The sequence below is a fragment of the Burkholderia sp. Ap-955 genome (genome assembly GCF_011753045.1).
In the GTDB taxonomy this organism is placed as follows: domain Bacteria; phylum Pseudomonadota; class Gammaproteobacteria; order Burkholderiales; family Burkholderiaceae; genus Burkholderia; species Burkholderia lata_D.
Genome location: NZ_VWWH01000053.1, coordinates 1 through 51,110, shown reverse-complemented (window position 1 = coordinate 51,110; position 51,110 = coordinate 1). Strand labels below are relative to the sequence as shown.

Genomic DNA, 51,110 nt, shown 5'->3' with positions numbered 1-51,110 from the left:
TTGCCTGATGACCATAGCGAGTCGGTCCCACCCCTTCCCATCCCGAACAGGACCGTGAAACGACTCTACGCCGATGATAGTGCGGATTCCCGTGTGAAAGTAGGTAATCGTCAGGCTCCCTAAGCCAGAAACCCCCGCTCGAAAGGCGGGGGTTTTTGCATTTCAGCGGCGGAAATGCATAAGGGACTGGGGGTGGCGGCCTGGCCGGAGTTTCCACATCGCCTCTCCCAAATACAACCACTCGCCGCTCCCCGGCACGCCAATTGGCCAGTATCATCCGCGATACCCTGGCCTATTGCTCCTATCTTCGAGCAAAGCTGCAATATCTCTCTCCCGTGCCTCGGTCAGCACGCTCGTACGTGATCGGCTTGCCATCGTCGACAACGAGTGTCGGGTCGCCATGCAAATCCCCCCGCGGACGACACGCCGAACCACCGAAGCGAAGCCGATTCCTCCAATCGCGTTTCGGCCAAATACCTCAGAACCCGTACGAAATGAACGCTTTATTCGGCGTGTCCACGTAAAATTTGCGAATCCCCATCTCTGCACACAAAACGATGAACGCCGCCATTCAGGTAGCCCGGGCCGTTTGCCCGCATGATTGTCCGGACACGTGCGCAATGCGTGTGACTGTCGAAAACGGCAAGGCGATCAAGGTCACGGGCGATCCCGACCATCCGCCGACACAAGGCGTGTTGTGTACGAAAGTCAGCCGATACGCCGATCGCGTTCATCACCCTGACCGCCTCACCGTCCCGCTCAAGCGCATCGGTGCCAAAGGGGACGGGCATTTCGTACCCATCAGCTGGGACGAGGCGTTCGATGAGATCGGCCGTCGTCTCGGTGAAATCGCGGCGCGCACACCGGAAGCAATCGTGCCGTACAGCTATGCGGGGACGATGGGGCTCGTGCAGGGGGAGGGCATCGCCCAGCGATTCTTCCACAAGCTCGGTGCCTCGCGACTCGAACGCACGATCTGCGCGGCGGCCGGTGCAGCGGGGTTGCGTTACACCTATGGCGGCAGTCTCGGCATGCACCTCGAGCATTTCGAGGAAAGCGAGCTGATTCTGATTTGGGGAGCCAACCCGATCGCGTCAAGCCTGCACTTCTGGACGCGAGCGCAGGAAGCGAAGCGCCGAGGCGCACGTCTTGTCGCCATCGATCCGTATCGTTCGTTGACAGCGGAGAAGTGCCATCAGCACATCGCGTTGAAACCCGGTACCGACGGCGCGTTCGCACTCGGCATGATGCACGTCCTGATTACCGAGGACCTGCTCGATCACGATTACATCGTCAGCCATACGCTCGGCTTCGACGCGCTCAAGGAGCGGGCGATGTCCTATCCGCCGGAACGCGTTGCGCAGATCTGCGGGATCGACGCGTCGGAGCTGATCGACCTTGCACGTCGTTACGGTGCGACCCGCAAGGCATCGATCCGCCTCAACTACGGCATGCAGCGCGTTCGCGGCGGTGGCAATGCCGTCCGCGCGATCGCAAGCCTGCCGGCGCTGACGGGCGCCTGGCGGGATCGGGCCGGCGGGCTGTTGCTCTCGTCGTCGGAATCCGCGCCGGTCAACCAGGCTGCGCTGCTTCGCCCGGATTTGATGCCGGGCTGGCCGCACAAACTGCCGCGCCTCATCAACATGAACGCGATCGGCGACGCGCTGCTGCACCCGGGCGATGCAACCTTCGGGCCGAAGGTCGAGGCGGTGATCGTATACAACTCGAACCCGGTGGCTGTCGCGCCGGATTCATCGAAGGTCGCGGCAGGGTTCGCGCGTGACGATCTGTTCACGGTCGTTCTCGAACATTTCAAGACAGATACCGTCGATTTTGCCGACATTGTGTTGCCGGCAACCACGCAGCTCGAGCACCTGGACATCCACAAATCGTACGGTCACACCTATGTGATGGCGAACCTGCCGTCGATTCCGCCAGTGGGAGAGACGCGCCCGAATACGGAAATCTTCCGTGGTATCGCGCGCAGCATGGGGCTGGACGAACCGGCGCTCTATCACAGCGACGAAGAGGTCGCGCGCGCGGCGCTCCGCTGGGACGATCCGGTGCTCGACAGCGATTGGGACACGCTGAAGCGCGCCGGCTGGCTGAAGCTCAAGCTGCCGGAGGCGCCGTTCGCGAACGGTGGTTTCCGCACGCCGTCCGGCAAGTGTGAGTTCTACAGCCCCCGACTCGAGCAGATGGGCGCGGATCCCGTGCCCGACTACCTGCCGCCGTTCGAGTCGGCCGAGGCCGCGCCCGAGCTCGCCGCACGCTATCCGCTCGCGATGATCTCGCCGCCGGCTCGCCACTTCCTGAACAGTACGTTCGTGAACGTCGACAGCCTGCGTCATACCGAAGGCGAGCCGCATCTCGACATCCACCCGTCCGACGCCGATGCGCGCGGGATCGCCGAAGGTGACGTCGTCCGCATCTTCAACGACCGCGGATCGATGCAGGCGCTCGCGAGAATTACCGATCGCGCACGCGCAGGGCTCGTCGTCGGGCTGTCGATCTGGTGGAAGAAGCTGTCGCCGGACGGCAGAAACGCGAACGAAGTGACCAGCCAGGCGCTGACCGATCTTGGCAATTCGGCGACGTTCTACGACTGCCTCGTGGAAGTTGAGCGCATTTGATCGGATATCACCGTATGATCAGACGAATTTCCACGGAAGTTCGAAGTGGACATCTAACCCTGTTGTCTCGGAACGAGCGAGCCGTTACGATGCGTTTTAGCACGACCATTCGAAAATCTGTGAGGAGACGCGCGGCATGGACAAAATTTGGCTGAAATCGTACCCACCCGGCGTTCCAGCCGAAATTGACGCGTCTCCTTATCCCTCCGTTCCCGACCTGCTCGACGAGAGCTTCCGGCAGTATCGCGACCGAACGGCATTCGTCTGCATGGGCAAGGGCATCACGTACGGCGAACTCGACAAGCTGTCGCGCCAGTTCGGCGCATGGCTGCAATCGCGCGGGCTTGCGCGCGGGGCGCGCGTCGCGATCATGATGCCGAACGTGCTGCAGTACCCCGTGGCGATCGCCGCGGTACTGCGCGCGGGCTACACCGTCGTCAACGTCAACCCGCTCTATACGCCGCGCGAGCTCGAGCATCAGCTGAAGGACAGCGGTGCGGAGGCGATCGTCATTCTCGAGAATTTTGCATCGACGCTGCAGGCCGTCATCGCGAATACGAGCGTCAAGCACGTCGTCGTCGCATCGATGGGCGATCTGCTGGGCATCAAGGGATGGCTCGTCAACTACGTCGTGCGCAACGTGAAAAAGATGGTGCCTGCCTGGCAGCTGCCGTCGTTCACGCGCTTCAAGGCCGCGCTGTCGGACGGTGCGCGCCAGGCATTCAAGGCGCAGAAGATCGGCCCCGATGACGTCGCGTTCCTGCAATACACGGGCGGTACGACCGGCGTGGCGAAGGGGGCGACGCTGCTGCACCGGAACATCGTGTCGAACGTGCTGCAGGCGGGCGCTTGGCATCATCCGGCTCACGAGAAGTTTCCGGACGTGAAACAGTTCGTGACCGTTGTCGCGCTGCCGCTGTATCACGTGTTCGCGCTGACCGTCTGCGGATTCCTGACGATGCGTACCGGTGGCATGGGCATCCTGATCCCGAATCCGCGCGACATCGCCGGCATGATCAAGGAGCTGAAGGGCTACCAGATCTCGACGATCCCGGCGGTCAACACGCTGTACAACGCACTGCTGAACCACCCGGAATTCAATCAACTCGACCTGTCGAAGCTTGTGATCGCCAACGGCGGCGGCATGGCGATCCAGGAAGGCGTCGCGAAACGCTGGTATGAAAAGACCCATACCGCGATTATCGAAGGTTACGGGCTGTCTGAAACGTCGCCGGTGGCGACCTGCAACCCCGTGACGGCGACCGAGTACAGCGGGACGATCGGCTTGCCGCTGCCGTCGACCGAAGTGGCGATTCGCGACGACGCGGGCAACGACGTCGCGCTCGGCGAACCCGGCGAGATCTGCATCCGCGGGCCGCAGGTGATGGCCGGCTACTGGAACCGGCCGGACGAGACCGCGAAGGTCATGTTCGCGGACGGCTTCTTCAAGACGGGCGACGTCGGCGTGATGGATGCGCGAGGTTACGTGAAGATCGTCGACCGGAAGAAGGACATGATCCTCGTGTCGGGCTTCAACGTGTATCCGAACGAAGTCGAGGACGTGGTGGCGTCGCATCCGGGCGTGTTCGAGGTGGCGGCGGTCGGGGTGCCCGACGAGCATTCCGGCGAAGCCGTGAAGCTGTTCGTCGTGAAGAAGGACCCGGCGCTCACCGACAAGGACATCCTTGCCTACTGCAAGGAGCGGCTCACCGGCTACAAGCGGCCGAAGCTGGTCGAGTTCCGTACGGAGCTGCCGAAAACGAACGTCGGCAAGATCCTGCGGCGCGAACTGCGCGACGGACGCGCATAACGGCGGTCGATCGGAACGAAAAAGCCCGGCATGTGCCGGCTTTTTCGTTTGCGGCTTGACCCGGAAGAGGCTGTTTCCGCGCGAGGCGGCTTCTGGGGGGCTCGATGCGGCAGCAATGCGTTACGACGCAGCAAGGACGGGACGGTGCCTACTCGACGAGCGCATCGTAGTCGATACGGTTCGCCAGGCTCCGGCTTCGCGGCTGCACGACCGGAAAAGAAAAAGGCGCCCGAAGGCGCCTTCAATATGCTGCGGCTTGCCAGGCAAGCTGATTAGAACTTGTGACGGATGCCGACGCGTGCTGCGACCTGGTTGGCCGAGCTCGAACCTGCGAGACCGTTGATCGCTGCCGTCGCCTTCAGGACGTTGCCGTTCGAGTCGAGCACGTTGCCCGATGCGTGCTGGTACACGCCGATTGCGTACACGTCCGTACGCTTCGACAGGAAGTAGTCGACGCCCAGCGAGCCTTGGTGGTACTTGGCTGCCGAGTTGCCGTCGATCTTGCTGCCTTGCGTGTAGTCGTACGCAGCGCCGAGAATCAGCGCCGGGGTCAGCTGATACTTGAAGTTGATTTCGCCGTTGTTGAACGTCGCGGTCTGGTTCACGAACGGGCCTGCCGAGAAGCCCTTGAACTTCGTGTTCGAGTACGTCGCGCCGATCGTCGCTGCGCCGAACGTGTAGGCGCCGCCTGCACCGATGACCTGGTACGTATTCGCGTTGTTCGCGTACGCGCCGTAGATCGGCGACGAGACCGACGAAGACGCCGAGCCGTTGTTGAACATGCCGCCGAACTGGTTCGGCGTACGTGCGTTCAAGTAACCGACGCCCAAGACCAGCGGGCCGTTGTTGTAGCCTGCGCCGAGCGACCAGACCTGGTTCTTCGAGAACTGGCCTGCCTGACCGCCGAAGCTGTACAAGCCGCCGAACGAGAAGCCGCCGTAGGTCTGGCTCGTGAACTTGACTGCGTTGTTCACGCGATACGCGTTGTTGAAGTTGTCGAGGTCGCCCGGGTGAGCGGCGATGTAGCCGCCCCACTGGTCGCCTGCCTCGAGCGGGCCGACGAAGTCGACGACGGAGTCGTATTGACGACCCAGCGTGACCGTACCGTACTGGCTCGACAGGCCGACGTAAGCCTGACGACCGAACATCAGGCCGCCCTGACCGAGCTTGCCGCTGTTCACGTCAAAACCGTTTTCGAGAGTGAAGATCGCCTTCAGGCCGCCACCGAGGTCTTCGGTGCCGCGCAGGCCGAAGCGGCTGCCTTGCATCACGCCGCTGGCCATGCTGTACAGGTGCTTGCCGCCCGCGTTGTTGTTGAAGAGCAGGCCTTCATCGATGATGCCGTAAAGCGTCACGCTGCTTTGCGCATGGGCAGCGCCAGCGAACGCGCCCAGCGCGACGAGCGCGAGAAGCGACTTTTTCATTAACGGATCTCCAAAATTCACTGAATTTTTCTGGCGGGGCGGATAGTTATGTTCTGTTGACGGGCCCCATCAACTTCGCAAGAAGTCGGACGTAATGTAGCAAAACCGTTTTTTGCCACAAAGCGAAATGCCGCAGCTCAAGGTCGCCATGTTTCCTTTATGCAACAATGGTTAAAATCACGGGTTAACCGCAATTTCCGCTGAATAATCAAGTCGGTTACGCAGCGGACTCGTGCCCCTTGCCGCTCGCGGCGGCACCTGCAGCCAGGAGAACAGGATGGTGTTTGATGAACTGATCAGCGAATTCGATCGCGGCCTGCGATCGCTGACCGGCATTAGCCGGATGAGCCGGCCGGTGCCCGCGCCGGCGGAGGCGCCGGCCGTCGAGTTGACGCCTGCGGAGCGTACGCATGCCGCCGGGCTGATGCGCGTGAACCACGTCGGCGAGGTCTGCGCGCAGGCGCTGTACCAGGCGCAGAAACTCACCGCGCGCACGGCGTCGGCGAAGGCGATGTTCGAGGAAGCCGCACGTGAGGAAGAGGATCACCTCGCGTGGACCGCGCATCGCCTGAAGGAGCTCGACTCGCGCCCGAGCCTGCTGAACCCGCTCTGGTATGCGGGTTCGCTCGCAATCGGCGTGGCGGCCGGCGCGCTCGGCGACAAGGTCAGCCTCGGCTTCATGGCCGAGACCGAACGGCAGGTCGAGAGCCATCTCGAAGGCCACATGTCCGAGTTGCCGGCGGCCGATACCGCGTCGCGCGCGATCGTCGACCAGATGCGGATCGACGAGGTGAAGCACGGCAAGGCCGCGGCCGACGCGGGCGGGATCGAGCTGCCGCTGCCCGCGCGAATGCTGATGCGCGCAGCGTCGAAAGTCATGACGAGCACTGCGTACTATCTGTGAGATTCCCACCGGGGCGATGCGTGAGGTCGCCCCGGTTCCCCACCGCTGATACCGCCCGTTTATTCCTCGTTTTCCCGCCCCCGAAAGCCCCGTCCGCACACCCGTCTGGCTCGTCTTTCTCACGTATCACCTTCACAAGTTGCACTAGCTCATTCATTTATAACGGTTTTTAGAATGAGGGGCCGCATGAGCATGTGCGCGTAAGTCCTTGTTCTAACTAACAAAATTCGTCAAAAAAGCGGGCCGCTCCCTTGACCGTGCCACACCCTTCCTCTAAAGTGGGAGACAGTGTGAGAAAGTGTATTTTTGTGTGATTTGGCGGGCTATTCCGGCTAAATTCTCAGCATTGAGCGGGTGCTTCGGTGCCCTGAACGGGAGAGCGGAAAGTGTTCCAAGGGGCGTCGGCGCTGACGCTCGATGCGAAAGGGCGGATGTCGGTGCCGGCTCGCTATCGCGAAGCGCTGCAAGGACAGGCAGAAGGACGGGTGACTGTGACCAAGCACCCGGACGGCTGCCTGTTGCTGTTTCCGCGCCCTGAATGGGAGGTATTCCGCGCCAAGATCGCCGCGCTGCCGATGGACGCGCACTGGTGGCGGCGCATTTTTCTCGGCAATGCGATGGATGTCGATCTCGACAGCGCGGGCCGGATTCTCGTATCGCCGGAGCTGCGCATGGCAGCCGGACTGGAAAAGGAAGTCATGTTGTTGGGAATGGGTAGTCACTTCGAGCTGTGGGATTCGCAGACCTACAACGCGAAGGAGCAGGCAGCGATGGCGCAGGGCATGCCCGACGCGCTGAAGAATTTCACGTTCTGATTGCGGTGACGGAGACGCCCGCGATGGGAAACGAATTGCAGCATCGGACCGTGTTGTTGGACGAAGCGGTCGAATCGCTCGTGACGCGACCGGACGGCATTTATGTCGACGGTACGTTCGGGCGCGGCGGCCATAGCCGCGCGGTGCTCGCGCGGCTGGGGCCGGGCGGGCGGCTGATCGCGTTCGACAAGGATCCGAGGGCGATCGAGACGGCGCAGGGCATCGAGGATGCGCGTTTCTCGATCGTGCATGACAGCTTTGCATCGATGCGCGACGCGCTTGCGGCGCGCGGCGTCGAGAAGGTGTCGGGTGTGTTGCTCGACCTGGGCGTGTCCTCGCCGCAGGTGGACGATCCGGCGCGCGGCTTCAGCTTCCGCGCCGATGGTCCGCTGGACATGCGGATGGATCCGACGCGCGGCGAGTCGGCGGCGGAATGGCTCGCACGGGCTTCGGTGCAGGAATTGACGGAGGTGATACGGGATTATGGGGAAGAACGGTTTGCTTTTCAGATTGCAAAGGCGCTTGTTGCTCGCCGGGCAGAGTCCGACCGTCTTGGGCCTCTCGACACCACGGGCGAGCTTGCCCAAATCGTGGGTCACGTCGTCAAAACCCGTGAGAAGGGCAAGGATCCGGCAACCCGCACCTTTCAGGCTATACGGATTCACGTCAATCAAGAGCTTGCGGACCTGCAAGTCGTACTAGACGCGGCACTGTCGTTGCTGGAGCAAGGGGGGCGGCTGGTGGTCATCAGCTTTCATTCACTCGAGGACCGGATCGTCAAGCGATTCATGCAGGCGCATGCGAGTGCGCCTGCGGTCGATCGTCGCCTGCCGATCCGCGCCGTCGACCTCCCGAGCCCGCCGCTCAAGATCATCAGCCGCCAGTTTCCGAGTGAAGCGGAAGTCGCTGCGAATCCGCGCGCCCGCTCGGCCGTGATGCGCATTGCGGAGCGCGTCACGCCATGAGCCGCTTCAACATCTTCCTGCTGATCATCGTGATGGGTTGCGCGCTGTCGGTCGTCAATTCGACGAACCAGCAGCGCCAGATCTTCATCCAGCTGCAGCGTGCGCAGTCGCAGGAGCGTCAGCTCCAGCAGGACTACGCGCAGCTTCAATATCAGCAGAGCGCGCTGTCGAAGACGTCTCGCATCGAGCAGCTCGCGAACGATTCGCTGAAGATGCAGCCGATCACGACCGGCCGCACGCAATACCTGACGCTGCCGCCGGGCGCCGCGAAGGCGATCGATGCACCGATCCCGGCTTCGGCGGACACGGCCGGCAAGGGCAAGGGAGGCGCACGATGAAGCCGTCCCAGCAGCGCCAGAACGTGAAGTTCTCGTCGAGCCCCGTGCTGGGCGTGCATCTGCCGATGTGGCGCTCGAAGCTCGTCGTGTTCCTGCTGTTCATGGCGTTCGTCGCGCTGGCCGCGCGCGCGTTCTGGATCCAGGGGCCCGGCAACGCGTTCTATCGGAAGCAGGGCGAAAGCCGCTACCAGCGCACGATCGATCTGCCGGCGACGCGCGGCAAGATTCTCGACCGTAACGGGCTCGTGCTCGCGACGAGCCTGCCCGTACGCGCGATCTGGGCGATTCCCGACGCGGTGCCGGACGATCTCGATGCCGACAAGGTCAACCAGCTCGGCAAGCTCCTCGGCATGACGTCGAAGGAACTGCGCGTGAAGCTGTCGGAAGACAAGGGTTTCGTCTACGTCAAGCGCCAGGTGCCGATCGACGTCGCGGACAAGGTCGCCGCACTCGACATTCCCGGCATCTATCAGCGCAACGAATACAAGCGCTTCTATCCGGAAGGCGAAATCACCGCTCACCTGATCGGCTTCACGAACGTCGAGGACGAAGGGCAGGAGGGCGTCGAGCTGGGCGACCAGAAGATGCTGTCCGGCACGTCGGGCATGCGTCGCGTGATCAAGGACCGGATGGGGCACATCGTCGAGGACGTCGCCGAGCAGATCCCGCCGCACAACGGGACCGACGTCGACCTGTCGATCGACAGCAAGATCCAGTACATCGCGTACGCGAACCTGAAGGCCGCCGTCGAGAAGTTCAAGGCGAAGGCGGGCGCGGCGATGGTCGTCGACGTGCGCACCGGCGAGGTGCTCGCACTCGTCAACTACCCGACCTACAACCCGAACGACCGCTCGCGCATGACGGGCGAGCAGTTGCGCAATCGGATCATGACCGACGTGTTCGAGCCGGGCTCGATCATGAAGCCGTTTACGGTGTCGCTCGCGCTCGACCTGCACCGGGTGACGCCGAACACGCTCGTCGAGACGGGCAACGGGCATTTCGTGCTCGATGGCGCACCGATCACCGACGACGCGGGTTTCGGCACGCTGACGGTCGGCGGCGTGATTCAGAAGTCGAGCAACATCGGCGCGACGAAGATCGCAATGACGATGCGGCCCGAGGAAATGTGGAATATGTATACGAGCATCGGCCTCGGCCAGGCGCCGAAGGTCGGCTTCCCGGGCGCGGTGGCCGGCCGCCTGCGTCCGTGGAAGAGCTGGCGCCGCATCGAGCAGGCGACGATGTCGTACGGCTACGGGCTGTCGGTGTCGTTGTTCCAGCTCGCACGCGCCTACACGGCGATCGCGCACGACGGCGAGCTGATGCCCGTGACCATTTTCAAGACCGACCCCAATCAGCCGGTCGCTGGCACGCAGGTATTCAACCCGACCACCGCGCGCGAAGTGCGCGCGATGCTCGAGACGGTGGTGGCGCCGGGCGGCACGTCGCCCGATGCGGCTGTGCCGGGCTATCGCGTCGGCGGCAAGAGCGGTACCGCGTACAAGCATGAAGGTCACGGCTACACGCGCAAGTACCGCGCGTCGTTCGTCGGGATGGCGCCGATGCCGAATCCGCGTATCGTCGTCGCGGTGTCGGTCGATGAGCCGACCGCCGGCAGCCACTTCGGCGGCCAGGTGTCCGGCCCCGTATTCTCGGCAATCGCCGGCGACACGATGCGTGCGCTGAACGTGCCGCCGAACATGCCGATCAAGCAGCTCGTCGTGTCTGACGATTCGCCGGCAGCACCTTCCGCGACAGGGCCGCAAAAGCTGCCCGCGGGTGGCGGTGCGAAGCATATGATCGTGTCCAGCACGACGCGTAATTCACCAGGAGTTGTTCGATGAGCGCCGCTCGCAGTTCCCATCCGGCGCATCAGCAGATCGCAGCCGCGCTTGCGTGGCTGCGTCAGCATGTGGCCCCCGCGGCGCAACTGCATGCCGACACGCGCAGCCTCAAGGCGGGCGACGTGTTTTTTGCGTATGCGGTCGACGGGGCCGACAACCGCGCATTCATTGCCGAAGCCGTCGCACGCGGTGCGGCCGCCGTGCTGTATCAGCCGGAAGGGCTGGACGCTGCGCCGGCGGTGCCCGTCGCACTGGCCGTGCCGGCGCTCGACCAACTCGCCGGCGAGATCGCCAGCGGCTGGTACGGCGATCCGAGCGACAGCCTGCTCGCGGTGGGCGTGACCGGCACGAACGGCAAGACCTCGTGCACGCAGTGGATCGCCACCGCGCTGACGGCGCTGCACCAGCCGTGCGCGGTGATCGGCACGCTTGGCACCGGGATGCCCGGCCAGCTCGTGCCGACCGGCTTCACGACCCCCGACGCACCGCAGCTGCAGCGCAGCCTCGCGCAATTGCGTGACGCGGGCGCGAAGGCCGTCGCGATGGAAGTGTCGTCGCACGCGCTGCACCAGGGGCGCGTGAACGGTACGGCCTTCGACATCGCGGTGTTTACGAACCTCACGCAGGATCACCTCGACTATCACGGCACGTTCGACGCGTACGAAGCCGCGAAGGCGAAGCTGTTCGCATGGCGCGGCCTGCGCGCGGCGGTCGTCAACCGCGACGACGCAGCGGGGCGGCGCCTGCTCGAGAAACTGGCCGGCCGCGTGCGAACGATCGCGTACGGGATCGGTGACGCACCGGCGCCGGACGCCGATCGCGAACTGGTCGCGATCGACGTGCGCGCCACCGCGACCGGCACGGCGTTCCGCCTGCGTTCATCGTGGGGCGACGCGGACGTCGAGGTCGGCACGCTCGGCACGTTCAACGTCAGCAACCTGCTCGCGGTGCTCGGTTCGCTGCTCGCGTCCGACGTGCCGTTCGACGCGGCGCTCGCCGAGATCGCAAGGCTCGAGTCCGTCAACGGCCGGATGCAGCGGCTCGGCGGCCGGCTGCAGAACGACGAACCGCTGGTCGTGATCGACTACGCACACACGCCCGACGCGCTCGAAAAGACGCTCGACGCGCTGCGCCCGATCGCCACGGCGCGCGGCGGGCGGCTCGTCTGCATGTTCGGCTGCGGCGGCGATCGCGATGCGACGAAGCGCCCGCTGATGGGCGCGATCGCGGAGCGGCTCGCCGACGAAACCGTCGTCACGAGCGACAACCCGCGCAGCGAGGATCCGCAGCGCATCATCGACCAGATCGTCGCGGGCATGACCGCGCCCGATCACGCACGCCGTATCGAGGATCGCGCGAGCGCGATCCTGCAGGCCGTGCGCGGCGCCGCACGCGAGGATGTCGTCGTGCTGGCCGGCAAGGGCCACGAGGCCACGCAGGAAATCATGGGCAAGAAGCGTACGTTCTCCGACCAGGATCACGCACGGCTCGCGCTGGCAGCGCGTGCGACGCATGGCAAGGGAGGCGCCGAATGACGATGCTCAGTCTCGGCGAAGCCGCTCGCCTGATCCCCGGCGCAACCGTCCACGGCGACGCGGGCGTCACGTTCGACCGCGTGTCGACGGACAGCCGTACCGCCGGCCCCGGCGACCTGTTCGTCGCATTGAAAGGCGAGCGCTTCGATGCGCACGACTTCCTCGGCGATGTTGCCGCGCGCGGTGCTGCCGCGGCGCTGGTCGCGCACGTGCCGGCGGGCGTCACGATGCCGGTGATCGAAGGCGGTGAAACGCGTGCCGCGCTCGGCGCGCTCGCGCATGGCTGGCGCAAGCGATTCGCGCTGCCGCTCGTCGCGGTGACGGGCAGCAACGGCAAGACGACCGTCAAGGAAATGATCGCGTCGATCTTCGCGGCGGCGGTCGGCGCCGACGCGCGGCTCGCGACGGCCGGCAACCTGAACAACGATGTCGGCTTGCCGCTGACGCTGCTGCGCCTGTCGGCCGCGCATCGTCTCGCGGTGATCGAGATCGGGATGAACCACCCGGGCGAGACGGAAGTCCTCGCGCGCCTCACGGCGCCGACGGTCGCGCTCGTCAACAACGCACAGCGCGAGCACCAGGAATTCATGGCGACGGTCGAAGCCGTCGCGCTCGAACACGCGGCGGTGATTCACGCGCTGCCGCCGGACGGCGTCGCGGTGTTCCCGGCGGATGACGCCTACGCGGGCATCTGGCGCGTCGCGGCGACCGGCAACCGAATCCTCGATTTCGCGCTGCACGATGCCGAACGGCAGAACGACGCGCAGGTCACGGGCCGCCTGCACGGCGGCGAACTCGCAATCGACACGCCCGCGGGCGCCGTCACGGTGCGGTTGCGCGCGCTCGGCGAGCACAACGCGCGCAACGCGCTGGCCGCCACGGCGGCGGCACTGGGTGCCGGCGTCGCGCTGTCGGCGATCAAGCAGGGTCTCGAATCGTTCGAGGCGGTCAAGGGCCGGCTGCAGGTGAAGCAGGCGATCGCAGGCAGCCTCGCGGGTGCAACGGTCGTCGACGATACGTACAACGCGAATCCCGATTCGATGCGCGCCGCGATCGACGTGCTTGCCGCGCAACCGGCGCCGCGCGTGCTGGTGATCGGCGACATGGGCGAGGTCGGCGACGAAGGCCCGGCCTTCCATCGCGAGGTCGGTGCCTACGCGCGCGAGCGCGGGATCGACGCGCTGTTCGCGCTCGGCGACGCGTCGCGCGATGCCTGCTCCGCGTACGGCGACACGGCGCGCCATTTCGGCGACGTCGGCGCGCTGGTCGGCGCATTGCTCGCGGCGGGCTACGGCGCGCAGGCGACGCTGCTCGTGAAGGGCTCGCGGTACATGAAGATGGAGCGCGTGGTCGACGCGCTGACGAACCAACCCGCGGCGGGCACGGCGCCCGCCGCACACTGAGTAGAAGGAAGGAAGCATGCTGCTGGCGCTGGCGCAATGGCTGCAAGGAGACGCAAGCTTTTTGCGCTTGTTCACGTACCTCACGTTCCGTGCGGTGATGGCCACCATCACCGCGCTCGGGATCGGGCTCGTGTGCGGACCGTGGGTGATCCGCAAGCTGACGCAAATGAAGGTCGGCCAGGCCGTGCGCAAGGACGGCCCGCAGACGCACCTGGTCAAGTCCGGCACGCCGACGATGGGCGGCGTGCTGATCCTGATCGGCATCGCGGTCGCGACGCTGCTGTGGGGCGACCTGACGAACCGTTTCATCTGGATCGTGATGCTCGTCACGTTCGGTTTCGGCGTGATCGGCTGGGTCGACGATTACCGCAAGGTCGTCCACAAGGACCCGCGCGGGATGTCGTCGCGCGAGAAGTATTTCTGGCAATCGGTGATCGGGCTGTTCGCGGCCGTCTACCTCGCCTTCAGCGTGTCCGAGGCGAACAACGTGCGCGTGTTCGACCTGTTCATGGCGTGGGTGAGAAGCGGTCTGTCGATGGGGCTGCCGGCACGCGCCGACCTGATGCTGCCGTTCCTGAAGTCGATCAGCTACCCGCTCGGCGTGTGGGGCTTCATCGTGCTGACGTACTTCGTGATCGTCGGCGCGAGCAACGCGGTGAACCTGACCGACGGCCTCGACGGCCTCGTGATCATGCCGGTCGTGCTGGTCGGTGCGTCGCTGGGTGTGTTCGCGTACGTGATGGGCAGCGCGGTCTATTCAAAATACCTGCTGTTCCCGCACATTCCGGGCGCAGGCGAACTGCTGATCTTCTGTTCCGCGATGGGTGGGGCAGGGCTTGCGTTCCTCTGGTACAACACGCACCCCGCGCAGGTGTTCATGGGCGACGTCGGTGCGCTGGCGCTCGGCGGCGCGCTCGGCACGGTCGCGGTGATCGTGCGCCAGGAAATCGTGCTGTTCATCATGGGCGGCATCTTCGTCGCGGAAACGCTGTCGGTGATGCTGCAGGTTTCGTGGTTCAAGTACACGAAAAAGCGCTACGGCGAAGGGCGGCGCCTGCTGAAGATGGCGCCGCTGCATCACCATTTCGAATTGTCCGGCTGGAAGGAAACGCAGGTGGTCGTGCGTTTCTGGATCATCACGCTGATGCTGTGCCTGTTCGGTCTGACCACCCTCAAGCTGCGGTAAAGGAAAGGTAACAAGGATGTCTGGCGAGATGTTTGGAGATCGGCAACGGCCGATGGTGCTCGTACTGGGGCTCGGGGAATCGGGTCTCGCGATCGCGCGATGGTGCGCGAGGCACGGGTGCCGGCTGCGTATTGCCGATACCCGCGAGGCGCCGCCGAACCTTGCCGCGCTGCAGGCCGAAGGCATCGATGCGGAATTCGTCGGGGGGGCGTTCACGCCTGCGCTGCTCGACGGCGGTATCGAGCTCGTCGGGCTGAGCCCCGGGCTGTCGCCGCTCGAACCGGCACTCGCGGCGCTGATCGCGGCCGCGAACGAGCGGGGCGTCGCGGTGTGGGGCGAGCTGGAATTCTTCGCGCAGGCGCTGCGTGCGCTCGGCACGAGCGGCTACCAGCCGAAGGTGCTCGCGATCACGGGCACCAACGGCAAGACCACGACGACGAGCCTCACTGGCCTGCTGTGCCAGCGCTCGGGGAAGAAGGTCGCCGTTGCGGGCAACATCAGCCCCGCGATGCTCGACCGGCTCGCCGGTGCGATCGACGAAACCGCGTTGCCCGACGTCTGGGTGCTCGAACTGTCGAGCTTCCAGCTCGAGACCGCGCGCACGTTCGCGCCCGATGCGGCCGCGATCCTCAACATCACGCAGGACCACCTCGACTGGCACGGCAGCTTCGACGTGTACGCGCAGGCAAAGGGCCGGATCTTCGGCGCGACGACCACGCGCGTGCTGAACCGCGACGACGCGGCCGTGATGAAGTTCGCGCCGGCAGCCGGCGCGGCCGATGCGCCGCGCACGGTCACGTTCGGTCTGAACGAACCGGTGCAGGACGGCGACTACGGGCTGTCGCGCGACAACGGCATCGCGTGGCTGGTCGAAGCTGTTGATCGCGATGCACCGGATGAAACCGCGACGACGACCCGTCGGCGCAAGCGCGATGCCGCGCATACGCCCGACATCGCGCAGAAGCGCCTGATGCCGGCCGACGCGCTGCGCATCCGCGGGCTGCACAACGCGGCGAACGCACTGGCCGCGTTCGCGCTCGCACGCGCGATCGACCTGCCGGCCGCGCCGCTGCTGCATGCGCTGCGCGAGTACCGCGGCGAAGCGCATCGCGTCGAAGTGATCGCGACGATCGACGACGTGGACTACGTCGACGACAGCAAGGGCACGAACGTCGGCGCGACGGTTGCCGCGCTCGACGGTCTTGCGCAGAAGATCGTGCTGATCGCGGGCGGCGACGGCAAGGGGCAGGATTTCGCACCGCTGGTTGCGCCGGTCGCGCGCTGGTGCCGCGCGGTGATGCTGATCGGCCGCGACGCACCGGCGATCCGCGACACGCTCGCCGAAACGGGCGTGCCGCTCGTCGACCACACGACGCTCGAAGGGGCGGTGCACGCGGCGGCCGACCTCGCGGAACCGGGCGATGCGGTGCTGCTGTCGCCTGCCTGCGCGAGCCTCGACATGTTCAGGAACTACGCCCATCGCGCGGATGTGTTCCGCGCGGCGGTCGACGAAATCGCCATCGATAAAGGAGCGACGCCATGAGCTGGTCCGATCGCCTCGTCTCCCGATTCAACGATCGCCGCGACACCGGCGGCAATGCCGCGGGCGGCCGCGTCGCGTCCGCCACGCGCGCCGCGACGGGCGGCCTCGCGAGCGTCGTCAACGGCGTGCGCCCGAGCCGTTCGCGGATGCTCGACTTCGACTACTCGCTGCTGTGGGTCGCGATCGCGCTGCTCGGGCTCGGCGTCGTGATGGTGTATTCGGCGTCGATCGCGATGCCCGATTCGCCGAAATACGCGTCGTATCACGATTACGCGTTCCTGATGCGCCACTGCATCTCGCTCGCCGTCGCGTTCATCGCGGCGGTGATCGCGTTCCGCGTGCCGGTGTCGACGTGGGACAAATATGCGCCGCAACTCTTCCTGATCGCGCTCGTCGGCCTCGTGATCGTGCTGATCCCGCACGTCGGCAAGGGCGTGAACGGTGCGCGCCGCTGGATTCCGCTCGGCATCACGAACATGCAGCCGTCGGAAATCATGAAGCTCGCGGTGACGATCTACGCGGCGAACTACACGGTGCGCAAGCAGGAATACATGCAGAGCTTCGCCAAGGGCTTCCTGCCGATGGCATTCGCGGTCGGCCTGGTCGGTGCGCTGCTGCTGCTCGAGCCGGACATGGGCGCGTTCATGGTGGTCGCGGCGATCGCGATGGGCGTGCTGTTCCTCGGCGGCGTGAACGGCAAGCTGTTCGGCGGCCTCGTCGCGACCGCGATCGGCACCTTTACGATGCTGGTGTGGCTGTCGCCGTGGCGTCGCGAGCGGATCTTCGCGTACCTCGATCCGTGGGACGAGCGCTACGCGCAGGGCAAGGCGTACCAGCTCACGCACTCGCTGATCGCGTTCGGCCGCGGCGAGTGGTTCGGCGTCGGCCTCGGCGGCAGCGTCGAGAAGCTGAACTACCTGCCGGAAGCGCATACCGACTTCATCCTCGCAGTGATCGGCGAGGAGCTCGGTTTCGTCGGCGTGCTGGTCGTGATCCTGCTGTTCTACTGGATCGTGCGCCGCGCGTTCGAGATCGGCCGTCAGGCGCTCGCACTCGATCGCACGTTCGCGGGCCTGATGGCGAAGGGTATCGGCATCTGGTTCGGCGCGCAGACCTTCATCAACATGGGCGTGAACCTCGGGCTGCTGCCGACCAAGGGCCTGACGCTGCCGCTCGTGAGCTACGGCGGCTCGGGCATTCTGCTGAACTGCGTCGCGCTCGCGGTGTTGCTGCGGGTGGACTATGAGAACCGGGTGCTGATGCGCGGAGGGAAGGTATGACCGCGTCGCAACGCACGCTGATGGTGATGGCAGGCGGCACCGGGGGCCACGTGTTCCCGGGGCTCGCGGTCGCGCACCGGATGGAAGCGGCGGGCTGGCGCGTCGTGTGGCTCGGCAATCCGGCCGGGATGGAAGCGACGCTCGTGCCGAAGCACGGCATTCCGATGGAATACGTGCGGTTCGGCGGGCTGCGCGGCAAGGGCCTGAAGACCAAGCTGACGCTGCCGTTCAACCTGCTGCGCGCATGCGGGCAGAGCCTTGCCGCGCTGCGCCGTGTGCGACCCGACGTCGTGCTCGGGATGGGCGGCTACATCACGTTCCCGGCGGGCGTGATGACCGCGCTGTCGGGCCGTCCGCTCGTGCTGCATGAACAGAATTCGATCGCGGGCCTGACGAACAAGGTGCTCGCGAAATTCGCGAAACGCGTGCTCGTCGCGTTCCCCGGCGCGCTGCCGCACGCGGAATGGACGGGTAACCCGATTCGCGCGGAACTTGCCGGCACGGAAGCGCCCAAAGCACGCTATGCATCGCGCAGCGGCCCGCTGAACGTGCTGGTCGTCGGCGGCAGCCTCGGGGCGGCCGCGCTGAATGAAGTCGTGCCGCGCGCGCTGGCGATGCTGGCGCCGGGCGAACGCCCGCGCATCGTGCATCAGGCCGGCGCGAAGCACATCGAAGCATTGAAGGCGAATTACGAAGCGGCCGGTTTCGCGGCCGGCGAAGACGTGCGGCTCGTGCCGTTCATCGACGACATGGCGGCCGCGTATGCGGCGGCGGATCTCGTGATCTGCCGGTCGGGGGCGATGACGGTGTCGGAGATCGCGGCGGTGGGCGTGGCGGCGCTGTTCGTGCCGTTCCCGTACGCGGTCGACGATCACCAGACGAGCAACGCCGCGTTCCTAGCCGATGCGGGCGCGGCCGTGCTGGTGCAACAACGCGACCTGTCGGCGGAACTGCTTGCCGACTGGCTGCGCGGCCAGTCTCGGGCATCGCTCGCGGACATGGCGGAACGTTCGCGCTCGCTGGCGAAGCCCGAGGCCACCGACGAAGTCGCGCGCGTGTGCGCGAAGGCGGCCGGCGCGAACCTGGAACAACTGCAATGAAACACATCGTCAAACACATTCATTTCGTCGGGATCGGCGGCGCGGGCATGAGCGGCATCGCCGAAGTGCTCGTCAACCTCGGCTACGCGGTCAGCGGCTCGGACCTGTCGCGCAACGCGGTGACCGATCGTCTCCAGGCGCTCGGCGCCCGGATCGCGATCGGTCACGACGCGGCGAACATCGAGGGCGCGAACGCGGTCGTCGTGTCGACGGCCGTGCGCTCGGACAACCCGGAAGTGCTGGCCGCGCGCGCGAAGCGCGTGCCGATCGTGCAGCGCGCGGTGATGCTGGCCGAGCTGATGCGCCTGAAACAGGGCATCGCGATCGCCGGCACGCACGGCAAGACCACGACGACGAGCCTCGTCGCGAGCGTGCTCGCGGCGGGCGGGCTCGATCCGACCTTCGTGATCGGCGGGCGCCTGATCAGTGCCGGCGCGAACGCGCGGCTCGGCACGGGTGACTTCATCGTCGCCGAGGCCGACGAGTCGGACGCATCGTTCCTGAACCTGTATCCGGTGATCGAAGTCATCACGAACATCGATGCCGACCACATGGACACCTACGGCCACGATTTCGCGCGGCTCAAGCAGGCGTTCATCGAATTCACGCAGCGCCTGCCGTTCTACGGCAGCGCGGTCGTGTGCGTCGACGATCCGAACGTGCGGCAGATCATCCCGTTCATTTCGAAGCCGGTCGTGCGCTACGGGCTGTCGCCGGACGCGCAGGTTCGCGCCGAAGACATCGATGCGCGCGACGGCCGCATGCATTTCACGGTGATCCGCGAAGGGCGCGCGCCGCTCGCGGTCGTGCTGAACATGCCGGGCCTGCACAACGTGCAGAACGCGCTCGCGGCGATCGCGATCGCGACCGATCTCGGCGTGTCGGACGACGCGATCCAACTGGCGCTGGCGGAATTCAACGGCGTCGGCCGGCGCTTCCAGCGCTATGGCGAAGTGCCGACCGCGGACGGCGGCCAGTACACGCTGATCGACGACTACGGGCATCACCCGGTCGAGATGGCTGCGACGATCGCGGCCGCGCGCGGCGCGTTCCCGGGCCGCCGCCTCGTGCTGGCGTTCCAGCCGCACCGCTACACGCGCACCCGCGACTGCTTCGACGATTTCGTCAACGTGCTGTCGACGGTCGACGCGCTGGTGCTGACGGAAGTCTACGCGGCGGGCGAGGCGGCGATCTCGACCGCCAACGGCGACGCGCTGTCGCGTGCGCTGCGCGCGGTGGGGAAGGTTGACCCGGTGTTCGTCGCGACGGTCGACGACGTGCCGGACGCATTGGCGAAGGTCGCGCAGAACGGCGACGTGGTGATCACGATGGGCGCGGGTTCGATCGGCGGCGTGCCGGCGAAGGTTGCGCAGCACACTCAACAGAAGGCATGACATGAGCGGGATTGATCCGAAACGTTTCGGCAAGGTGGCGGTGTTGTTCGGCGGCGAGTCCTCGGAGCGCGAGGTGTCGCTCACGTCGGGCAAGCTCGTGCTGCAGGGCCTGCGCGACGCGGGCATCGACGCGCACCCGTTCGACCCGGCCGAGCGGCCGTTGTCGGCGCTGAAAGACGAAGGGTTCGTGCGCGCGTTCAACGCACTGCACGGCGGCTACGGCGAAAACGGCCAGATTCAGGGCGCGCTCGATTTCTACGGCATTCGCTACACGGGCAGCGGCGTGCTCGGGTCGGCGCTCGGCCTCGACAAGTTCCGCACGAAGCTCGTGTGGCAGCAGACGGGCGTGCCGACGCCGCCGTTCGAGACGGTGATGCGCGGCGACGACCTCGCGGCGCGCGCGACCGACATCGTCGCGAAGCTCGGCCTGCCGCTGTTCGTCAAGCCGGCGAGCGAGGGCTCGAGCGTCGCGGTGCTGAAGGTGAAGACGGCCGACGCGCTGCCGGCTGCGCTCGCGGAAGCCGCGACGCACGACCCGATCGTGATCGTCGAGAAGAGCATCGAGGGCGGCGGCGAGTACACCGCCTGCATCGCCGGCGATCTCGACCTGCCGGTGATCAAGATCGTGCCGGCCGGCGAGTTCTACGACTATCACGCGAAGTACGTCGCCGACGACACGCAATACCTGATTCCGTGCGGGCTGCCCGCCGACAAGGAAGCGGAGCTCAAGCGCGTCGCGCGCCGGGCGTTCGACGTGCTCGGCTGCACCGACTGGGGCCGCGCGGATTTCATGCTCGACGCCGACGGCAACGCGTACTTCCTGGAAGTGAACACAGCGCCAGGCATGACCGACCACTCGCTGCCGCCGAAGGCCGCGCGCGCGGTCGGCATCAGCTATTCGGAGCTGGTCGTGAAGGTGCTGTCGCTCACGCTCAACGACTGACGCAGGAACGGAACGACGTATGTGGAACAACGTTCGCCAACTCAACCTTGCCGCCAGCGCGCTGTACGCGCTGTTGCTGCTCGTGTTGGCGGCGGCCGGTTGCTACTGGCTGATCCAGCGCCCGACGTTCGCGCTGCGGGAAATCCGGATCGACGGCGACACCGAGCACATCAATTCGCCGACGGTGCGCGCGGGCGTGGTCGGCCGGCTGAAGGGCAATTTCTTCACGGTCGATCTCGATGCCGCGCGCGCCGCGTTCGAGCAGATGCCCTGGGTGCGCCACGCGAGCGTGCGCCGGGTGTGGCCGAATGCGCTGGCTGTCACGCTCGAGGAGTACAAACCGCTCGGGACCTGGGGCAGCGACCAGCTCGTGAGCGTCGACGGCGAGCTGTTCACCGCGAACCAGGGCGAGCTGGAGCAGGCACTGCCGGCGTTCGACGGCCCGGAGGGCAGTGCGAAGGAAGTCGTCACGCGGTATCGCGACTTCGGGAAATGGTTTGCGCCGCTGAAGGCGGCGCCGGAAGAAGTGACGCTGTCGGCGCGGTACGCGTGGACGGTGAAGCTGTCGAACGGCATGCAGGTCGAGCTGGGCAAGGAACGCAACAGCGAGTCGCTGCATGACCGGAGCCAGCGCCTGGTCGCCGCATGGCCGGCCGTCACGGAGCGTTGGGGCAACGACATCGAGTACGCGGACCTGCGCTATCCGAACGGATTCGCGATTCGCGCGGCAGGCATGCGGTTCCTGACCGATACCGACAAGCGCAAGAAGTAACGAGAGATCACACGCAAGAGCACTTTATGAGCAAAGACTACAAGGATCTGCTGGTTTCCCTCGACATCGGCACGTCGAAGGTGGTGGCCATCGTCGCCGAGCTGAAGGGCGAAGGCCACTACGAGGTGATCGGTCTCGGCCAGAGCGAGTCGAAGGGTCTGAAGAAAGGTGTGGTGGTCAACATCGAGGCCACCGTGCAGTCGATCCAGCGCGCGCTCGAGGAAGCCGAGCTGATGGCCGACTGCAAGATCACCAACGTGTTCACGGGGATCGCGGGCAGCCACATCCGCAGCTTCAACTCGAGCGGGATGGTCGCGATCAAGGACAAGGAAGTCACGCAGACCGACGTCGCGCGCGTGATCGAGACCGCGAAGGCGATCAACATCCCGACCGACCAGCAGGTGCTGCACATCCTCACGCAGGAATTCATCATCGACGGCCAGGAAGACGTGCGCGAGCCGATCGGCATGAGCGGCATCCGGCTGGAAGTGAAGGTGCACATCGTGACGGGCGCGGTGAGTGCCGCGCAGAACATCGTCAAGTGCGTGCGCCGCTGCGGGCTCGAAGTGAACGACCTGATCCTGCAGCCGCTCGCGTCGTCGCTGGCCGTGCTGACGGAAGACGAGAAGGATCTCGGCGTGGTGCTGGTCGACATCGGCGGCGGCACGACGGACATCGCGATCTTCGCCGAAGGCGCGATCCGCCATACCGCGGTGATTCCGATCGCCGGCGACCAGATCACGAGCGACATCGCGATGGCGCTGCGCACGCCGACGCCGGACGCGGAAGACATCAAGGTCGGCTACGGGATCGCGAAGCAGGCGCTCGCCGATCCGGACGAAATGGTGGAAGTGCCGGGCCTCGGCGAACGCGGTCCGCGCACGCTGTCGCGCCAGGCGCTGGCAGCCGTGATCGAGCCGCGCGTCGAGGAACTGTTCTCGCTCGTGCAGCAGGTCGTGCGCGAATCCGGTTATGAAGAACTGCTGAGCTCCGGCGTGGTCATTACCGGCGGGGCGTCGATGATGCCCGGCATGGTCGAGCTCGGCGAAGACATTTTCCTGAAACCGGTGCGCATCGGCGCGCCGGAATATGCAGGCGGCCTTTCCGACGTCGTGCGCAATCCGCGCTACTCGACGGCGATGGGGCTGCTCGTCGAAGGCAGTGCTCAGCGCATGCGCGGCCGCAAGGTCGCCGTGCAGTCCGGCAATGCGGGACAGGTGTTCTCGCGGATGAAGGAATGGTTCCTGAGCAACTTCTGACGAATCGAACCGAATCGAAATTCGCGCTGGTGCCGGCGGCTGGCGCGCGACAGGGGGTTGCCCGATCTCCTGCCGAATAACGGCCGAGTAGCAGTCATTCTCTTGACGGAGGCAACAATGGAATTCGAAATGCTGGAAACCGAGACCAACGGCACCATCATCAAGGTGGTCGGCGTTGGCGGCGCTGGCGGCAATGCCGTCCAGCACATGATCAACCGCGGCGTGCAGGGCGTCGACTTCATCGTGATGAACACGGATGCGCAGGCGCTGTCGCGTTCGCGCGCATCGTCGGTGATCCAGCTCGGCAACACGGGCCTGGGCGCCGGTGCGAAGCCTGAAATGGGTCGTGCTGCAGCGGAAGAAGCGCGTGAGCGCATCGCCGACGCACTGCGCGGCGCGCACATGGTGTTCATCACGGCCGGCATGGGTGGTGGCACGGGCACGGGCGCGGCGCCGGTGGTCGCGCAGATCGCGAAGGAGATGGGCATCCTGACGGTCGGTGTCGTCAGCAAGCCGTTCGAGTTCGAAGGCGGGAAGCGCATGCGCGTCGCTGAAGCCGGCTCGCAGCAACTGGAGGATCACGTCGACTCGCTGATCGTCGTCCTGAACGACAAGCTGTTCGACGTGATGGGCGATGACGCCGAGATGGACAAGTGCTTCCAGTGCGCGGACGACGTGTTGAACAACGCGGTGGCAGGCATCGCTGAAATCATCAATGTCGATGGCCTCGTGAACGTCGACTTCGAAGACGTGAAGACGGTGATGGGCGAGCAGGGCAAGGCGATGATGGGCACGGCGACGGTCGCCGGCGTCGATCGCGCACGCCTCGCGGCGGAACAGGCCGTGGCGAGCCCGCTGCTCGAAGGCGTCGATCTGTCGGGCGCGCGCGGCGTGCTGGTCAACATCACGTCGAGCCGTTCGCTGCGCCTGTCGGAAACGCGCGAAGTGATGAACACGATCAAGAGCTACGCGGCGGAAGATGCGACGGTGATCTTCGGTGCGGTGTACGACGACGCAATGGGCGATGCGCTGCGCGTGACGGTCGTGGCGACGGGTCTGGGCCGTGCGGCGAAGAAGCAGCAGTCGGCACCGATGACGCTGCTGCGCACGGGTACGGACAACCAGCCGGTCAGCGCGGTTTCGCACGGCTATGCACCGACGCATCACGTCAGCACGGCAGACTACGGCGCGCTCGATACGCCGGCGGTGTGGCGCAATTCGCGCGAAACCGCGGCATCGCACGTGCAGGCGCTGCAGGAGAAGGGTGTCGACACGTACGACATCCCGGCTTTCCTGCGCAAGCAGGCTGACTGACGCAAACACAGGCGAAGCCGCGGCGAATCTGCCGCGGTATCGCCGGCGTGACGGATGCTACGGACCACGACAGGCCGCGTCGGCTGCGACGCCGGGCCGGGAAACGTGCCCTCTCCGCACAAGCGGGGCGGGATGGGCCGTGCTGTCCGCGACACGCTGAAAAACCGTATCGCTATGAGGGACCAGCCATGATTCAAGTGGGCGACGCGCTGCCCGACGCGCAATTGTTCGAGTACATCGACGACGCGCGCGAAGGGTGCACGCTGGGGCCGAACGCCTACAGCGTGCGCGACCAGGTTGCGGGAAAGCGGGTGGTGATCTTCGGATTGCCGGGCGCTTTCACGCCGACCTGCTCGGCGCAGCATGTGCCGGGCTACGTCGAACACGCCGAGCAGTTGCGCGCGGCGGGTATCGACGAGATCTGGTGCGTGTCCGTCAACGACGCATTCGTGATGGGCGCATGGGGACGTGATCTGCACACCGCGGGCAAGGTGCGCATGATGGCGGACGGCAGCGCGGCTTTCACTCATGCGCTGGGGCTGACGCAGGATTTGTCCGCGCGTGGCATGGGAATTCGTTCCCTGCGCTATGCGATGGTGATTGACGGCGGTGTAGTCAAGACGCTGGCCGTCGAGGCGCCGGGCAAATTCGAAGTGAGCGATGCGGCGAGTGTTCTCGCGACGTTGACGTCCTGATCGTGCGGTGCGCCGTTGCCTTCGGGCAACGCTGCTCACCGGCCTCAGGGCAGTTGTAACACGGGCTGATGACCGGAAACGCCTCCGTTCCGGGCATCAGCCCGTCCCGTATCGGCGCGGGTAAACAGTCGAAACAGATTGATACGCAGTTTCAAACTACGCTGAATAGGGAATTACGCTATAATCTCCCCTATCGAATATAACTCCTGATTGATATCTTCAATCAAGACGAAGAACATCATGCTGAAGCAGCGCACCATCAAATCCATCGTGAAGACCGTGGGTATCGGTGTCCACTCGGGCCGCAAGATCGAGCTGACGCTCCGTCCTGCCGCGCCGGGCACGGGCATCGTCTTCTCGCGCGTCGACCTTCCCACGCCCGTCGACATCCCCGCCGCGGCGACGTCGATCGGCGATACGCGGCTCGCGTCGGTGTTGCAGAAGGATGGCGTGCGCGTGTCGACCGTCGAGCATCTGATGTCGGCGTGTGCCGGCCTCGGTATCGACAACCTCTATGTCGACGTGACGGCCGAGGAAATCCCGATCATGGACGGCAGCGCGGCGACCTTCGTGTTCCTGATCCAGTCTGCCGGGATCGAGGAGCAGAACGCGCCGAAGCGCTTCGTCAAGGTGAAGAAGACGGTCGAAATCCGCGACGGCGACAAGTTTGCGCGTCTCGATCCGTACTTCGGCTTCAAGCTGAAATTCTCGATCGACTTCCGTCACCCGGCCGTCGACAAGACCGGCCAGGAGCTCGAGGTCGATTTCGCGAATACGTCTTATGTGCGCGAGATCGCGCGTGCGCGTACGTTCGGCTTCGCACATGAGGCCGAGATGCTGCGCGAGATGGGTCTCGCCCGTGGCGGCAGCATGGAAAACGCGATCGTGCTCGACGAGTACCGCATCCTGAACAATGACGGGCTGCGCTACGACGACGAGTTCGTGAAGCACAAGATGCTCGACGCGATCGGCGACCTGTACGTGATCGGCCATCCGCTGCTGGCGTCGTACACGGCGTACAAGTCGGGCCACGGGCTGAACAACGCGCTGCTGCGCGAACTGCTCGCGAACGAAGATGCGTACGAGATCGTCACGTTCGACGATCCGCAAGCCGCACCGAAGGGCTTTGCGTTCGACATGCAGACGGCCTTCGCCTGATCTGCGTTCGACGCAAGCAATAAAAAAGCAGCCTTCGGGCTGCTTTTTTATTGGCCGGCCGCTTGGCGTTGCCGGCGGCGCGTACCGTCAGCGCGGCTTCGCGCCGTGCCGGGCCGCCATCCGCGCGAGCGCGGCCTGCAGCGGTGACGGTTCGAGATGATCTGCCAGGTCGCGTAGCGCGGCCGCGCCAGCCGACGTCATTCGCGCCTGCTTCACGTGGGGCGGCTCAGGCGCATCTTTCGGGCGCACGCGTACGCGCAGCGTCGAGACCGGCCAGCCGCGTTTTTGCAGATCGCCGAGCAGCCGCGGTTCGACCTGTCGCAGCCGGGCGGCCAACGCGTTGTGCGCAGCAAAGAGGGTCAGGGTGCCATCCTTCACGAAGCCGGGCTCGACGTGGTTCGCCAGATAGTCGGGCAGGAGCGCGGCAAGATCGCGCTGCAGCGACGCGATCTGTTCGACGCCGGCGCGCAGCGCCGCGAACGCGTCGGTGCGGCCGAGCACTTCGGACACGGGTTGCGGGCGATACGGGGCGAGCGGGCCGAAACGCTTGGAAAATCGGTTCATCGAGACATTCTTCGGGCGCGCACGCGCGCGGACGTTGACGCCGATTGTACCCGCGCGGGCCCGTGCACGGGCGGCTTTCGCCCCGTTGGCCCGGCCGTCTGCGCGCAGTGCCCGTCTGCCCGAGACACGGGCGCATGCTTCCCCGCGTGCTAAAATTCCTCGTTTGAGTCCACTAATTCGCTAAGCCGCCGAGGCTCGGGCGTCGGGGCGCGCAACACGCGCCGGGCGCCGGTGCTGCGACGCAGGATCCGATCCGATGACAACCGGTTTTCTCCAGAAAATTTTTGGCAGCCGCAACCAGCGGCTCGTCAAGCAATACCAAAAGACCGTCGCGACGATCAATGCGCTCGAAACGCAGATCGAGAAGCTGACGGACGACCAGTTGCGCGGCAAGACGGACGAATTCCGCCAGCGGGTCGCGGCCGGCGAGTCGCTCGACAAGCTGCTGCCAGAAGCCTTCGCGGTCTGTCGCGAGGCCAGCCGTCGTGTGCTGAAGATGCGGCACTTCGACGTGCAGATGATCGGCGGCATGGTGCTCCACTACGGCAAGATCGCGGAAATGCGCACCGGCGAGGGCAAGACGCTCGTCGCGACGCTGCCCGTGTACCTGAACGCGCTGGCAGGCCGCGGCGTGCACGTGGTGACCGTCAACGATTACCTCGCGCAGCGCGACGCCGAATGGATGGCGCGCCTCTACAACTTCCTCGGTCTGTCGGTCGGCATCAACCTGTCCGGCATGGAGCACGACCAGAAGCAGCAGGCTTACGCGGCGGACATCACGTACGGCACGAACAACGAATTCGGCTTCGACTACCTGCGCGACAACATGGTCTACGAGACCGACGCGCGCGTGCAGCGGGCCCTGAATTTCGCGGTCGTCGACGAAGTGGACTCGATCCTGATCGACGAGGCGCGTACGCCGCTGATCATTTCGGGCCAGGCCGAGGATCACACCGAGTTGTACGTGCGGATGAACGCACTGCCGCCGCTGCTCGAGCGCCAGATCGGCGAAGAGAAGGCCGACGGCACGGGCGTCGAGAAGCCGGGCGACTACACGCTCGACGAGAAGGCGCGCCAGGTGTTCCTGACGGAATCGGGCCACGAGAAGGCCGAGCGCCTGCTCGCCGAATGGGGCCTGATCGGCGAGGGCGAGAGCCTGTACGCACCGCAGAACATCACGCTGATGCACCACGTGTACGCGGCGCTGCGCGCGCACACGCTGTTCCACAAGGATCAGCACTACGTCGTGCAGAACGGCGAAGTGGTCATCGTCGACGAATTCACGGGCCGCCTGATGGCCGGCCGCCGCTGGTCCGACGGCCTGCACCAGGCCGTCGAGGCGAAGGAACACGTGAAGATCCAGAGCGAGAACCAGACGCTCGCGTCGATCACGTTCCAGAACTACTTCCGGATGTACGCGAAGCTGGCCGGCATGACCGGCACCGCCGACACCGAAGCGTACGAATTCAACGAGATCTACGGCCTCGAAACGGTCGTGATCCCGACCAACCGTCCGCCGAAGCGGATCGACAAGCAGGACCAGATCTACAAGACCGCCAAGGAGCGCTATGACGCGGTGATCCGCGACATCCGCGACTGCTACGAACGCGGTCAGCCGGTGCTGGTCGGCACGACGTCGATCGAGAACTCGGAGCTGCTGTCGCACCTGCTGAAGCAGGCCGGGCTGCCGCACGAGGTGCTGAACGCGAAGCAGCACGAGCGTGAAGCGGCGATCGTCGCGGAAGCGGGCCGGCCAAAGCGCATCACGATCGCGACCAACATGGCCGGCCGCGGTACCGACATCGTGCTCGGCGGCAATGCCGAGAAGCAGGCGGCGTTCATCGAGGCCGACGAAGCGATCCCGGCCGACGAAAAGGCGCGCCGCATCCAGAAGCTGCACGACGAGTGGGAAACGCTGCATGAGGAGGTGAAGGCCGCGGGCGGCCTGCACATCATCGGCACCGAGCGCCACGAATCGCGCCGGATCGACAACCAGCTGCGCGGCCGTGCAGGCCGCCAGGGCGATCCGGGCTCGTCGCGCTTCTACCTGTCGCTCGACGATCCGCTGCTGCGCATTTTCGCGGGCGACCGCGTGCGTTCGATCATGGACCGCCTGAAGATGCCGGAAGGCGAGGCGATCGAGGCGGGCATCGTCACGCGTTCGATCGAGTCCGCGCAGCGCAAGGTCGAAGCGCGCAACTTCGACATCCGCAAGCAGCTGCTCGAATACGACGACGTGTCGAACGACCAGCGCAAGGTGATCTACCAGCAGCGTAACGAGTTGCTCGAAGCGCACGACATCACCGAGACGATCACCGCGATGCGTCACGGCGTGATCACCGAAGTCGTCCGCCAGTTCGTGCCGGAAGGCAGCATCGAAGAGCAGTGGGACGTGCCCGAACTCGAGGAAGCGCTGCGCAACGACTGGCAGCTCGACCTCGCGATCCAGGAAATGGTGAACGAGTCCTCGTCGATCACGGCCGAGGAGATCCTCGACGCGGTGACGACGGCCGCCGACGAGCAGTACGAGGCGAAGGTCGCGATGGTCGGCCGCGAATCGTTCAGCGCGTTCGAGCGCTCGGTGATGCTGCAGACGGTCGATCGCCTGTGGCGCGAGCACCTCGCGGCGCTCGACCACCTGCGCCAGGGCATCCACCTGCGCGGCTATGCGCAGAAGAATCCGAAGCAGGAATACAAGCGCGAAGCGTTCGAACTGTTTGCCGCGATGCTGGAGGCAATCAAGCAGGAAGTCACGCGCGTCGTGATGAACGTGCAGATCCAGTCGCCGGAACAGCTCGAGGAGGCCGCCGAGCAGATCGAGGAGCGTGGCGGTCATCTCGAGAACGTCGAGTACCAGCACGCCGATTATGCGGAAGCCGGTGCGCCGGTGGCGAACGTCGCGGCTGCCGCGGCGGCCACCGCGACGGCCGACATGGTCGGCAGCGCGATGACGCACAGCGGCCCCGGCGGCGAAATGCCGAAGGTCGGCCGCAACGACCCGTGCCCGTGCGGCAGCGGCAAGAAGTACAAGCAATGTCACGGGAAGCTGTCATGATCGACGGCGGTGCGCATCACGCGTGCCGCTTCGTTTGCAGCTTCGAGTGAGTGATGTGAGTTGCGGCGGCCTGCGCGTGCGGCCGCCGGTTCTTCCAATCGATGCCGGCACATGCCGGCATTTTCCATCCGGCAGGTGTGCCCCATGGCTGTCAATTTTCCGTCGATCGATCCCGCCCAACTGCATCCCGTCGCCGGCGTCACGCTCGGCTGGGCGGAAGCGAACATCCGCAAGCCGAATCGCAAGGACGTGCTGGTCATCTCCGTCGACGAAGGCGCGACGGTCGCGGGCGTGTTCACCGAAAACCGTTTCTGCGCAGCGCCGGTCACCGTCTGCCGCGAGCATCTGGCGAAGGTGCGCGCGGGCGGCGCGGGCATTCGCGCGCTCGTCGTGAATACGGGCAATGCGAACGCGGGCACCGGCGAGCCGGGCCTCGTGAACGCACGCGAAACCTGCACGGAACTCGCGCGCCTCGCGGGCATCGAGCCGGCGCAGGTGCTGCCGTTCTCGACCGGCGTGATCCTCGAGCCGCTGCCGATCGATCGCCTGAAGGCCGGCCTGCCGGCCGCGCTCGCGAACCGCAAGGCCGCGAACTGGTTCGACGCCGCGCAGGCGATCATGACGACGGACACGCTGCCGAAGGCCACGTCGCGCCAGGTGACGATCGACGGCCATACGGTCACGCTGACGGGCATCAGCAAGGGCGCGGGCATGATCAAGCCGAACATGGCGACGATGCTTGGTTTCCTCGCGTTCGACGCGAACGTCGCGCAGCCGGTGCTCGACACGCTCGTGAAGGAAGTGGCCGACCGTTCGTTCAACTGCATCACGATCGACGGCGATACGTCGACGAACGACTCGTTCATCCTGATCGCGTCGGGCAAGAGCACGCTGCCGGCGATCACGTCGACCGATTCGCCGGCCTATGCGGCGCTGCGCGATGCGGTGACGGAAGTCGCGCAGGTGCTGTCGCAACTGATCGTGCGCGATGGCGAAGGCGCGACGAAATTCATGACGGTGCAGGTCGAAGGCGGCAAGAATGTCGCGGAATGCCGCCAGATTGCGTACGCAATCGGCCATTCGCCGCTCGTGAAGACGGCCTTCTACGCATCCGACCCCAACCTCGGCCGGATTCTCGCGGCGATCGGTTATGCGGGCGTCGCGGATCTGGACGTCGACAAGATCGACCTCTATCTCGACGACGTGCTCGTCGCGAAGGCGGGCGGCCGCAACCCGGCTTACCAGGAAGAGGACGGCCAGCGCGTGATGAAGCAGAGCGAAATCACGATCCGTGTGCTGCTCGGCCGTGGTGACGCGCAGGCCACCATCTGGACGTGCGACCTGTCGCACGACTACGTGAGCATCAACGCGGATTACCGCTCCTGATCGGGAGCGTTCGAACGACATGGACAAGCTTGAACAGTTTCTGACGCGCGCCGAAGCGCTGCTCGGCCGTCTCGAAGGGATGCTGCCGCCCGCGCCGGCCGCGGTCGACTGGAATGCCGCGCACGCTTTCCGCTGGCGCAAGCGCCAGGGGCGCGGCTATTTGCAGCCGGTGCCGGCCGTGTCGTCGATCACGCTCGACGATCTGCACAACATCGACCGCCAGAAAGGGCTGATCGAACAGAACACGCGGCAGTTCGTACAGCAGAAGCCGGCCAACAACGTGCTGCTGACCGGCGCACGCGGTACCGGCAAATCGTCGCTGATCAAGGCATGCCTGAACGCGTATGCGAACGACGGCCTGCGCCTGATCGAAGTCGACAAGGACGACCTGCACGATCTCGGCGACATCGTCGACCTGATCTCGCAGCGTCCCGAGCGCTTCATCGTGTTCTGCGACGACCTGTCGTTCGAGGAGGGCGAGTCGGGCTACAAGGCGCTGAAGGTCGCGCTCGACGGCTCGATCGCCGCGCAGTCGGACAACGTGCTGATCTACGCGACGTCGAACCGCCGCCATCTGCTGCCCGAGTACATGAGCGACAACGAGTCGTACAAGCATCTTCCGGATGGCGAGATTCACCCCGGCGAAGTCGTCGAGGAAAAGATCTCGCTGTCGGAGCGCTTCGGCCTGTGGGTCAGCTTCTATCCGTTCAAGCAGGACGACTACCTCGACATCGTCGGGCACTGGCTGCGTCATTTCGGCTGCCCGGATGCAGAGATCGAATCCGCACGCGGCGACGCGCTCGTGTGGGCGCTCGAGCGCGGTTCGCGGTCGGGGCGCGTCGCGTGGCAGTTTGCGCGTGACTGGTCGGGCCGCAAGGAGCAGGCATGAGCGCGGATCTCGCACAAGGCGCGGTGCGCGCGCCCGATGGCCGCAAGGTGACGGAAGTCGCGGTCGGCGTGATGGTGCAGCCGGACGGTAGCTACCTGCTCGCGCAGCGGCTGCAAGGCAAGCCGTATGAAGGCTACTGGGAGTTTCCGGGCGGCAAGCTGGAGGCCGGCGAAAGCGTCGAGGACGCGCTTGCGCGCGAACTGCACGAGGAGCTCGGCATCGAAGTCACGGCCAGCCACCGCTGGCACACGCTCGAGCACGATTATCCGCATGCGTACGTGCGGCTGTATTTCTGCAAGGTGACGGGTTGGACGGGCGAGCCGCACAGCAAGGAAGGGCAGGCGTTCGTGTGGCAGCAACTGCCGGTCGCCGTCGCGCCGCTGCTGCCCGCTGCGCTGCCGGTGCTCGAATTGCTCGAGAAAGAAGCCGCGTCGAACTGACGCCACGATGGCCTGCCGGAAAGGCGGGCCATATCACTAGCGGGCAGCGCCGCGCGCCACTCAGCTGTCTCGACGGCCTTCCGTGCCGTCTTCTTCCGACGAGGGGCCCTCGTCGGAGGATCCACCGATCCGGTACTTTTCCGCGGCCCATGCGCCGAGGTCGAGCTGCTTGCAGCGGGCCGAGCAGAACGGGCGGAACTGATTTTCGGGCGTCCAGCGCACTTCAGCGCCGCACGACGGGCATTTCACAACGGTAGTCATACGAAAGCGATCCGGCCCGCGGCCGTTACAGATTGCACAGTGTCAGATGGAACGGCACGTCGATATCCACCGCGCGCGGACGCACATCGCCGTCCTGCGTGGTGAACCGTACCCACAGCATGTATTTGTTCGCGCTCGCTTCCGGAATGACGCGCAACTCCGGCGGCACGCGCACCTGCATCAACTGGTAGGTGCGGCCGGACAGCATCTGCTGGTAGCTGCCCTGCATCGCCATGACCTTCGACGCCTGGCCCGATTCGCGCGCGAGCCGCAGCACGATCGTCACGGCGTCGCGCAGCGGCAGCATCGGCAGGATCCACTTCGCGATGTCCTGGCGCCGCTGCTCGGCGGGCCACTGCTGCCATGCGTAGTACGACGGCAGGTCGAACTTGCACGTGCCGCCGGGAATCACCGCACGGCTGCGGATGCTGGCGAGCCACTCGTTATCGACGAGGTGCTGCCCGGTCTTGCCCTGCATCTGCGCGAGATTCGCGAGTGTCTGCTCGATTTCGCCGAGCACGGCTTCGAGCGCGTTCTGCTCGATGCCCGGATTGCCGCGAAAGGGGGCGAGCGTCTGGCGCTGACGTTCGAGCTCCTTCATCAGATCCGATTTCAGGTCCGCGCGGCCCGTTACCTCGGCGATTTCGAACAGCGTCGTCAGCGCGACGTGGTGTTCACGCGGGTCCTCCTGAGCCAAAAAGAACGCGAAGCGCTCGAAGAGATCTTCGAGGCGCAACAGCGTGCGAATTCGCTCGTTGAACGGATACTCGTAAAGAATCAAGCGCGCTCGCCTCTTGGGTAGGGATTGAAACAATGCAGGACATTCTAATGCTCACTCTCTACCCTAGCAACGCGCCAATTTCGTACACCATCACGATTGGGCGCGAGGTTCAGCGCGCGGCGGCCGCAAACCCGAGATAGCGTTGGTGCAGTGCATCGACCTGTGCGGCGAGCGTGTCGGGTGTCGTCGCGTCGTTGACGATCACGTCGTCGGCCGCCGCGAGACGTGCTTCGCGCGTCGCCTGTTTCGCGATGATCGCTTCGACCTGCTCGCGCGTGAAGCCGTTGCGCCGCATCACGCGTGCAATCTGCGTTTCGACCGGGCAATCGACGACGAGCACGCGATCGCTGCGCGCCTTCCAGTTGCCTGACTCGACGAGCAGCGGCACGACGAACATCACGTACGGGCCTTGCGCTTCGCGCGCTTCACGATCGGTCTCCGCGCGGATCAGCGGGTGCGTGATCGCTTCGAGGCGGCGGAGCGCGGCGTCGTCGCTGAAGATCAGCGTGCGCATCTTCGCGCGATCGAGCGAGCCGTCGGCGGCAACGAAGCCGCGGCCGAATGCCTGTTCGATCGCGGGCATTGCGAGGCCGCCCGGTGCGGTGATGCGATGGGCGATCAGATCGGTATCGACCAGCGATGCGCCGCGGGCGCCGAACAGGTCGGCGACGGTCGTCTTGCCGCTGCCGATGCCGCCGGTGAGTCCGATTGCGAACATGTCAGCCTCCGAGCGCCGAATAGAACGGGGTGCCGAAAAACAGCGTCGCGGCGCCGCCTGCCGCGAGGAACGGGCCGAACGGAATCGGCTCCTCGAAGCGCATGCGGCCGCGCCAGGTCGCAATGAGCCCGACGATCGCGCCCGTCACCGCGGCGAACAGCACGACCTGCGGCAATGCGGCCCAGCCCATCCATGCGCCGAGCGCGGCGAGCAGCTTCAGGTCGCCGAAACCGATGCCCTCGATGCCGCGCAGCCATTTGAACAGCCAGTAGATCGCCCACAGGAACAGGTAGCCGGCCATGGCCCCGATCACCGCCGAGCGCAGCGACGTGAACGTGCCGCCGAGGTTCAGCACGAGCCCGGCCCAGAGGAGCGGCAGCGTCATCGAGTCCGGCAGGTAGCCCGTCCGGATATCGATCGCGCTCATCGCGAGCAGCGCGGCGCACAGCGCGAATGCGGCAAGCGCGGCGACGGTCGGGCCGAATGCCGCGAGCGACCCGGCGGCGAGCAGTGCGCACGCGAGCTCGACGAGCGGATAGCGGATGCCGATCGCGTGGCCGCAGCGCCGGCAGCGCCCGCGCAGCATCAGATAGCTGACGAGCGGGATGTTTTCCCATGCGTGCAGCACGTGGCCGCAATGCGGGCAGGCGCTGCGCGGGCGCCACAGATCGTAGCGCGGCGGGTAGCCGTCGTCGGGCGGGGCGCTCGCGTTGCCGGTCGCTTCATCGATCTCGGCCTGCCACGCACGCTGCATCATCACGGGCAGCCGGTGCACGACCACGTTCAGGAAGCTGCCGATGCAAAGGCCGACGACGACCGCGAACGCATACTGTAGCGCGGGCGGCAGCATCGCCAGCGCGAGCAGCGTGCTCTCGGGCGAATCGGTAACGGCGGACAGGGGCGCTGGCGTCATGAGGCTCAAGGTTCGGACTAAAAGGCGACAGAATCGGTTGCGATGCTACACCACGTTGCCGAGCTGAAGGATGGGCAGGTACATCGCGATCACCAGGCCGCCGACGAGTGCACCCAGTACGATCACGATCAGCGGTTCGCCGAGCGCGGCGAGTGCATCGAGACGCGCGTCGAGCTGGCGTTCGCACAGCGCGGCGATGTCGGCGAGCATCGTGTCGAGCGCACCCGTCTCCTCGGCGACGGCGATCGGCTGCACGACGTCGTCCGGGAAGCAGCCGGCCGACTGCATCGCGTCCGCGAGGCGTGCGCCGCGCAGCACGCGAGCCGCGATGTGCGCAGTGGCGTGCTCGAACACCGGATGGCCGGCGGTGCGCTCGAGCGTGGCGAAGGCGTCGGCGAGCGGCACGCCGGCGCCGAGCAGTGTCGCAAGCGAGCGGCACCAGCGTGCGGCCGCATACCGGCCGAGCGCGCTACCCGCGAGCGGCGCATGTAGCAGGCGCCGCGCGACAGCGTGGCGCAGCCGTGCCGACCGCCGCAATGCGTGATGCGCGGCCAGCCCGGCCGCCGCGGCAATGGCAAGGAGCCCGCCGCCCCATGCCGACAGTGCGGAGGACAGCGCGAGCAGCGCGCGGGTCGGCGCCGGAAGTGCGGCGCCGAAACCGTCGAAGATCTGGCGGAACGTCGGTACCACCCACACCATCAACGCGGCCGAGATCGCGAGCCCGAACAGGATGACGGCCACCGGGTACGCGAGCGCGGCCCGCAGCTTGCGCCACTGCGCGTCGGTGCGCTCGCGGTGCTCCGCGACCCGGGTCAGCACGATGCCGAGCGAGCCGGACGCTTCGCCGACCTCGATCAGCTGGCGATACAGCGTGCCGAACTGGGATGGATAGCGTGCGAGCGCATCGGCGAAGCGCCGGCCGCTGACGATCTCGCGGGCGAGACCCGCTGCGATGCGCGGCAGGCCATCGTGTGGACGCGTCCGCGCGAGCATCTCGAGCGACGGCGCGAGCGGCAACCCGGCCTGCAGCAGGCTCGCGAGCTGGCGCGTGAAGCGCGTGACGTCTCTCGCGCTGGCTGTTGGCGGCCGGGCAGGCCCGCGGACGTTGAGCGACAGTACGGCGATGCCGTCGCGTGCGAGCGCGGCACGCGCGCTCGCGGCGTCGAATGCGATGACGGTCCCGCGACGCGACGTGCCGTCGCGACGGCGGCCGCGCCACGCGAAGCGGGTCTCGCGCGGCGGTGTGCGCATGCTCATGCGGCCGGTGTCGCGGCGAGGGCTTCCGCGATGCTCGTCGTGCCGTCACGGACGCGCGCGAGCGCCGCGTCGCGCAGACTGCGCACGCCTTCGGCCGCCACGCATTGCGCGAGTTCGCCGACACTCGCCCGTGCGACGATGCGTTCCGCGAGCCCGGACGATACCGGCATCGTCTGATGCAGGCCGACGCGGCCGCGATAGCCGATGCCGTGACAGGCCGGACAGCCTCGCGCCACGAACGGCCGCCATCCGGCTGCAAGGGCAGCCGGGTCGCAGCCGGCTTCGCGCAGGACGGGCACCGGTGCGTCCGAGGGCACGCGGCAGGCGGCGCACAGTCGACGGACGAGGCGCTGCGCGGTGACGAGGTGCAGCGCGGCCGCGAGGTTGTATGGCGCGACGCCGATGTCGAGCAGTCGCGCGACGGCGGCCGGTGCGTCGTTCGTGTGCAGCGTCGACAGCACGAGATGGCCGGTCTGGGCGGCCTTGATCGCGACGTCGGCCGTCGCCGCATCGCGAATCTCGCCGACCATGATGATGTCCGGATCCTGCCGCAGCAGCGCGCGCAGAGCCGTTGCGAACGTGAGCCCGGCCTTTTCGGCGACGCCGACCTGGCTGATGCCGTCGAGCTGGATCTCGGCGGGATCCTCGACCGTGCAGACGTTGTGCGTGTCGCGATCGAGCATCTGCAGCGCGCAGTAGAGCGATAGCGTCTTGCCGCTGCCGGTCGGACCCGTGACGAGCACGAGACCATGTGGTGCGCGTATCGCGGCCTCCATCGCGGCTGCCTGCTGCGCGTCGAAGCCGAGGCGGGCGAGCGTGAGATCGGGCGGCATGGTTTCGAGCCGCCGCAGCACCAGCTTCTCACCGAACAACGTGGGCAGCGAGCTGACCCGGTAGTCGCCGCGCGTACCGCCGTCGATCACGATGCGCAGCCTGCCGTCCTGCGGGAGCCGCCGCTCGGCGATGTCCATGCGCGCGAGCACCTTGATCCGTGTGACGAGCGCGTCGCGCAGATGAAGAGGCGGCCGCGCGTGTTCGTGCAGCACGCCGTCGATGCGCAGGCGAATGCGCCAGCCGGCTTCGAAAGGTTCGACGTGGATGTCGGATGCGTCGCGTACGCGAGCCGCGTGAAGCGTATCCGTCAGCAGCCGTACGGCCGGTGCATCGTCGAGCTGGGCCGCGTCGAGCGCGCGCGATGCGGTGGCGGGCGAAGCATCGGAGTGGGCGGGCGGCTGCGTGCGCAGCGGCGCCCCGGGAGGAGGGAAATGCATGTGAGCCGGCACGCTGGCCGCCTGTTGACCGTGACCAGCAGATGGTCGCGCGTCGGAGGCGGCGCCGGCAGTCAGCCGTTCGGCTAGCGCGCGGTGGCGCGTGAGGGGCGCGAGCCGCGCGGTTTGAAGAGCTTGACGGTGCGCACGGCCTGGTCGTCGCTGCGCATCACCTCGAGCATCACGTCGCCGATTTTCAGGCACACGTCGTCTTCCGGAATTTCCTCGAGGATTTCGAGCACCAGGCCGTTCAGCGTCTTCGGCCCGTCGGTCGGCAGCTTCAGGTGCAGCCAGCGATTCAGTTCGCGCAGCGGCATGCTTGCCGAGACGATGCATTCGCCGTTTTCGTCCCAGCCGCCCTTGCGTTCGCTGCGCGGCATCGACGTCGTGAATTCGCCGATCAGCTCCTCGATGATGTCTTCCGGCGTCACGAGCCCTTCGAGCTCGCCGTACTCGTTGACGACGAGCGCGGTCCGCTGCCGCGTTTCCTGGAAAAACTGGAGCTGCTGCACCACCGGCGTACCGGACGGCACGTAGTACGGCTCGGCGAGCAGCGCGCGCAGCGTCTCGCGGTCGAATTCCTGGTTGTGCAGCGCGGTCAGCGTCTTGCGGACGTGCAACACGCCGAGCACCTTGTCGATGTCGCCTTCGTAGACGACGAGCCGGTTGTGATAGCAGGTCTCGAGCTGGTGCAGGACGTCGTCGAGCGGCGCGTAGAAATTGAGCGACTCGATCTGGCGGCGCGGCACCATCACGTCGTCGACCGTGATGTTCTCGAGGTCGAACAGGTTGAGCAGGATGCTGCGGTGCTTGGTCGGCATGAAGCTGCTCGACTCGAGCACGATGGCCCGCAGCTCGTCGGCTGACATTCGCTGGTCGCGACCCTTCTTCGTGTTGATGCGCAGCACCCACAGCACGCCGTTCGCGAGTGCGTTGACGAACCAGACGACCGGCTTGAACACGCGCATCAGCGGCGCGATCACGAGGCTCGCGGGCAGCGCGATGCGTTCGGGGAACGTCGCACCGACGATCTTCGGCGCGATTTCGGCGAACACGATGATCAGGAACGCGACGATGCCGGTCGCGATCGACAGCGCGAGGTTGTTGCGGCCGAACGTATGCAGCGCGAGCGACGTCGTCAGGACCGGGATGATCGTGTTGAACAGGTTGTTGCCGATCAGGATCACGCTGAGCAACAGGTCAGTGCGCGTGAGCAGGCCTTGCGTGGTTTTCGCGCCGAGTGCGCCCTGGCTGGCGAGATGCTTCAGCCGATGGCGGTTGAGCGCCATCATCGCGGTCTCGGAAATCGAAAAGAAGCTGGAACAGAGGAGAAGCAGGAAGACGGCGCCGATTTGCGCCCATAAGGGAATTTGGTCCACGCGTTGGAAGGGCAGTGAAGGACAGGGATGGAAGGAATATAGCAGAGGCCGGCGGCGGCGATGTGTCGTGCGCGACACGAGGGGCCTGCGGCGGCCGGGTAAAAAAAAACCGTGCACGGAGTGCACGGTTTTTTACAAATCTGGTCGGGGTGAGAGGATTCGAACCTCCGGCCTCTACGTCCCGAACGTAGCGCTCTACCAGGCTAAGCTACACCCCGATTTTTGCTCTTCAGACTTCGCCGTCTTCGTTAAGAATCGCTGCGTCGTCACAAGCAAGAACGTAACTATAACGATGTTTTTTCTAAAAGGGAATACTTTGATGAAGAAAATTTTCGAGACAAGGCATCGCTTCGCGTTCGCGGCGTGTTTACGATTGCCGCGACGTCGAGTATGAGCACAACCCGAGCAGGCTTTCCTTATAGATCGAGTCCGGGAACGCGGCAATCGCCGCGGCTGCCGCCTGCGCTTCCTGGCGTGCGCATTCGAGCGTGTGATCCAGTGCGCCCGAGCGCGTGATCGCTTCGAAGATCGTGTCGAAGCGGTCGGTGCCGCCCTGTTCGATCGCCTCGCGTGCCAGCGCCGACTGTTCGGGCGTGCCGCGTTCGATCAGATAGATGAGCGGCAGCGTCGGCTTGCCTTCGCGAAGGTCGTCGCCGGCATTCTTGCCCATTGCCTCGACGGTGCCTGCGTAGTCGAGCCAGTCGTCCATGATCTGGAATGCCGTGCCGATCCGGCGGCCGTATTCGGCGGCGGCCGCCTCGGTCGGCGCATCGGCGCCCGCGAGTACCGCGCCCAGGCGTGCCGATGCCTCGAACAGCTTGGCTGTCTTGTAGCGAATCACCTGCATGTAGCGCGTTTCGTCGACGTCCGCGTCGTGCATGTTGAGGAGCTGCAGCACCTCGCCTTCGGAAATGATCGTCGTCGCTTCCGACAGGATCTCCATCACGCGCATCTTGCCGACGCCGACCATCATCTCGAACGAGCGCGAATAGAGGTAGTCGCCTACCAGCACGCTCGCCGCGTTGCCGAACAGCGCATTGGCGGTCTGGCGGCCGCGGCGCAGCTCGGATTCGTCGACGACGTCGTCATGCAGCAGCGTGGCCGTATGGATGAACTCGACGACGGCGGCCAGCACGTGCCGCTGGTGCGACGTCTCGCCGAGCGCGCCGGCGACGAGCAGCAGCAATGCCGGACGCAGCCGCTTGCCGCCCGCGCCGATGATGTACTCGGCGATCTGGTTGATCAGCAGCACATCGGACGCGAGGCTTTGCCGGATAACGCGATTCACCTGCTCCATGTCACTGGTGATCGGAGCGAGCAGATGGGCGGCGCTGAGGGTGGGGGAGGCGGTGGACGACGACATGATGATGGAATTGGGTGATGCCGCGGATTATAAGTCGAATCCGCGATATGCCGGTCTGTCAGACGTACCAGCGGCGCGATTTTGGCCGTCCGGTAGAGGCCCGCGCGCGGCAATCGTCGATCGGCTTTGACTTGGGTGCTAACCCCATGTATAATCACGTGTTTTCCGCGCGTGGTGTGCGGAAAAATTGGATCCAGAGTGAGGTTCTCAATGTACGCGGTCATAAAAACCGGCGGCAAGCAGTACAAGGTTGCCGTTGGCGAAAAACTCAAAGTAGAACAGATACCGGCTGACATTGACGCTGAAATCACGCTCGACCAGGTTCTCGCAGTGGGCGAAGGCGAATCGATTAAGTTCGGTACGCCGCTGGTCAGTGGGGCTTCCGTCAAGGCCACCGTTGTGTCGCACGGTCGTCATGCCAAGGTCACCATCTTCAAGATGCGTCGCCGGAAGCACTACCAAAAGCACGGCGGCCACCGCCAGAACTACACTGAGCTGCGCATCGACGCGATCAACGCGTAAGCGCCTCGGTAAAGGAGCAATCAGATGGCACACAAAAAGGCAGGCGGCTCTTCCCGGAACGGCCGCGACTCCGAGTCGAAACGTCTCGGCGTGAAAGTGTACGGCGGCCAGGCAATCAATGCCGGCGGCATCATCGTGCGTCAGCGCGGTACGCGCATGCACGCAGGCGAGAACGTCGGCATGGGCAAGGATCACACCCTGTTCGCGCTGGTCGACGGTCACGTCAAGTTCGCGACGAAGGGCGCGGACAAGAAGCATCTGGTCATCGTTGTCCCGGCGGCTGCCTAAGTTCAGGCACCCACGGGCTTCGTAGCCGAAAGGCCCCGCAGTCTTCGCGGGGCCTTTTTTTATTTGGTCGCCAGGCGCGTGTGCGTTGGGGCGGCCATCGCGCAACCGGCGTACGATCGGCCGAACGGCAGATTGTTCAAGCGCGCCGGCGCGCGGCACAATAGCGGAAATACTGGGCGGAGTGACGAATGAAGTTCATTGACGAAGCACGAATCGAAGTCATCGCCGGAGACGGAGGCGATGGCAGTGCGTCGATGCGCCGCGAGAAATTCGTCCCGTTCGGCGGGCCGGACGGCGGCGACGGCGGCCGGGGCGGTAGCGTGTATGCGATCGCCGACCGCAACATCAACACGCTGATCGACTACCGTTACGCGAAGAAGCATCTGGCGCGCAACGGCGAAAACGGGCGCGGATCGGATTGCTACGGCAAGGGCGGCGACGACGTCACGCTGCGCATGCCGGTCGGTACGATCATCAGCGACATGGATACCGGCGAGCTGATCGCCGACCTGACCGAGCACGACCAGCAGGTGATGCTTGCACAGGGCGGCGCCGGCGGGCTCGGCAACCTGCATTTCAAGTCGAGCACGAACCGCGCGCCGCGCCAGAAGACGGACGGCAAGCCCGGCGAGCGTCGCATGCTGAAGCTCGAGCTGAAGGTGCTCGCCGATGTCGGCCTGCTCGGCATGCCGAACGCAGGCAAGTCGACGTTCATCTCGTCGGTGTCGAACGCGCGGCCGAAGATTGCCGACTATCCGTTCACGACGCTTGCGCCGAATCTCGGCGTGGTGCGGGTCGGCCCGAGCAAGAGCTTCGTGATCGCCGACATCCCGGGGCTGATCGAGGGCGCCGCCGAAGGTGCGGGCCTCGGCCATCAGTTCCTGCGCCACCTGCAGCGCACCGGCGTGCTGCTGCATCTGGTCGATCTCGCGCCGTTCGACGAAAGCGTCGATCCGGTCGCGGAAGCGACGGCGATCGTCGGCGAGCTGCGCAAGTACGACGAGGCGCTCTACGAGAAGCCGCGCTGGCTCGTGCTCAACAAGCTCGACATGGTGCCGGAAGACGAGCGCAAGGCGCGGGTCGAGGATTTCCTCGAGCGCTTCGAGTGGGACGGCCCCGTGTTCGAGATCTCGGCACTGACCGGTCAGGGTTGTGAAGCGCTGTGCTACGCGATCTACGACTACCTCTCCGAACATTCGGACGCGCATCGCGCGGCGGAGGCGGAAGATCTCGCGGCAGACGTGCGTTTCCGCGACGCACCGCCTGCCAAGGGCGATGCAGCGTCGGGCGACGACGCCTGAGCGATTCCGGACCGCGCCGGGCATGCCGCCCGGCGCCGGCTCAATCGCGCCCGGTCGGAAAGGCAGCAGATACAGGAGACAGTGCAGGATGCGTTCGATCATCGCGGATTCGAAGCGATTGGTGGTGAAGGTGGGCTCCAGCCTCGTGACCAACGACGGCAAGGGGCTCGATCATGCGGCAATCGGCCGTTGGGCGGCTCAGATCGCCGCACTGCGCGCCCAAGGCAAGGAAGTCGTGCTCGTCAGTTCGGGCGCGATTGCCGAAGGGATGCAGCGGCTCGGCTGGAGCAAGCGACCGCGGGAAATCGACGAGTTGCAGGCTGCCGCCGCAGTCGGCCAGATGGGGCTTGCGCAGGTCTATGAAAGCCGCTTCACCGAGCACGACATCCGCACCGCGCAGATCCTGCTGACGCATGCCGATCTGGCAGACCGCGAGCGTTACCTGAATGCACGTTCGACGCTGCTGACACTGTTGCGGCTTGGCGTCGTGCCGATCATCAACGAGAACGACACGGTCGTCACCGACGAAATCAAGTTCGGCGACAACGATACGCTCGGCGCGTTGGTGGCAAACCTGATCGAAGGCGATGCCCTGATCATCCTGACCGACCAGTCGGGGCTGTTCACGGCTGATCCGCGCAAGGACCCGAACGCGACGCTCGTTGCGGAAGCCAATGCAGGCGCGCCGGAACTCGAGGCGATGGCCGGCGGCGCGGGCTCGAGCCTCGGCCGCGGCGGGATGCTGACGAAGATCCTCGCGGCGAAGCGCGCGGCGCACAGCGGCGCGAACACCGTGATCGCGAGCGGCCGGGAGGCCGACGTGCTCGTGCGTCTCGCGGCCGGTGAGGCGATCGGCACGCAATTGATCGCACGTACCGCGCGGATGGCGGCGCGCAAGCAGTGGATGGCCGACCATCTTCAGGTGCGCGGCCATGTCGTGATCGACGCAGGCGCGGTCGAGAAGCTGACGGCCGGCGGCAAGAGCCTGCTGCCGATCGGCGTGATCGACGTGCAGGGCGCGTTCGCGCGCGGTGAAGTCATTGCGTGTGTCGGCCCCGACGGGCGCGAAGTGGCGCGTGGGCTCACGAACTACAGCAGCGCGGAGACGAAACTGATTCACCGCAAGCCGAGCGGCGAGATCGAATCCGTGCTCGGCTACATGCTGGAGCCTGAATTGATCCATCGCGACAACCTGGTGCTGGTGTGACCCTTCGTGCCGGATCCGGCCGTCAAACGAAAAAGCCCGCATGATGCGGGCTTTTTTCATGCGGCGGGCAGGGGCGCAGCGGGCGCCACGCCGTCAGCGCAACTGGCTCATCGCGGTGCGGTGAAACCGGATGTTCTCCAGGATCTGCTGGGTCGTGCCCTGCGGCATCTTGTTCGAGCAGAAGTAGTCCTGATAGAGCGCCGAATGGTAGGCATTCAGCTCGCCGTTCTCGATGCGCCGCCAGTCGTTCTCGACGGTGCGGTCCCAGCCGTCGTGTTCCGAATTCAGGCCGGCATACTGGCGCCATTCGTAGGTGTCGCAGCGGATGCCTTCGTAGTTCACGTTGCGCGCGCCGGCCGGGCTCGTGATGACGACCGCGTAGCGCACGACGCCATCGGTGCCGACCGCGAGCGACTTCGCATCGACGAAGAACTTGAGCGGCGTGTTCTGCGAGACGTTGAACGGCAGCAGGTCGCCCGTTTGCGGCAGCGGCGGCAGCGAGTCGACCGTGTTTTCCTTCCAGGTGCCCTGGCGGTCCAGCAGATACACGAACTCGCTGTCATCCTTGTTGGTGGGCGTCTTCGAATTCGCGCAACCTGCCAGCGTGGCTACCGCGGCAATCGATGCGAGCGCGAGAGCAATCGCTTTCAATATGCATTCCTCGTAAAAAAAGGGCGCGACACCAAGGTCGCGCCCGGTCATGCAGTTCGATTCGTCATTTGCCGACGATCAGGTGGGGCGGCATCTCGTCGAGCGTGCCCGCTTCCACTTCGATCTCCGAACAGACTACCGATGTGTCGACAATCGTCAGCGTCTGCTGGGCCTGTACGCCAATGACGCGCGGATAGCGCGACAGACGCGGCCCACGCGGCTTCTCGGCTCGCTGCGCCGGGCGGCGCAGGAAGCGCGACAGTTCCGTCAGCGCCAACTGATAGACATCCCGCTTGAACTCGATCACCGCATCGAGCGGCACCCAGTACTCGTTCCAGCGCCACGCATCGAACTCCGGGTGGTCGGTCGCGCGCAAGCAAATGTCGCAATCGCGTCCAACCATCCGCAGCAGGAACCAGATCTGCTTCTGGCCGCGGTAATGACCGCGTACTTCGCGTTTAATGAACTTGTCAGGCACCTCATAACGCAACCAGTCGCGGGTGCGGCCGATTATCTTGACGTGTTCCGGATGCAGGCCCGTTTCCTCGTGCAGTTCCCGGTACATCGCCTGCATGGGGGTCTCGCCGTACTTGATCCCACCTTGAGGAAACTGCCAGGAATGCTCGCGGAGCCGCTTGCCCCAAAACACCTCGTTGCGCGCGTTCAAGAGGATGATGCCGACGTTCGGGCGAAAGCCTTCACGATCCAGCATACAACCACCTTCGAATCCTTTAAAATTGCTTTGATTATAAACAGATAACGGGCGCTGCGCACCGTGACGGAGCGAATCCGCGCGGGGTGCACCGACTGAATTGTCCCTGATTAGTCTGCTACGTCATCTGCGCCATCGTCGTTCGCGGCGCGCCGCTTTTTCACCTTGAAACTTTTTCGGGCGCCCCGCCTGGGGGCGCCGTTTTTGGAACCGTCCGCATGAAAGCTTCCCGTTTCTTTATCGGCACCCTGAAAGAAGCACCCGCCGACGCAGAGATCGTCAGCCACAAGCTGATGGTGCGCGCCGGCATGATCCGTCGCGTCGCCGGCGGCATCTATAACTACCTGCCGGTCGGCCTGCGTTCGATTCGCAAGGTCGAGGCGATCGTGCGCGAGGAAATGAACCGGGCGGGCGCCATCGAGCTGCTGATGCCGGCCGTGCAACCCGCCGAGCTGTGGCAGGAATCGGGCCGCTGGGAGCAGTACGGCCCCGAGCTGCTGCGCTTCAAGGACCGCAAGGACAACGACTTCGTGATCGGGCCGACGCACGAGGAAGTCATCACCGACATCGCGCGCAACCAGATCAAGAGCTACCGGCAGATGCCGGTGAACTTCTACCAGATCCAGACGAAGTTCCGCGACGAGATCCGTCCGCGCTTCGGCGTGATGCGCGGCCGCGAATTCATCATGAAGGACGCGTACTCGTTCGACAAGGACGCGGCCGGCCTGAACGAGTCGTATCGCAAGATGTACGACGCGTACGTGCGCATCTTCACGCGCCTCGGCCTCGAGTTCCGCGCGGTCGCGGCCGACAGCGGCTCGATCGGCGGCAACTTCTCGCACGAATTCCACGTGATCGCCGACACCGGTGAAGACGCGATCGCGTACTGCCCGACGTCCGAGTTCGCGGCGAACATCGAGGCGGCCGAAGCGCTGCCGCTGATCGCCGAGCGCGCGGCGCCGGCCGAAGCGATGGAGAAGGTCGCGACGCCGGGCAAGGCGAAGTGCGAAGCCGTCGCCGAGCTGCTGGCCATCCCGCTCGAGCGCACGATCAAGTCGATCGTGCTCGCGACCGACAACGAAGGCGCCGAGCCGACCATCTGGCTCGTGATGCTGCGCGGCGATCACGACCTGAACGAGATCAAGGTGTCGAAGCTGCCGGGCCTGAAGAACCACCGCTTCGCGACCGAGCAGGAAATCGTCGAGTGGTTCGGCACGCCGCCGGGCTATCTCGGCCCGGTCGGCACGAAGAAGCCGGTGAAGGTGATTGCCGATCGTACGGTCGCGAACATGAGCGACTTCGTCGTCGGCGCGAACGAGGTCGACTATCACATCGCGGGCGTGAACTGGGGCCGCGACCTGCCGGAGCCGGACGTCGCCGACGTGCGCGACGTGAAGAAAGGCGATCCGTCGCCGGACGGCAAGGGCGTGATCGACATCTGCCGCGGCATCGAGGTCGGCCACGTGTTCCAGCTCGGCACCAAGTATTCGGAAGCGATGGGCGCGACGTTCCTCGACGAGTCGGGCAAGCCGCAGCCGATGCTGATGGGCTGCTACGGCGTCGGCGTCACGCGCATTCTCGGCGCGGCGATCGAGCAGAACTTCGACGACAAGGGCATCATCTGGCCCGAGTCGATCGCGCCGTTCGAAGTCGTGCTGTGCCCGATGGGCTATGACCGCAGCGACATGGTGCGCGAGACCGCCGACAAGCTGTACGCGGAACTCGTCGCTGCCGGCATCGACGTGATCCTCGACGATCGCGGCGAGCGCCCGGGCGTGATGTTCGCCGACTGGGAACTGATCGGCGTGCCGCATCGCCTCGTGATCGGCGAGCGCGGCCTGAAGGAAGGCAAGATCGAGTATCAGGGCCGCCGCGACGCCGAAGCGACGCTGCTGCCGGCCGACGCGGCTGCGGCGACGGTCGCGGAGAAGATCCGCGCCGCGCTCGCGCGCTAAGCGCACCGACCGGGGAACGCGGTGGAATACACCTTCCTGTCGGCCACCGTGCTCCTGGTGCTGATCACCGATCCGCTCGGCAACATCCCGCTGTTCATTTCGGCGATGCGGGATGTGCCGCGCGAGCGGCGCGTGAAGCTGATCCTGCGTGAAGTGGGGATCGCGTTCGTGATCCTGCTGTTCTTCATGCTGGTCGGCGATCGTTTCCTGCGGATGATGAGCCTCACCGACCTGTCGCTGCGGCTTGGCGGCGGGATCGTGCTGTTCCTGATCGCGCTGCGGATGATCTTCCCGCATCCGGACGGCGCGCTCGGCAACGATCCGCGAGCGGGCGGCGAGCCGTTCATCGTGCCGCTCGCGATTCCGGCGCTCGCCGGGCCGTCCGCGCTCGCGACGGTGATGCTGCTGACGTCGCAGGGGCCCGGCAAGATGCTCGAGTGGGTCGGCGCGCTGACGGTCACGATGATCGTCTGCGCGGTGACGCTGGTGCTGGCCGAGCGGATCCAGCAATGGATCGGCGAGCGGACCGTCGCGGCATTCGAGCGGCTGATGGGCCTCGTGCTCGTCGCGATTTCGGTCGAGATGATGCTGGGCGGCGTCCGCGCGTTCGTGCACCAGCTGTAGGGCGGGGCGGCGCACACTCAAGGCGCCAAAAAAAGCGGCGCTCCGGGAAACCGGAGCGCCGCTTTCTCTTTATATAGTGCGGAGCGGGGTGCTCAGACGTTCGTGGTCAGCGCACGGATCGTCGGCAGGTTGCGCCAGTAGCCCTTCGCATCCATCCCGCAGCCGAACACGTAGCGGTCGGGCACCGCGAAGCCGCAGAAGTCGGGGTGCAGCGGCTTGGCCTTCGCGAGCGTCTTCTCGCACAGCACGGCCGACATGAAGCGCTGCGCGCCCATGTCGAGAATGCGGTCGCGGATCGCGGCCATCGTCTCGCCTTCGTCGAGGATGTCGTCGAGCACGAGCACGATCCGGTCTTTCACCGATTCGCGCGGCGCGACGCGCCAGTGCATTTCCGGGCTGCCCTGCGTCGTGTTGCGGTAGCGGGTCAGGTGGATGTAGTCGAATTCCAGCGGGAAATCGAGATGCGGCAGCAGCATCCCGGTAAACACCGCGGCGCCGCCCATCACCGAGAGAACGAGCGGGAACGCGTCGCCGATCTCGGCGCGGATCGCGTCGGCCATCTTGGAGATCGACGCGTTGACGGCGTCCGCCGAGACGATCTCTTCGGAGTGGTTGAAAATGTGGAGGGCTTCTTCGCGGTTCATGTGTTCTGGCGGGCAGTCGGTATACAAATAAGAATGAAGCAGAACGGCGGGCGCGCGCTACAGCAAAAACCCGCGCGCCGGCCGATGGGCGGAATCAGCGCATGCCGGGCATCATGCCCTTCAGGCCGCGCATCATCTTCTGCATGTTGCCGCCCTTCAGCTTCTTCATCATCGTACGCATCTGGTCGTACTGGTTCAGCATCCGGTTGACTTCCTGCACCGGCACGCCCGCGCCGGCTGCAATGCGGCGCTTGCGCGTCGCCTTGATGATCTCGGGTTTCGCGCGCTCGGCCGGCGTCATCGAGCTGATGATGCCTTCCATCCGGCGGATCGACTTCTCGGCCTGGCCCATGTCGGCGCCGGCCGCCGCCTGCTGGAACTGCGCAGGCAGCTTGTCCATCAGCGACGACAGGCCGCCCATGTTCTTCATCTGGGAGATCTGCGCGCGGAAATCGTTCAGGTCGAAGTCGCCGCCTTTCTTGACCTTGTCGGCGAGCTTCTGCGCGGCCTGCACGTCGACGCCGCGTTGCGCCTCCTCGACGAGCGCGAGGATGTCGCCCATGCCGAGGATCCGGTTCGCCATCCGGTCGGGGTGGAACACCTCGAGGCCGTCGAGCTTCTCGGCGACACCGACGAACTTGATCGGCTTGCCCGTGACGTGACGCACCGACAGCGCGGCGCCGCCGCGCGAGTCGCCGTCGAGCTTGGTCAGCACGACGCCGGTGAGCGGCAGCGTGTCGTTGAACGCCTTCGCGGTGTTGACCGCGTCCTGGCCGAGCATCGCGTCGACGACGAACAGCGTCTCGGCCGGCTTCAGCGTGCCGTGCAGCGCGGCGATTTCCTGCATCATCGCCTCGTCGATGCCGAGGCGGCCGGCCGTATCGACGATCAGCACGTCATGGTAGTGGCGCTTCGCCCAGTCGACGGCCGCGACCGCGATGTCGACGGGCTTCTGGTCGGGCGTGGACGGGAAGAAGTCGGCGCCGACCTGCTCGGTCACCGTTTTCAGCTGCATGATCGCGGCCGGACGATACACGTCGCACGACACCGTGAGCACCTTCTTCTTGTACTTCTCGCGCAGCAGCTTCGCGAGCTTGCCCACGGTCGTGGTCTTGCCCGCGCCCTGCAGGCCGGCCATCAGGATCACGGCGGGCGGCGTGACCGCGAGGTTCAGCTCGGCGGCCTTGCCTTCGTAGTCGCCGCCGATCACGGCGGTCAGTTCCTTCTGGACCACGCCGACCAGCGCCTGACCCGGCGACAGGCTGCTGATCACTTCTTCGCCGAGCGCCTTTTCCTTGACCTTGGCGATGAATTCGCGGACGACCGGCAGCGAAACGTCGGCCTCCAGCAGGGCGAGACGCACCTCGCGGAGCATCTCCTGGGTGTTCGCCTCGGTAAGCCGGGCCTCGCCGCGCAGCGTCTTGACGACGCGCGCCATCCGTTGAGTGAGATTGTCGAGCATGGGGAGCGATGGACAGTGGGGCCCGAAGGCGCGGCGGAACCGAACAAAGGGAGCCGTCGCGGGAAGGGGGCCTAGTGTAAACTTCGAACATGGATATTGTACTGTATGCCCTCACCGCATTCCTGTACGGCGGCCTCGCCGTCGCAGGCTGGCGCACGCACCGCCAGGGCGCGACGCCGCTCGTCGCGAGCGTGCCGGCCGTGCCGGTTCCCGCGTCCGCCGCGTCCGGGATGAGCGGGGCCGGCCGCGCGCTGCTGTTCGCCGCGCTGGTCGCGCACGGCGTGCTGCTCCACATGACGATCTTTCCGAACGACGCGATGGTGTTCGGCTTCGCGTTCGCGCTGTCCGCGATGTTCTGGCTCGGCGCCGGCATCTACTGGATCGAGAGCTTCTTCTTCCCGCTCGACAGCCTGCGCCTGCTGGTATTGCCGCTCGCGTGCGGCGCGTCGCTGCTGCCGCTCGTGTTCGGCGGCGTGCGGGTGCTTCCTTATGCCGCAGCACCGCTGTTCAAGCTGCACTTCCTGATCGCGAACATCGCATACGGCCTGTTCGCGATCGCGGCACTGCACGCGGTCCTGATGCTGATGGTCGAGCGGCGCCTGCAGTCGCTGAGGAGCGGCGGGCGCGACGGCTCGACGGGCTGGATCGCGAGCTGGCTCGAGACGCTGCCGCCGCTGCTGACGCTCGAGAAGCTGCTGTTCCGCCTGATCGGCGCCGGCTTCGTGCTGCTCACGCTGACGCTCGCGTCGGGCATCCTGTTCAGCGAGCAGGTCGACGCGCGCGCGCTGCGCCTCGACCACAAGACGGTATTCGCGATCCTGTCGTGGCTGATGTTCGGCGGCCTGCTGGTCGCCCGCAAGACGTCGGGCTGGCGTGGCCGCGGTGCCGCGCGCTGGGTGCTCGTGTCGTTCGCCGCGCTGCTGCTCGCGTATGTCGGCAGCCGGTTCGTATTCGAGGTGCTGCTGCACCGTTCCGTGGTTTGAACGCAGGTTTCCGATGCGACAGATTCTTCTCCTGATTCTTCTCTTCTTCGCGGGTTCGTGGATCGCGCGCAAGCTGCGCCAAGCCCAGGAGCACGCGCAGGCGCGCACCGGCCGCGGCGCCGGTTACGACGGCATGCCCGGCGCCGGCGGCGCGGGTGCGGGGCGCCCGAGC

General features: G+C 65.7%; 45 protein-coding genes, 1 tRNA gene, 1 rRNA gene and 1 pseudogene. 33 read left to right on the top strand and 15 right to left on the bottom strand.

The features are described 5' to 3' along the window. The first annotated feature begins 3 nt into the window (after window positions 1-3). From rrf to F3J15_RS24380, 3 genes are all read left to right on the top strand, one after another. A 5S ribosomal RNA gene (gene rrf, locus F3J15_RS24390) occupies window positions 4-116 on the top strand. Window positions 117-557: 441 nt separating this feature from the next. Next, window positions 558-2,633, top strand: a complete 2,076-nt coding sequence (locus F3J15_RS24385) for a molybdopterin oxidoreductase family protein (protein WP_166894535.1) — start codon at window positions 558-560, stop codon at window positions 2,631-2,633. Window positions 2,634-2,769: 136 nt separating this feature from the next. Beyond that, window positions 2,770-4,443, top strand: a complete 1,674-nt coding sequence (locus F3J15_RS24380) for a long-chain fatty acid--CoA ligase (protein ID WP_089483385.1) — start codon at window positions 2,770-2,772, stop codon at window positions 4,441-4,443. Between the two features lie 272 nt (window positions 4,444-4,715). Here the strand turns inward: F3J15_RS24380 and F3J15_RS24375 are convergent, their stop codons facing one another. Then, window positions 4,716-5,867 (bottom strand): porin, encoded by a 1,152-nt coding sequence (locus F3J15_RS24375; protein ID WP_069247044.1) that lies wholly within the window; start codon window positions 5,865-5,867, stop codon window positions 4,716-4,718. Between the two features lie 277 nt (window positions 5,868-6,144). Between F3J15_RS24375 and coq7 the strand changes: the two genes are divergently transcribed. The 18 genes from coq7 to lpxC all read left to right on the top strand — a co-directional run bounded on the left by coq7 (window position 6,145) and on the right by lpxC (window position 26,315). After that, on the top strand, window positions 6,145-6,771 hold the full coding sequence (coq7, locus tag F3J15_RS24370; RefSeq protein ID WP_027788457.1) for a 2-polyprenyl-3-methyl-6-methoxy-1,4-benzoquinone monooxygenase: 627 nt from the start codon (window positions 6,145-6,147) through the stop codon (window positions 6,769-6,771). A gap of 386 nt (window positions 6,772-7,157) precedes the next feature. Next, window positions 7,158-7,586, top strand: coding sequence for a division/cell wall cluster transcriptional repressor MraZ (mraZ, locus tag F3J15_RS24365; RefSeq protein ID WP_006487094.1), 429 nt, complete (start codon window positions 7,158-7,160; stop codon window positions 7,584-7,586). A gap of 23 nt (window positions 7,587-7,609) precedes the next feature. Further along, window positions 7,610-8,551, top strand: coding sequence for a 16S rRNA (cytosine(1402)-N(4))-methyltransferase RsmH (gene rsmH / locus F3J15_RS24360; protein WP_166894533.1), 942 nt, complete (start codon window positions 7,610-7,612; stop codon window positions 8,549-8,551). Beyond that, window positions 8,548-8,889 (top strand): cell division protein FtsL, encoded by a 342-nt coding sequence (ftsL, locus tag F3J15_RS24355; RefSeq protein WP_009694564.1) that lies wholly within the window; start codon window positions 8,548-8,550, stop codon window positions 8,887-8,889. The genes rsmH and ftsL overlap by 4 nt, the downstream gene beginning before the upstream one ends. Continuing rightward, entirely contained in the window at window positions 8,886-10,733 is a 1,848-nt protein-coding gene (locus F3J15_RS24350; RefSeq protein ID WP_166894531.1) for a penicillin-binding protein 2, read from the top strand. The genes ftsL and F3J15_RS24350 overlap by 4 nt, the downstream gene beginning before the upstream one ends. Continuing rightward, complete coding sequence (locus F3J15_RS24345; protein WP_089483388.1) at window positions 10,730-12,268, top strand: UDP-N-acetylmuramoyl-L-alanyl-D-glutamate--2,6-diaminopimelate ligase; 1,539 nt, start codon at window positions 10,730-10,732, stop codon at window positions 12,266-12,268. Before F3J15_RS24350 ends, F3J15_RS24345 begins: the two co-directional genes overlap by 4 nt. Next, on the top strand, window positions 12,265-13,671 hold the full coding sequence (gene murF, locus F3J15_RS24340; protein WP_166894529.1) for a UDP-N-acetylmuramoyl-tripeptide--D-alanyl-D-alanine ligase: 1,407 nt from the start codon (window positions 12,265-12,267) through the stop codon (window positions 13,669-13,671). The genes F3J15_RS24345 and murF overlap by 4 nt, the downstream gene beginning before the upstream one ends. A 16-nt stretch (window positions 13,672-13,687) precedes the next feature. After that, window positions 13,688-14,857 carry a phospho-N-acetylmuramoyl-pentapeptide-transferase gene (mraY, locus tag F3J15_RS24335; RefSeq protein ID WP_006477019.1) on the top strand — a complete coding sequence of 390 codons (1,170 nt, stop codon included), beginning with the start codon at window positions 13,688-13,690 and terminating at the stop codon, window positions 14,855-14,857. 28 nt (window positions 14,858-14,885) lie between these two features. Further along, the gene (gene murD, locus F3J15_RS24330; protein ID WP_166894527.1) at window positions 14,886-16,400 is read left to right on the top strand and encodes a UDP-N-acetylmuramoyl-L-alanine--D-glutamate ligase; all 1,515 of its coding nucleotides are present in this window, start codon (window positions 14,886-14,888) and stop codon (window positions 16,398-16,400) included. Next, a complete protein-coding gene (gene ftsW, locus F3J15_RS24325) occupies window positions 16,397-17,680 on the top strand; it encodes a putative lipid II flippase FtsW (RefSeq protein ID WP_069247050.1) in 1,284 nt (427 codons plus the stop codon). The genes murD and ftsW overlap by 4 nt, the downstream gene beginning before the upstream one ends. Further along, window positions 17,677-18,780 carry an undecaprenyldiphospho-muramoylpentapeptide beta-N-acetylglucosaminyltransferase gene (murG, locus tag F3J15_RS24320; RefSeq protein WP_089483390.1) on the top strand — a complete coding sequence of 368 codons (1,104 nt, stop codon included), beginning with the start codon at window positions 17,677-17,679 and terminating at the stop codon, window positions 18,778-18,780. The genes ftsW and murG overlap by 4 nt, the downstream gene beginning before the upstream one ends. Continuing rightward, the gene (gene murC / locus F3J15_RS24315; RefSeq protein WP_166894525.1) at window positions 18,777-20,174 is read left to right on the top strand and encodes a UDP-N-acetylmuramate--L-alanine ligase; all 1,398 of its coding nucleotides are present in this window, start codon (window positions 18,777-18,779) and stop codon (window positions 20,172-20,174) included. The genes murG and murC overlap by 4 nt, the downstream gene beginning before the upstream one ends. A gap of 1 nt (window position 20,175) precedes the next feature. Further along, window positions 20,176-21,117 (top strand): D-alanine--D-alanine ligase, encoded by a 942-nt coding sequence (locus F3J15_RS24310; protein ID WP_166894523.1) that lies wholly within the window; start codon window positions 20,176-20,178, stop codon window positions 21,115-21,117. A gap of 19 nt (window positions 21,118-21,136) precedes the next feature. Next, a complete protein-coding gene (locus F3J15_RS24305) occupies window positions 21,137-21,889 on the top strand; it encodes a cell division protein FtsQ/DivIB (protein WP_069247054.1) in 753 nt (250 codons plus the stop codon). Window positions 21,890-21,915: 26 nt separating this feature from the next. Next, window positions 21,916-23,148, top strand: coding sequence for a cell division protein FtsA (gene ftsA, locus F3J15_RS24300; protein ID WP_006487138.1), 1,233 nt, complete (start codon window positions 21,916-21,918; stop codon window positions 23,146-23,148). Between the two features lie 117 nt (window positions 23,149-23,265). Next, on the top strand, window positions 23,266-24,462 hold the full coding sequence (ftsZ, locus tag F3J15_RS24295) for a cell division protein FtsZ (protein WP_011350843.1): 1,197 nt from the start codon (window positions 23,266-23,268) through the stop codon (window positions 24,460-24,462). Window positions 24,463-24,650: 188 nt separating this feature from the next. After that, window positions 24,651-25,157 (top strand): peroxiredoxin, encoded by a 507-nt coding sequence (locus tag F3J15_RS24290; RefSeq protein WP_011350844.1) that lies wholly within the window; start codon window positions 24,651-24,653, stop codon window positions 25,155-25,157. Window positions 25,158-25,397: 240 nt separating this feature from the next. Beyond that, entirely contained in the window at window positions 25,398-26,315 is a 918-nt protein-coding gene (gene lpxC / locus F3J15_RS24285; protein ID WP_011350845.1) for a UDP-3-O-acyl-N-acetylglucosamine deacetylase, read from the top strand. 87 nt (window positions 26,316-26,402) lie between these two features. Here the strand turns inward: lpxC and F3J15_RS24280 are convergent, their stop codons facing one another. Continuing rightward, complete coding sequence (locus F3J15_RS24280) at window positions 26,403-26,879, bottom strand: DUF721 domain-containing protein (protein WP_069247056.1); 477 nt, start codon at window positions 26,877-26,879, stop codon at window positions 26,403-26,405. Window positions 26,880-27,135: 256 nt separating this feature from the next. Between F3J15_RS24280 and secA the strand changes: the two genes are divergently transcribed. The 4 genes from secA (at window position 27,136) to F3J15_RS24260 (ending at window position 32,649) form a co-directional block, all read left to right on the top strand. After that, the gene (gene secA / locus F3J15_RS24275; protein ID WP_069247057.1) at window positions 27,136-29,934 is read left to right on the top strand and encodes a preprotein translocase subunit SecA; all 2,799 of its coding nucleotides are present in this window, start codon (window positions 27,136-27,138) and stop codon (window positions 29,932-29,934) included. Between the two features lie 144 nt (window positions 29,935-30,078). Next, window positions 30,079-31,320: a bifunctional glutamate N-acetyltransferase/amino-acid acetyltransferase ArgJ gene (gene argJ, locus F3J15_RS24270; RefSeq protein ID WP_089472107.1), complete on the top strand. Its 1,242-nt coding sequence runs from the start codon at window positions 30,079-30,081 to the stop codon at window positions 31,318-31,320. Between the two features lie 19 nt (window positions 31,321-31,339). After that, window positions 31,340-32,209, top strand: coding sequence for an ATP-binding protein (locus tag F3J15_RS24265; protein WP_069247059.1), 870 nt, complete (start codon window positions 31,340-31,342; stop codon window positions 32,207-32,209). Beyond that, complete coding sequence (locus F3J15_RS24260; RefSeq protein ID WP_039353126.1) at window positions 32,206-32,649, top strand: NUDIX domain-containing protein; 444 nt, start codon at window positions 32,206-32,208, stop codon at window positions 32,647-32,649. Before F3J15_RS24265 ends, F3J15_RS24260 begins: the two co-directional genes overlap by 4 nt. Before the next feature lie 60 nt (window positions 32,650-32,709). Here F3J15_RS24260 and F3J15_RS24255 read toward each other — a convergent pair whose 3' ends face one another. The 9 genes from F3J15_RS24255 to F3J15_RS24215 all read right to left on the bottom strand — a co-directional run bounded on the left by F3J15_RS24255 (window position 32,710) and on the right by F3J15_RS24215 (window position 40,589). Beyond that, window positions 32,710-32,910, bottom strand: coding sequence for a DNA gyrase inhibitor YacG (locus F3J15_RS24255; protein ID WP_083265830.1), 201 nt, complete (start codon window positions 32,908-32,910; stop codon window positions 32,710-32,712). A gap of 25 nt (window positions 32,911-32,935) precedes the next feature. Next, window positions 32,936-33,691: a cell division protein ZapD gene (gene zapD, locus F3J15_RS24250; RefSeq protein WP_069247060.1), complete on the bottom strand. Its 756-nt coding sequence runs from the start codon at window positions 33,689-33,691 to the stop codon at window positions 32,936-32,938. Window positions 33,692-33,800: 109 nt separating this feature from the next. Then, the gene (coaE, locus tag F3J15_RS24245) at window positions 33,801-34,409 is read right to left on the bottom strand and encodes a dephospho-CoA kinase (protein WP_166894521.1); all 609 of its coding nucleotides are present in this window, start codon (window positions 34,407-34,409) and stop codon (window positions 33,801-33,803) included. A gap of 1 nt (window position 34,410) precedes the next feature. Continuing rightward, the gene (locus F3J15_RS24240) at window positions 34,411-35,322 is read right to left on the bottom strand and encodes an A24 family peptidase (protein WP_166894519.1); all 912 of its coding nucleotides are present in this window, start codon (window positions 35,320-35,322) and stop codon (window positions 34,411-34,413) included. Between the two features lie 45 nt (window positions 35,323-35,367). Continuing rightward, window positions 35,368-36,579: a type II secretion system F family protein gene (locus F3J15_RS24235; protein ID WP_166894517.1), complete on the bottom strand. Its 1,212-nt coding sequence runs from the start codon at window positions 36,577-36,579 to the stop codon at window positions 35,368-35,370. Then, window positions 36,576-37,850, bottom strand: coding sequence for an ATPase, T2SS/T4P/T4SS family (locus F3J15_RS24230; RefSeq protein WP_166894515.1), 1,275 nt, complete (start codon window positions 37,848-37,850; stop codon window positions 36,576-36,578). The genes F3J15_RS24235 and F3J15_RS24230 overlap by 4 nt, the downstream gene beginning before the upstream one ends. Before the next feature lie 83 nt (window positions 37,851-37,933). Continuing rightward, on the bottom strand, window positions 37,934-39,226 hold the full coding sequence (locus F3J15_RS24225) for an HlyC/CorC family transporter (protein WP_345891568.1): 1,293 nt from the start codon (window positions 39,224-39,226) through the stop codon (window positions 37,934-37,936). A 141-nt stretch (window positions 39,227-39,367) separates the two neighbouring features. Beyond that, window positions 39,368-39,444: transfer RNA gene (locus F3J15_RS24220), tRNA-Pro, on the bottom strand. 149 nt (window positions 39,445-39,593) lie between these two features. Further along, window positions 39,594-40,589 carry a polyprenyl synthetase family protein gene (locus F3J15_RS24215; protein ID WP_069247066.1) on the bottom strand — a complete coding sequence of 332 codons (996 nt, stop codon included), beginning with the start codon at window positions 40,587-40,589 and terminating at the stop codon, window positions 39,594-39,596. A gap of 210 nt (window positions 40,590-40,799) precedes the next feature. Between F3J15_RS24215 and rplU the strand changes: the two genes are divergently transcribed. From rplU to proB, 4 genes are all read left to right on the top strand, one after another. Continuing rightward, complete coding sequence (gene rplU, locus F3J15_RS24210) at window positions 40,800-41,111, top strand: 50S ribosomal protein L21 (RefSeq protein ID WP_006025184.1); 312 nt, start codon at window positions 40,800-40,802, stop codon at window positions 41,109-41,111. 24 nt (window positions 41,112-41,135) lie between these two features. Then, the gene (gene rpmA / locus F3J15_RS24205; protein WP_006476999.1) at window positions 41,136-41,399 is read left to right on the top strand and encodes a 50S ribosomal protein L27; all 264 of its coding nucleotides are present in this window, start codon (window positions 41,136-41,138) and stop codon (window positions 41,397-41,399) included. A 188-nt stretch (window positions 41,400-41,587) separates the two neighbouring features. After that, window positions 41,588-42,700 (top strand): GTPase ObgE, encoded by a 1,113-nt coding sequence (gene obgE / locus F3J15_RS24200; protein ID WP_069247067.1) that lies wholly within the window; start codon window positions 41,588-41,590, stop codon window positions 42,698-42,700. 88 nt (window positions 42,701-42,788) lie between these two features. Further along, a complete protein-coding gene (gene proB / locus F3J15_RS24195; RefSeq protein ID WP_069247068.1) occupies window positions 42,789-43,907 on the top strand; it encodes a glutamate 5-kinase in 1,119 nt (372 codons plus the stop codon). A gap of 93 nt (window positions 43,908-44,000) precedes the next feature. Here proB and F3J15_RS24190 read toward each other — a convergent pair whose 3' ends face one another. Together F3J15_RS24190 and F3J15_RS24185 are read right to left on the bottom strand one after the other, a co-directional pair. Further along, window positions 44,001-44,609 carry a CNP1-like family protein gene (locus F3J15_RS24190; protein ID WP_069247069.1) on the bottom strand — a complete coding sequence of 203 codons (609 nt, stop codon included), beginning with the start codon at window positions 44,607-44,609 and terminating at the stop codon, window positions 44,001-44,003. A 13-nt stretch (window positions 44,610-44,622) separates the two neighbouring features. Next, window positions 44,623-45,270: an RNA pyrophosphohydrolase gene (locus F3J15_RS24185; RefSeq protein ID WP_166894513.1), complete on the bottom strand. Its 648-nt coding sequence runs from the start codon at window positions 45,268-45,270 to the stop codon at window positions 44,623-44,625. A 218-nt stretch (window positions 45,271-45,488) separates the two neighbouring features. Here F3J15_RS24185 and F3J15_RS24175 point away from each other — a divergent pair, with 218 nt between their 5' ends. Both F3J15_RS24175 and F3J15_RS24170 read left to right on the top strand, forming a co-directional pair. Next, window positions 45,489-47,225, top strand: coding sequence for a proline--tRNA ligase (locus F3J15_RS24175; protein ID WP_166894511.1), 1,737 nt, complete (start codon window positions 45,489-45,491; stop codon window positions 47,223-47,225). 21 nt (window positions 47,226-47,246) lie between these two features. Next, the gene (locus F3J15_RS24170) at window positions 47,247-47,849 is read left to right on the top strand and encodes a MarC family protein (protein ID WP_011350864.1); all 603 of its coding nucleotides are present in this window, start codon (window positions 47,247-47,249) and stop codon (window positions 47,847-47,849) included. Window positions 47,850-47,941: 92 nt separating this feature from the next. Here F3J15_RS24170 and F3J15_RS24165 read toward each other — a convergent pair whose 3' ends face one another. Both F3J15_RS24165 and ffh read right to left on the bottom strand, forming a co-directional pair. Beyond that, window positions 47,942-48,493 (bottom strand): hypoxanthine-guanine phosphoribosyltransferase, encoded by a 552-nt coding sequence (locus tag F3J15_RS24165; protein ID WP_069247073.1) that lies wholly within the window; start codon window positions 48,491-48,493, stop codon window positions 47,942-47,944. 94 nt (window positions 48,494-48,587) lie between these two features. After that, entirely contained in the window at window positions 48,588-49,955 is a 1,368-nt protein-coding gene (gene ffh / locus F3J15_RS24160; protein WP_069247074.1) for a signal recognition particle protein, read from the bottom strand. A gap of 89 nt (window positions 49,956-50,044) precedes the next feature. On the opposite strand from ffh, the gene ccsA reads away from it, so the two are divergent. Together ccsA and F3J15_RS37840 are read left to right on the top strand one after the other, a co-directional pair. Then, window positions 50,045-50,938: a cytochrome c biogenesis protein CcsA gene (gene ccsA, locus F3J15_RS24155; protein ID WP_027783481.1), complete on the top strand. Its 894-nt coding sequence runs from the start codon at window positions 50,045-50,047 to the stop codon at window positions 50,936-50,938. A 13-nt stretch (window positions 50,939-50,951) separates the two neighbouring features. Further along, window positions 50,952-51,110: pseudogene (locus F3J15_RS37840) on the top strand (deaminase); the annotation flags it as partial.

Bases quoted from the DNA above. Each gene is read 5' to 3' on its own strand.
- F3J15_RS24375 (WP_069247044.1), bottom strand. From the start codon at position 5,867: ATGAAAAAGTCGCTTCTCGCGCTCGTCGCGCTGGGCGCGTTCGCTGGC.
- F3J15_RS24265 (WP_069247059.1), top strand. From the start codon at position 31,340: ATGGACAAGCTTGAACAGTTTCTGACGCGCGCCGAAGCGCTGCTCGGC.
- F3J15_RS24215 (WP_069247066.1), bottom strand. From the start codon at position 40,589: ATGTCGTCGTCCACCGCCTCCCCCACCCTCAGCGCCGCCCATCTGCTC.
- murG (WP_089483390.1), top strand. From the start codon at position 17,677: ATGACCGCGTCGCAACGCACGCTGATGGTGATGGCAGGCGGCACCGGG.
- coaE (WP_166894521.1), bottom strand. From the start codon at position 34,409: ATGTTCGCAATCGGACTCACCGGCGGCATCGGCAGCGGCAAGACGACC.
- F3J15_RS24185 (WP_166894513.1), bottom strand. From the start codon at position 45,270: ATGCTGGATCGTGAAGGCTTTCGCCCGAACGTCGGCATCATCCTCTTG.
- coq7 (WP_027788457.1), top strand. From the start codon at position 6,145: ATGGTGTTTGATGAACTGATCAGCGAATTCGATCGCGGCCTGCGATCG.
- F3J15_RS24380 (WP_089483385.1), top strand. From the start codon at position 2,770: ATGGACAAAATTTGGCTGAAATCGTACCCACCCGGCGTTCCAGCCGAA.
- ffh (WP_069247074.1), bottom strand. From the start codon at position 49,955: ATGCTCGACAATCTCACTCAACGGATGGCGCGCGTCGTCAAGACGCTG.
- obgE (WP_069247067.1), top strand. From the start codon at position 41,588: ATGAAGTTCATTGACGAAGCACGAATCGAAGTCATCGCCGGAGACGGA.
- rsmH (WP_166894533.1), top strand. From the start codon at position 7,610: ATGGGAAACGAATTGCAGCATCGGACCGTGTTGTTGGACGAAGCGGTC.
- argJ (WP_089472107.1), top strand. From the start codon at position 30,079: ATGGCTGTCAATTTTCCGTCGATCGATCCCGCCCAACTGCATCCCGTC.
- F3J15_RS24305 (WP_069247054.1), top strand. From the start codon at position 21,137: ATGTGGAACAACGTTCGCCAACTCAACCTTGCCGCCAGCGCGCTGTAC.
- F3J15_RS24350 (WP_166894531.1), top strand. From the start codon at position 8,886: ATGAAGCCGTCCCAGCAGCGCCAGAACGTGAAGTTCTCGTCGAGCCCC.
- proB (WP_069247068.1), top strand. From the start codon at position 42,789: ATGCGTTCGATCATCGCGGATTCGAAGCGATTGGTGGTGAAGGTGGGC.
- mraY (WP_006477019.1), top strand. From the start codon at position 13,688: ATGCTGCTGGCGCTGGCGCAATGGCTGCAAGGAGACGCAAGCTTTTTG.
- murC (WP_166894525.1), top strand. From the start codon at position 18,777: ATGAAACACATCGTCAAACACATTCATTTCGTCGGGATCGGCGGCGCG.
- F3J15_RS24290 (WP_011350844.1), top strand. From the start codon at position 24,651: ATGATTCAAGTGGGCGACGCGCTGCCCGACGCGCAATTGTTCGAGTAC.
- secA (WP_069247057.1), top strand. From the start codon at position 27,136: ATGACAACCGGTTTTCTCCAGAAAATTTTTGGCAGCCGCAACCAGCGG.
- F3J15_RS24190 (WP_069247069.1), bottom strand. From the start codon at position 44,609: ATGACCGGGCGCGACCTTGGTGTCGCGCCCTTTTTTTACGAGGAATGC.
- F3J15_RS24175 (WP_166894511.1), top strand. From the start codon at position 45,489: ATGAAAGCTTCCCGTTTCTTTATCGGCACCCTGAAAGAAGCACCCGCC.
- ftsA (WP_006487138.1), top strand. From the start codon at position 21,916: ATGAGCAAAGACTACAAGGATCTGCTGGTTTCCCTCGACATCGGCACG.
- F3J15_RS24345 (WP_089483388.1), top strand. From the start codon at position 10,730: ATGAGCGCCGCTCGCAGTTCCCATCCGGCGCATCAGCAGATCGCAGCC.
- ftsW (WP_069247050.1), top strand. From the start codon at position 16,397: ATGAGCTGGTCCGATCGCCTCGTCTCCCGATTCAACGATCGCCGCGAC.
- F3J15_RS24260 (WP_039353126.1), top strand. From the start codon at position 32,206: ATGAGCGCGGATCTCGCACAAGGCGCGGTGCGCGCGCCCGATGGCCGC.
- F3J15_RS24385 (WP_166894535.1), top strand. From the start codon at position 558: ATGAACGCCGCCATTCAGGTAGCCCGGGCCGTTTGCCCGCATGATTGT.
- F3J15_RS24165 (WP_069247073.1), bottom strand. From the start codon at position 48,493: ATGAACCGCGAAGAAGCCCTCCACATTTTCAACCACTCCGAAGAGATC.
- F3J15_RS24240 (WP_166894519.1), bottom strand. From the start codon at position 35,322: ATGACGCCAGCGCCCCTGTCCGCCGTTACCGATTCGCCCGAGAGCACG.
- rplU (WP_006025184.1), top strand. From the start codon at position 40,800: ATGTACGCGGTCATAAAAACCGGCGGCAAGCAGTACAAGGTTGCCGTT.
- lpxC (WP_011350845.1), top strand. From the start codon at position 25,398: ATGCTGAAGCAGCGCACCATCAAATCCATCGTGAAGACCGTGGGTATC.
- F3J15_RS24230 (WP_166894515.1), bottom strand. From the start codon at position 37,850: ATGCATTTCCCTCCTCCCGGGGCGCCGCTGCGCACGCAGCCGCCCGCC.
- F3J15_RS24235 (WP_166894517.1), bottom strand. From the start codon at position 36,579: ATGAGCATGCGCACACCGCCGCGCGAGACCCGCTTCGCGTGGCGCGGC.
- ftsL (WP_009694564.1), top strand. From the start codon at position 8,548: ATGAGCCGCTTCAACATCTTCCTGCTGATCATCGTGATGGGTTGCGCG.
- ftsZ (WP_011350843.1), top strand. From the start codon at position 23,266: ATGGAATTCGAAATGCTGGAAACCGAGACCAACGGCACCATCATCAAG.
- F3J15_RS24255 (WP_083265830.1), bottom strand. From the start codon at position 32,910: ATGACTACCGTTGTGAAATGCCCGTCGTGCGGCGCTGAAGTGCGCTGG.
- F3J15_RS24280 (WP_069247056.1), bottom strand. From the start codon at position 26,879: ATGAACCGATTTTCCAAGCGTTTCGGCCCGCTCGCCCCGTATCGCCCG.
- murD (WP_166894527.1), top strand. From the start codon at position 14,886: ATGTTTGGAGATCGGCAACGGCCGATGGTGCTCGTACTGGGGCTCGGG.
- rpmA (WP_006476999.1), top strand. From the start codon at position 41,136: ATGGCACACAAAAAGGCAGGCGGCTCTTCCCGGAACGGCCGCGACTCC.
- murF (WP_166894529.1), top strand. From the start codon at position 12,265: ATGACGATGCTCAGTCTCGGCGAAGCCGCTCGCCTGATCCCCGGCGCA.
- F3J15_RS24310 (WP_166894523.1), top strand. From the start codon at position 20,176: ATGAGCGGGATTGATCCGAAACGTTTCGGCAAGGTGGCGGTGTTGTTC.
- ccsA (WP_027783481.1), top strand. From the start codon at position 50,045: ATGGATATTGTACTGTATGCCCTCACCGCATTCCTGTACGGCGGCCTC.